This is a genomic window from Mucilaginibacter sp. OK283, from assembly GCF_900110415.1.
Classification (GTDB): domain Bacteria; phylum Bacteroidota; class Bacteroidia; order Sphingobacteriales; family Sphingobacteriaceae; genus Mucilaginibacter.
This window is the reverse complement of record NZ_FODR01000004.1, coordinates 288358-346028: the sequence shown is the minus strand read 5'-3', so window position 1 is coordinate 346028 and position 57671 is coordinate 288358. Positions and strand designations below refer to the sequence as shown.

Below are 57671 nucleotides of genomic sequence, written 5' to 3'. Positions count from 1 at the left end.
CCGCTTTTTTTATTCGTGATATTAATTTAACAACAAAGTAATGAGGCAGATAAACAAAAAACTAAAATTATCTTTTATAATTTACCCTAAAACACTATCTTTGCGACCTGTTAAAAATCCTAATGCGGAAGTGGCGTAATTGGTAGCCGCACCAGACTTAGGATCTGGCGCCGCGAGGCGTGGGGGTTCGAGTCCCTTCTTCCGCACTTAAGCCCCGTATCTTCAGATACGGGGCTTTTTTGTGGGGATACAAAGGATCATCCCCCAACTTTTCAGGGACATAATAAAATATAAATCGTCGGGGCTTATAAAAGGATTGAAACAAAAACCCTCTAAATCGCTGATTTAGAGGGTTTTTACACTGCGAAGAATCGCTTTTTGTGCGCCCACCTGGGCTCGAACCAGGGACCAAAAGATTATGAGTCTTCTACTCTAACCGACTGAGCTATAGGCGCGGTTATTTGTGTTTATTTAACGGGTGCAATTTTACATATTTGCAGGCAAATAACAAAACCCTTTATGCAAAATATCAAAAATATCATCTTCGATTACGGTAACGTTATCTTTAATATCGATTTCAGAAAGGCCCAGCAAGGCTGGAACCAGTTGGGTATCAGTAATGCTGCCGAATTTTTTGGCCATAAACAACAGGACGAAATTTTTGATAAATTTGACAGGGGAGAGGTGTCGGCAGAAGAGTTTAGGGACTATATCAGGCAAAAATCGGGCAATTCCAGCCTTACTGACGAGCAAATAAACGGCGTGTGGAATAGTATGTTACTTGGAATTGAGCCAGGCAACCATGAATTGCTGCTGGATTTGAAAACAAAATACCGCACATTTTTATTGAGTAACATTAATGCAATTCACTATGATCACATCATGGCATATCTTAAAAAAGATTTTGGTTTTGATGGTAACGGCCATCTTTTTGAAAAGGCATATTACTCGCATCTCATGGGCAAGCGGAAGCCAGAAGCCAGGATCTTCCAACTTGTACTGAATGAAAACAATCTTAATCCTGCCGAAACGTTATTTATTGATGATAGTCCGCAGCATTTGGCTGGCGCCGAAAAACTGGGTATTCAAACACTTTTAATGACCAGGCCGGATACTATTCAGCAGTTTTTTAAAAGATCGGGCTTGTAAACAGAACTGCCCAAACATCAATAAGCGGTTGTAGAATAAGTTCAACAACCAGTTCAATGCGAATAGCCAAGACGGCATTAAATGCATAGGCTATGCATTTAGTTAGAATACTGCCGCTGGTATTTATTCCTGTAATCAATAGGAGACAGACCCGTAATACGCTTAAATGTAGTACGGAAAGCTTTATTGTCTGTGTACCCAACGTTATACATCACCTCATTTACGTTATCGCGCGATGTTTCCAGGCTTACTTTGGCCGCTTCTATTTTTACCCGCTGAATGTATTCGGCTACTGTATTGGATGTTGCTTTTTTGAAGCGACGCTCCAGATTTCGCCTTCCTAAGGCAAACATAGATGCCAACTGTTCAACGCTTATCTTTTCTGAATAATTTTTCTCAATAAATTCCTGGGCTTTCTTTATCGGATCGTCTGAATGATCCTTTTGTCCCTGGAAAATAATGAATGGCGATTGGTTGGTACGTTCCATTTCGATAGCAAATACTTTCGAACTTAAAATAGCCATATCCCGGCCGGCAAATTTCTCTATGAGATATAGTATCAGGTTAAGGTACGAGAATGCCCCGCCGCTGGAGTAAATGCCCTGTTCATCGGTAATAATTTTTTCAGTCACCAGGTTTACGTCCGGAAACATGGAACGGAACTGGTTGGCGGCCATCCAATGGGTGGCACAGCTTTTACCTTTTAACAAGCCTGTAGAAGCCAACAAAAAAGCCCCCATACATAAACTGGCAATTTCGGCGCCGTTTTTATATTGATCAATGATCCATGGAATAAATTCTTTATTGTTTTCAATTGCACTCGTTATTTCGCCATCAAGTGCAGGGATAATAATCAGGTCTGTTTTTTTAACGTCCGAGATTAAGAGATGCGAATTTACGGTAAAGCAACCACCGCTGATAGGCGTTTCAGCTTGCAGGCCAACCAACTCTACTTTAAAAATCGGCTCTTTTCCCATCGATAAAAAAAACTGGTTCACCTGGGTAAATAACTGGCGCGAGCCTTCCAGGCTACCCAAAATTGCGCCCTTTGGTATTAAGATAGATATATGCTTCATATTTCAAAAATATAATAAAGCAATAACGCAAGCAAGATTTAGCGCAGGTTATTTGCTACCGGGATATTTATTGAATATGCTTGTTAGTTAATTGTTTAAATACAATTGATAAATGCTTCGCGCAGTATTTATACTTATGCTATTATTGCCTGCCTGTATATTGTACACCGTTGTTTTGCCGTGCCTGGTTTAATGCCAAGACGATGGCCGGGTTGCTTTACCTATCATTGATACGGTCACATATAAACTGGTGCCTTTTAATTCTCCATCAAGTTTATTTAAAATACCGACCGTTTTGCTCCGGATCTAAAAATAGTTTGGCATGACCATAATTTGGATTGCAAGTCGTTATTTGACACAGAAAGTTCTCGCTTGGCAGCGTATTGGCAGTTTTTTTTAAGATTTTTTGTCAGTAAGATTGACAATTGTCATGTGTACTGACAAATTGACAAAAAAAAATATTAAAATACTAAAGAGGTAAAAATGGGACTCAATAAGCACTGTTTTTCCTTTAATATTCAAAATTTGATCGTTTTTTTCATCCTTAATATGCTTTTAGGGCTTATTTTAAAAATTTCATCGTTCAATATAGCCCTTTTTATACAATGTCATGTTTTTAAACCATGATCTTTTAGTTTTTTTCTGATCCGGAATTTTACAATCAAAAAACAAGCCTTATTTTTTTCCGAATGTTCAAAGCATCTTTTTATTTTTCGAAATAACACCTCAATTTTTGTAAATTATAAAATACGGCAAATTTAATTTTGGCTTCTCAACTCTTAAAAAACGAGGGTAGATTTATGGCATATTTTTAGCCGGTGAATGCTCGGGAGACCGAAAATGTTTATCACTTAAGTTCATATAAATAAAGGATTTACGCGATTAACAATATACTTCCTGAAGCTATATAATAATATATAAATCACTTAAAAAAATAAAACTATGTTAATCGTATTAGAAGTTGCAGCATTTTTAGCAGTTATCGTGTTACCATTAATTCCAGCTAAAAAAGTTGCGAAATAATAAGGTACCAAGCCCTATCAACAATTCAATCATCATTTAAAAAATTAAGACCATGTTAATCGTATTAGAAGTTGCCCTGTTTTTAGCAGTTATCATTGTACCTTTGATCCCAGCCAAAAAAGTTGCGAAATAATTAGAGGTTTACATTAAATTGTAAATAAAAGATGGATAGCATTGAAGCTACCCATCTTTTTTATTTTAAAAGGATTGCTTTTTTCTGCCGATGTAAATAGATATTAAGCTGCCAATACAGATGCTGTTTATCGCCAGGGTGATTAGGGAGATCAAGCAGGATTTTAGTCCTAAAAGTTAAAACTCTAATACGTCTTCGCCAATTTCGAACGGGTATTGAGTTGATCTTTTTGCTATCGGATATTGCTTATTTTCATGTTAGCATATTAACCTTTATAAACTACCCGCTCACCATTTACCGTTGCAAAACCCTTATTCATGGCAATATTAATACCGCTTAGCATCGCGCTTTCTACATTAGCGCCTATCCTGGCAAAACCAAACAGCTTCGCCCCTTCCCTTACCAGGTCGGCCCGGGCCAGGCTCACCTGGTTATGAAGAATTTCGCGTATAGCGTTTGCTACCTCTTCAGGCGGCAGGTCATCAGCATCCCGTTTATCGGCATCGGTTTTAGCTATGCGGTAGATGTTATATTTCTCAGGGCTTTGGTCTGCTTTCCAGAAATAAACATTGCCCCCTGCGGTTTTGCTTTGGGTGATGTTCATCTGGTCAAATACCCCATCCAGGTGATTAACAAACCGCGCCGTTACCCGGCTAATTCCCCACGCTGCCAGAACCCGCCTGATGAGCAGATCCTTGCTTATAGGCGATTCAGTTTGCAGTACATTAAATACCTGCATTTTCAGCTTGCCACGGTTATGCTGCATAATAAAATCATCGGCCGTTAACGTATGTACAGTATCCAGGCGGCTAACTTCGTATGCTTCGACAACTTTTGAAACAGCCGGAGTTGCAAACCGGGTTGGTGTTTCCGAAACAGATTGGTTAAACGAGGATTTGTTGTTTAAGTCATCGGGCCGGGGTGGTACCGGTTTAGCTGTTTCGGTTACAGCCGGTTTCGCTGCTTTCTTTTTACTTTCTTCTGCCTTAGTAACGGCATCCATTATGCCGCTGATAACCTTGTCTGGCTTCTCCCACCATTCTGTCGACCAGATCTTGTGCACATTCCATCCCAGCGACTTTAACACATCAACCTGCACTATCTCCCTGTCGCGCGAGGTGGTTGCCGCATGATAGTTTTTACCATCGGTTAACACGCCCAAAATATATGCCGATGGATTTTCCTTATCCACAATCCCAAGGTCGATCCTGAAATCAGAACACCCTATCTGGCTGTGTACTTCATAACCATGTTTACGAACCGATTCGGCTATGCTCAGCTCAAACCCGCCATCTTCTTTTTGTTTTACCGATGCGCGTGGCGGCAAAGCGCTTTTCCCTTTTTCGGCATAGGCTAAAAAAGCTTTTAATCCTGCCACTCCCTCAGAGGATGTCCGATTAAGATCTATCTGATCTGACCTTAAAGTCGAAAATACTTTCATCTCGTACCTTGCCCTTGATACGGCTACATTCAGCCTCCTCCAGCCGCCATCGCGGTTTACCGGGCCAAAGTTCAGGCTTACCCTACCCTTTTCATCAGGCCCGTAGCCAATAGAAAACAGGATCACATCGCGTTCGTCACCCTGAACGTTCTCCAGGTTTTTAATAAACAGGGGCTCACCTGTTTCCAGGGCAATTTTTTCCAGGTCGGGCCTAAGTACAAAGACCTCTGTCAGCATATCATCTATCAGCAACTGCTGCACCGAACTAAAAGTTACAATACCAATGCTCTTTTTGGCCAGCAACGGATCAGACAATCGCTTAATCACCTCATCAACAATCGCTTTGGCTTCGTATTTATTTTGCCTGCTTTTCCCTTTATCGTAATGCCCTTCTACAGGCACAAAACTTACTTTGCTGGTAATGTCATCTGTTGATGGGAAGGTAAGCAGCTTGTTATCGTAATACTTGGCGTTGCTAAACGCAATTAAACTTTCGTGCTTGCTCCTGTAGTGCCACAACAAATGTTGTGATGGCATGGATAGCGCAAGGCAATCGTCCAGGATGCTTTCGAGGTCTTCTTTCTCCACATTGTCCTCATCAAAGTTATTGGTGGCAAAAAAGCTGGTCGGCGGCATTTGTTTAGGGTCGCCAACTACTATTACGTTGGTGCCACGGGCAATGGCGCCTACCGCCTCGCAGGTGGGCAACTGTGATGCTTCATCAAATATCACCAGGTCAAACTTAGGGTTGCCGGCATCAAAATACTGGGCTACCGATATCGGGCTCATCAGCATACAAGGAGCCAGCCGGTGCAATAAATTAGGAATGCCATCAAATATTTTGCGGATAGACATTGCGCGTCCGTTATTCCTGATCACCCGCTGCAACATGCCAATTTCTGAGCTTTGCGAAGCCTCCTGCGTAAATGAAGGGATGTTTGCTGCCAGCCTTGCGTATAACTCCTGCCGGGTGAGCATTTCAAACTTGCTGCTCACCTCGCGAAACTTTCTTATTTTTTCGCCGAACAGGCCGCTGTTAAAACTAGCCAGTTCGGGGTGCAGGCTTAATATATATTCGGCGGCTGAGCGGTAAAATCCTTTGTGAAACTGCCTCACAAGGTCGGTATTTGCTATATTACCTTTTTCGTAAGCGGTGAGCAAGGGGGCTAATCCCGCGGCCAGGGCTTTATCCCGTGTCAATGTCCAGTTGTACCAATCTTTCAATTCGTCAAGGTGTTTCACCCACTTAACGGCCTCATCAATCAGGTCGGCAGTGTAATCGCTGGTAACAACAGGCAGCGTGGCAAAGTTTATGCCCAACAGTTGTTGAATTTGCCCTTCGGTAGTAGTCACTTGTTGTTCTGTAGCCAGCAAGCCGCTTAACGTGCCGGAGTTTTGGATAATAAACGCCCTGCTGCCTTCGGTAAACTCGCGCGATAACGTCGCACGCCACTCCCTCAACTGGGTAGCACCTACAAGCGTTCCTACGGCGCGGTTAATATTGATAACGGCATCGCTTATACGGAGTAACGCGTCCCAGTCGGGATCGCCATTTTTCCATAAAAAGCCGAGCAGGCCGGGTAAAAAAGCAGCTTTGTCAATCACGTCCTGCTCGGCTCGGAAGGCTATCACCTGCTGCAAGTCCTCGGCTATAGCCGATTTATCAATTTGCCCCGTAACTGAAAGCGCGCGCATGTTTTTAACAATTGCCCGCTGGCCCAGCCACCGTGGTAAAAACCATTTACCATTAGCAATATTCCATTCAGATAAAATTCTTTGGGCTGGTATAGCTAAAACCTCCTTTTGGTACCGGCCAAGCAAGGCCGAACGTAGTTTATCGCGCTGTTGCCCGTGGGCCGCAATCCCTGCCACCTGGGCAAAAGTTTGCTCCAGGAAATCGGCCTGCAGCAATGATGCCGGGATATCGGACAATTCAAGCAGTAAGCTTACCAGGGTATGTAATGACTGTTGTTGCTCCTTGCTTTTAACCAACCCGTTTATTTTCAGCAACCTGCTTACACCAATAAGCTGGCTTTGGTATTGACTCAGGAGGTCAAGCAGGTGCTCTATCAATTGACCGGCGTCTTGCTTTACCTGGTTATTATATTGCTGCAAACGCATGTATTGCAGGGCATGGTTGGCAGGCTGGCCTATTAGTGCACCGGCTACCTGTAATTCTTCGGCCACATCGTGCCATGTAATTAACTTTGCAGGACTTAGCTGTGCTATTGCGCCTGCTGCAAAATATACCTTGTCCTCCCCTTTTTCAAAACGGCTGTAACTGCTAAACAAATCAAACAACGAATAACCGAACGGATATTTTTTGTGCAGCACTTCAACATAAGTATTCAACTCATTTCGCAGGGCAAACAGGCGGTCGGCCTCGTCGCGGTGGCTTTCGGGGGCGGCTTTGCGGGCTACCTCGGTAGCTGCTTTAAGCTGCTCCAACACCGCTGTTTTTTTTGATCTGTTGGAATGTAGTTCGAGGCAAAAATCGCCTATGCCTATTGATTCCAGCCTGTCTTCCACCACCTCGAGCGCGGCTTTTTTGGCCGCCACAAAAAGCACCCGCTTCCCGGCGTATAAGGCATTGGCTATAATATTGGTAATGGTTTGCGATTTGCCGGTACCCGGAGGCCCGTGCAGCACAAAGCTTTTATCCTGCCCCGAACTTACAATAGCCTGCAATTGCGATGAATCGGTACTGATGGGGAGTGCGATATTTGCCGGGTGCAGCTGGCTATCCTGTATCAGCGAGACATCGGCATTTTCCAGTGCCTGCCACTCCAGCTTGCCCGATACCAGGCTGGCTACAACTTTATTGCGATAAAGATGTTCGGCATTATTATGAATATCATTCCAGAGGATAAACTTACTGAACGAAAATGTGCCCAGTACTGCCTGTTCCTCTACATCCCATCTTGATTTGGCCATAATGGCCTGGCGTACAATGTTAAATATCAGCTTTACATCTACCCCACTTTCGTCTTTAGGTAATGTATCCAGGCCGCCTATAGTGATGCCAAAATCCTGCCGTATCATTTCCAGTAAGGTAATGTTCACCATGGTTTCTTCGTCGCGGCTGCGAATTACATAGCCTTTTTGAGCCGATTTACGGATGATCTCGACAGGTATCAGCAAAACAGGAGCATACCTTGGTCGCTCGCTGGCATCAGTTTCGTACCATCTTAACAAGCCCAGGCCGATATAAAGGGTGTTAGCTCCATTCTCCTCGATGGATAACCGCGAGGCACGGAACAAACTGGTAAGCCCATTGGTTAACTCCGGCTCGGGCAAAAAGCTACGGATACGTTTTTGACTCAGCTCATGCTGTATCAGCTCGGCAATCGGGTCCGATTGATGCAGGGCCTGGTACATGCCGGCATCGCGCAGCGAATTGTCCCAATCGGCCGGCCTTGGCAACACCTGGAATTCCTGCCCATCGGCCAGGGCATCTTCCAGTTTACCTACGTTCACGGTCATAAATTGTACTACGCTTTTGGTTATCCGTATATTGAGGAGGCTGTTACGCAACGTAAGGTCGAGTAATTTACGCTCCCAGAGGCGCTGTTTCGAAATCTCAATATGATCTACATTTTTCAGTTTTTGCCCGGCGTAAATTTCCTCGGGCAGGGCATTGGCACGCTCCTGCCGGTTTTCTTCAATAATCTCCCAGCCTGCAGCGGTTTTTACCCGCAAGGGCAGCGGCCGTATGCCGCTAAAGCGGGCACGCTTAATATCTATAAACAATATAAATTCACTGGTATTCAGCATCTTTTGCCCGGCCGATGCCGCAGCCGAATCAAATGAGGTATTGTTGCCCGCATTCATGCAGGTAGCTTCTACAATGGCTATCTCGCTTATGCCATCCGCCGTACGTTTGGTAATAAGCGATGGATCATCGTTAACAGCATCGGCAAATGACTCATCAACCAGCCAGCCGCCGACAAAGGCGTGCCCTTTCACTATTATAATAATCGGGTGGATACCAACAGCCTCCATACAGGCGGCATATAGCAACGATAGATCGAGGCAATTGGCCAGCCTGTTGGCAAATATGGCATCGCACAAACGGATGCGCTGGCCGCTTTCTTCAAAGCTGGCAGGTACGGTGCAATATATTAGTTGCTGCTCGGCAATGGCCTCGTAAATGGCGGCCATTTGCTTACGAACCCTATCGGGGCTGCGGCTTTGGTAATCATCAAATGAAGGGTTATCCGTCCAGCTTTGTAAAATGGCAGATGCCCGGCGAAGGATCTTCGGTATTTCCGGGTGATTGGGCGTTACAAAAGCCGCCAGCATCTCGGGCAGCAAGCCCAGCCCGTTCCATTGGTCATAAGCAAGCAGTTCTATCGGGCGATTTTCCGACAATAGCAGTTCATCACCATTACGGATAATAATATTTATAGTGCCTGATACCTTCTCGGTTAATTCGGCCAGGTATTGGGCTGAAAGGTTGAGCTGTATAGCACCTGTTTCAAAGGCATCCCCTTGTTTTACATACCCGTAAATCCTTTTCCATAAAGGCGCAAAAGCCGGTTCAACAGTAATTTCAACTTCCAGGGCATTCCAATCAGCCCCGGTACTGTTGTTAATTACCAGCGACCGGATTACCGGCACATGGTTTTGCTGAAGGGCGAAATTGATTACAGGGGTATATGTAAGGTTGATATCTGTTGCTGTTAAAATACGCGTGCTCATATTAGTTGAAAAGATAGATATTTATTTTTATCTGTTCCATATTAAACGCTGCGAATGTGTTTTTTTAATATACGCAGCTAAAATATGGGTATGGGGGACTGGTAGGAACACATGAGTCTCGTATAAAAAAGACGTTGTGATTTCGATAGTATAGTGTATTTACAGCATCACTTAAATCTCCTCCGATTCGTTACTCATATGACACATTCAATATTTACACAAACATTGGCTTTCAACGCTGGTTAAGACTCACCCGGCTACGCTGCGCTGGCCACCCTCTCTTCGGCTTCGCCGGAAAGAGGGGCTTGAAAATTTATTACTTATTTTTTATAACGTATTTATATTCAGCGTTCAAGCCCCTATTTCCACCGCAGGTGAAGAGAGGGTGGCGGCCGCAGCCTCGCAGGGTGAGTCTTCGCCGCCATGCGATATACGTTATTCCCCATTCAGAATTTCCACTAGGCATTCAGCTACACCTTAAATTTTACATTTCTTAAAAAGCAACCATTTACCCTTTTTTAGAGTAATGACTAATAAAATCAACTACATCTTAAATTAACACCTATGAAAAATTACAAGTTACCTCATGCAATGATTGCAGTGTTTGTAAGCATTGTGCTGTTGGGCTCCTCATGCAGCAAAAGTTCAAACCGCATTATACCAACGCCGCAGCTTACCGGAGTTGTGCTAACCGATAACGCCACCTTCGGGAAAGTACTTACAGATAACAACGGATTCTCGCTTTATTTTTTCTCTAAAGATGTAAGCGGCGCTTCGGTTTGTGTAGACGGCTGCGCTACAACCTGGCCGGTATTTTACAAAGCAGGGTTGACCATTGGCGCCGGCCTGACATCATCAGATTTTGGTGTGATTGATAGGCCCGACGGCAGTAAACAAAGTACCTATAAAGGCTGGCCATTATATTATTACAGCAAAGACCTTAAAGCCGGTGATACCAATGGTGATAAGGTTGCCAACCTTTGGGCCATAGCCAAGGCCGACTACACCATTATGTTTGGCAACGCCCAGCTTATCGGGCTGGATAAAGCCCAGTACACCGATCAAGGCATTGCAGGCACCGGAGCATCGCAATTTATAACTGATGACAAGGGGCTTACATTATACATGTTTAGTAAAGATGCATCAAGTAAAAACAACTTTACAAAAACCGATTTCAGCAATAACGCCGCGTGGCCTATTTTTGAGGTTACCGGGGTGGCCAGTATCCCGTCAATTTTTGATAAAACCCAGTTTACCACTATTAACGTATTCGGAAAAACGCAGCTTGTTTATAAAGGGCATCCGCTATACTATTTTGGACAGGATGCCGCAACCCGGGGCAATACCAACGGCGTAAGCTTCCCGGTAGCTGGTAGTGCTATCTGGAAGGTGACTAACAGTACAACCGTAGCTTTATAAATCTTCAAAAAACATATTAACCGGGCGGGTGACATTTATCACTCGCCCGGTTTTATATTTCCTGGATTAATTACAATTTCAGTTCGCCCCAACCCTGCCGGTAAGTACGGCGGATGTATTGGTTGGCGGGTTCAAAGTTGGTTACGCGCATGTTTTCGCCGTCCCAATTTAAGCCGGTGTACCTGCCGCTAAATTTGTAGCCTTCCATATTGCCATAAACCGGGTCGTTGCGTTTTATTTTCTCGCGCAGGTTAAAGGTGCGCAGCAACAGGTTGCCCATCAGCACTGTTTCCGTCAATGGCCCTGCATATCCCACAAATGGCGAATCAACCTCCATTTTGCCATAGCCAGCTATACTGGCATCAACCCACTGCCACCAATGGCCATCCATACCGCCGGCAACGCGCGGGTACTTTTCGGGTACGTTTATATCCTTGTTTAAGGTAAGCGGCAGCAGTCGGGGGTGACTGCCTCCCCAACCACAGGAAACTTTTCCTTTGGTGCCTATAAATAATGTACAGCCTTCAAAATCATTTTCGCCGGGAAAATCTCCCAACGCTTCATTCATGTTTAAAGCAGGGTCAAGCTCATTAAGGCGTTCGGGCGTTATGCCGCCATCCATCCAATGCAGATCGAGGTTTTTACCGTTTTGCTGTTTAAATTTAAACTTGATTGAACTGGATACCGGCCCGCTTTCGGGGTAAATACCTTCCTTAAAAATGCCGCTGTAAACGGTGCTGGCGCTGCCCGAGACTTCGGTTGGGTAACCCAGGCCAAGCAGTTTAAAAGGCGGCCCCATAATGTGGCAGCCCATATCGCCCAGCGCGCCGGTGCCAAACTCCCACCAGCCGCGCCAGTTAAAAGGCACCAGGTTATCAATATAATTGGTTTGCTTTGCAGTACCCAGCCACAGATCCCATTTGAGTTCTTTAGGAATTGGCGGGCTTGTTTTCGGCCAGGAAATCCCTTGCGGCCAAACCGGCCTGTCGGTCCAGCAATATACTTTCTCAATGTCGCCTATCAGGCCGGCTTCAAACCATTCGCGCATGGTGCGCATACCATCGCAGGATGCACCCTGGTCGCCCATTTGAGTTACCACCCGGTATTTTTCGGATGCCTGGGTTAGTATGCGGGCTTCGTAAATATCATGGGTTAATGGCTTTTGCAGGTACAAATGTTTTTTGAGCTGCATGGCGTTAAGGCCAACCAAGGCGTGGTTATGATCGGGTATGGCAACGGTTACGGCATCAAAGTTTTTATGCTGTTTATCAAACAGCTCGCGCCAGTCATGATAATAAGGCGCTTTGGGGAACTCTTTGCGGCGTGGCGCGGCCTGCCTGTCGTCAACATCACATAAAAAGGCTATAACAGCATTCTTTTTAGGGGCGGTAGCAAAATGCTTAATGTCGTTCTCAGCCTCGCCGCCGCAGCCTATTGCAGCAATGTACAGCTTATCGCTTGGCGCGGTGTAACCCTTGCCACCCAGCACAAAACGGGGTACAATGTAAAAACCGGCCGTGGCTATAGCGGCTTTTTTTATAAAGTCGGCCCGGCTTATGCCATTATTGCCTGTTGCTTCATCCAATTGCTCCATAGTCATTATTTATGCAATGGTTTAACAGCTACTTCCTTAAAAAACACCACATCGTCGTCGCCATGGTTTTGCAAGCCTATGTAGCCCTCATTGGGACGGGTGCCGCGGAACGGTTCGAAATCGAATTTACGCGCAGGTGTTGGGTCGCCCTCTTTATAGTCGGTTACTTTTTGGCCGTTAACAACAACAATAGTTCGCGGGCCATCCAGTGTAATTTCCATGGTATTCCATTGCGGACCGGGCTTGCCGGGTTTGGCCAATGGTTTGGTAAGTGAGTACAGGGTGCCGGTAATATGATAGTCGTCCTCTTTGGAGGTTTCGGGATGGTTATCTATCTGCACTTCATAACCATAAAATACGGGCATCCACTCCTCACGGGGCTCCAGCGGTATGCGGATGAATACGCCCGCATTACTGTTAAACTTTTGCATTTTATAAACTACCCGGATAGTGCAGTTGCTGAATTTTTCTTTCGTCCAGTACAATAGCCCCATGCCACCGTGGCTGCCGGTTAAGCCATCCTTTACATAGCGGCTGCCTTTGCCAACCTGTTTCCAGCCGTTAAGGTCTTTACCGTTAAAAAGCTGTCGCCAGCCATCTTTATTTTGCGCTTTGGCATCTATTGAAAATAAAATAATAAGTGGTAAACAGGCCAGCAGGCCTTGTTGAAAATGCTTTTTGATCATGGCAGACAGGAATTAAATAGCTTGTAACTGGTTATACTAAGGTAGAGATATTTATTTGAAAGATGCAAGGAAACCTTTAGACTGACACAGGGCAAACGCATCTAACTGGGTTAACATAACTTAACATATTTTAGATATATTTTTATATAAATATTTGACAATCAATGTTTTGTATTTTTACATGGTTAACACTAAACAGATCGGGCAATCCATTAACTATTAGATGCATTTGCCTTGTAAACTGACATGTTTATCACCAATTTATTAACCCGCGCGTGGTATAATAAACCAGTTATCACCGCTTTTTAAGACTGCGGATTTACGACAAACCAACTGCAATTCAAACAACAATATTAATTCCCCGATGGTATATCAAGGGGCACGCCCCCTTTTAAAGGAACGCCAAAATCGGGCGAGCCATCTTTTTTCCAGCCAAATTTCTGCGCCCTGGGCGACCGGTCATTACCACAGCCCTGGCCAGGTTTGGAGTTGGCGTGGTACAATATCCAATCCTCCGTTCCATCAGGAGATTTAAAGAATGAATTGTGGCCGGGTGCATAAACACCATTTTCCGGCGATTGCTTAAATACCGGTCGGACCGACTTTCTCCATGATGCGGCATCCATTAAGTTGCTGTTTTTTGATGCCGTGAGCATACCAAGGGCATAATAATCTGTCCAGCAACCGCTGGCCGAGTATATGAGGAATAGCTTATCGTTGTGTTTTAAAATCTCGGGGCCTTCGTTTACGTTAACATGCGGCGGGTTTGATTGTGCCCCAAGGTCGCCATATTTTTCCCAGTCAAACTCGGGGCTTGATATTTTTACCCGCGGGCCTTCAATGGTGCAGGCGTCTTTCATTTTGGCTATGTAGATGTTTTGCTGCACGTTAACATCGCCTTCCCAGCCGGCCCAAATCATGTATAACTGTCCTTTATTTTCAAATACCGATACATCAATGGCCCATTTGTTGGTGCTGTCGCCTACTTTTCCTTTAAATGTCCAGTTACCTTCAGTTGGGTCGGCAGCCGGATTTTCGATCACATAAATCCTATGGTTGTTGTTATTGCCATCATCGGCAGCAAAATACATATACCATTTTCCTTTTATAAAATGAAGCTCGGGCGCCCAAAGTTCCTTTGAATAGCTGGTACCCGCCGGTGGCACCCAGATTGTTTTTTTAACAGCTGTTTTTAGCTGCGTGATATTTTTAGTTTTCCAGATAGCCAGGTGATTCCCTGTTGAATTGGTATAATAATAAAAACCATCCTTGTAAATAACCCAGGGATCGGCCCCGGAAGGCAGCAAAGGATTGGTAAAAGTTTTTTGCTGGGCAAAGGCCGATTGGGTCACAACCATTAATAAAAGGCAGATTTTTATAATGTTTTTCATGCCCTAATATAGGACACAATTTTTTATATAATTTATAACCGTCCTCTTTCATCTTTGGAGGCGTTATCATCTTTTCGTTGAACCTTGTTTTTTGAGCCAAATGACCGATAATAGGTAAGCTTGATAATGGGAAAGCTCCTTGATTCGCCGTTATACCGTACCCATACCTGCGAATTAAAAGCATCGCGGGTAAGGTGGCCGATATAAGCGTAATAGCTTGCCGACAACAACAAATCGGTAACTGATAGCTGAAAACTGCCTTTATTATTATCCAATTCCTTTTTTATCCCCAGGTTAAGCATCCCGTTTCCGTTGCTTCTTGAGGTAGCGTAATACGCCGGTGAATAGGCATAACCGGAAACCTCCACCGAAATGCTTTTAGGAAGTTTAAACGTTTCGCTGAAATCAACCGATCCGGCCAAGTATGATTTGATAAAAGTTTGCGGCGTATAGTCCACTTTGTATTGCCGCCAGCCGCCAACAAAACCATAACGCCCCTCCCACCAGCTTGTTATTTTTACCGGGACGCTGGTTTGCAGGGTAATGTTATTTTGATAAGGTGCGTTTTGCGGGGCAAGGTAAACCAGCCCTTTAGATGGCCCGGTAGAAATTTGCGTTTGTAATATCACATCTTTATCGCGGCTGAATAAGATCGAAAACAGGTAATCATGGTAATTATAAGCTAGTTTGATATTATCGGTAATGGTAGGTTTTAACGCAGGGTTGCCTGTAAAAACAGATACCGGGTCATTATAGGTTACGTAGGAAGCCAGATCGCTGTACGACGGGCGGCTGACGCGTTTGGTATAGGATAACTGCAATTCGGAATGTTCATTAAGTTTCCGCGTAAAAAAAACACTCGGAAACAACTTCTTCAATTTCCGGTCGATATCATATTGGGCATTACTGGCGTTATCGGTACTGTTGTGCGAGTATTCATAGCGTGCGCCAATAGTAAGGCTGGTAGCGGTATCCAGCTTCGCATTCAAAGTTGCGTACCCCGCGCCAATCACCTCCTTTGTAACCAGGTTATTGGATACCCCTACACTGCTTAGTACCCATTGGCCGTTTTGCATGTTTTCAATTCCGGATACGCTATTGCTGCCGGTAAAGGTGCCCTTTACCCCTGCTTCTAATTTCAGGTTTGGGTTTATTTGTTTTGCGTAATCTGCTTTAAGCACAGATACTTTGATAGCGGTATTGGCCAGATCGCGCTGGCGGGGCGCGTAAAGGCTGTCGCCGGCACCGGCCAGGTTACCATAGTTATCAACAAAGGTGCTTTCAACATTAGTTTGCCCGTTGTTTTTGTAATAAATATAATCCGCATCAAAATTGATTTTTTCGCCTTTACTTAGTTCCCGTTCCAGGTAAATGGAGCCAATGGTATTGTAAGTATGATTAATACCATCGAGGTAGGAATTAAAGAGCAAAACAGAATCGGGCTTAAGGGCATAATGCCCATGGTTGTAATTATTGTTATGGTTGCTCCCGGCCGCAAAATAGATACTGGCGCCAACGGTTGTCTTTTGATTAGGCCGGATGTCGGCACCAATTTCGGCATCCTGGTATTTGGCTATTGGTTTGGCAAGCCCTGTGTACAGAAACTCGGTTTGCCCACCTATGGCCGGTACTGTTTCCGTCCCGCCTGCAAACAATTCACTATGGCCACGATCATGAGCATACGAATAAGAAGCGCGCAGGCCCGCCTTACCCGTATTGTGGTTGATTGAGACATTTGCCGAGCCCTTTTCGCCCCGGCCATATCCTGCCGTGGCCGTAACAGACCAGCTTGTACCTTGCTGTTTATTTTTTTTGGTAACAATGTTAATAAGCCCTGCATTGCCGTCGGCGTCATATTTGGCGGGCGGGGTATTTAGTAGTTCTATTTTTTCAATATCATCAGCGCTTATGCCGTTTAGTAAAGTAAGTACCTGCGGCATCGACATCCGCATCAGCTTGCCATCCAGCATAACCATTACTCCCGCCTTCCCGTTAAGGGTAAAGCTGGTGTTTTGGGGATTGACGATTATACCCGGCGAGCGCTGTAATGCCTGTAAAACCGAACTGCCTTTTGTTAATATACTGCTTTGAACATTTACTACCATCCCACCGGGCTCCTGCTGCACCAAAGGCTTATCGGCCCTGATCGTAACCTCGTTTAATTGCCTGGATGCCCCTTTTAGCCCGATAATGCCCAGATTTTTGGCTGGCCTTATGCCGGCAAGCTCAAATACTGGCGACGACCATGTTTCATGAGTCATATCACTTACTTTGACAATGTAGCGGCCCTGGCTAACAGGTTCAAACCTGAAAGCACCTTTATCGTCGGTAAGCGCCGATTTTATCAGCGCGTTATCGGAACTATCCAATAATATTACCGTTGCAAATGAAACAGGTTGCCCGGTAGCGTCCACAAATTTTCCCGATACCTGGGCAAACAATGCCTGGCAAAAAAAAGTTAGTAAGCTGATGATTAAGTATTTCATAGGTCAATTTCAAAAGGTTGTATGACCAAAGGAATACAAACCAACTACCGCAGAAAAATCCGATTGACCAGTGTACTACCTTGATTGACGAAATACATTACAAGCGCCGAAGTTGATTAAAACGGTCCGTATTTATTATAATTTACCGGTTATACACCAATAGGTGCATTTGGTCAATTAATTAAGGCCGTTGAGATTACGGCCATAAAAAAATAATTCATTTAGCTGTATCTTTAGCTATGCCTCAAATTCAATCCAAACAAAACTGGCTTATCAGGTATAAGTTATACCACCTGCCTTTTTGGTTTTTATACAATTACCTGTGGTGGGTATTTTCCCAGGGCGATCCTATTGGCGTGGCGCGCAGCATCTTTTTCTCTCCCTACACGGTAAAATTTAGTTTTTACCTAGTATTCCAGGCTTTAGCGGCGTATTTTAACCTGTATTTTTTGATGCCACGTTATATGGAAAAGGGCAAATTTGCGCAATACATAACTTACGAGTTATTAACAATCATCGTGGCTGCCATGCTGATTGTTCCGGGGTATTTTTTAAGCGCCATTCTATCTGGCAAAACAATGGATGATTTATATGGTAGCGGGCCTCATAACTTTTTTACCCTTTTCCTGGCCAATCCGTTGCCATCAATAGTGGCCAGCAGCACTCTTGCCATGAGTATTAAGCTTACTAAAACGTGGGCACAAACGCAAAAAAGGCAACAAATGCTGGAAAAAGAGAAGCTTGAAACCGAGCTTAAATTTTTAAAATACCAGTTTAACCCTCATTTTTTGTTTAACAGCATCAATTCCATATTTTTCCTTATCCACAAAAATCCCAATATGGCTTCGGCTTCGCTGGCCAAATTTTCTGAATTGTTGCGGCATCAGCTTTATGAATGCAACGACCAGCAAATCCCCCTTCAAAAAGAAATAGCCTATCTTGAAAATTTTATCGAACTGGAAAGGCTGAGGCATGATACCGAAGTGCAAGCTGATATAGCGTTGACAACACCTTTTGCCGGCAGCCTGGGCATCGCCCCCTTTATTTTGATGACGTTTGTAGAAAACGCTTTCAAGCACGTATCGGCCCATGTAAATGGGGGCAATTGGATCAGCATAAAACTTGAACTGGAAGGGCAGCGGCTTAGCTTGTTTGTAAGCAATAGTACAGCCCCCGGCGAGGCTAACCAGGCGATAAAATACGGCGGTATAGGGCTGGCCAATGTTAAACGAAGGCTCGATTTAATGTACCCTGGCATTTATGAATTGGATATTGACAGCCAACCCGATACTTTTACGGTAAAACTACAACTAACGCTTGCTGTGCTCCAAATATCACCAACCATGCAAATGGCTTAATATGAATATCAATTGTATAATTGTTGATGATGAACCATTGGCCCGCGAAGGGCTTGGGAACTACGTACGCGAGGTGGATTTTTTACGGCTGGCCGGCACTTGCGAAAACCCGCTTGAGCTTATGAAACTGCTTGACCAACAACCTGCCGATTTGATTTTCCTGGATATCCAGATGCCCAAAATGAACGGGATAGAGTTTTTGAAGATTATGCAAAAACCGCCCATGGTGGTTATAACTACCGCCTACCCTACTTACGCGCTGGAAAGTTTTCAGCTGGATGTGCTGGATTACCTGCTTAAACCCATCACCTTTGAACGTTTTTTTAAGGCGGCAAGCAAAGCCCGGGATTATCACCGGCTACTAACGAAACCTGCGTCAGCCGATGTCATTAAAACCGAAAAGCCGGAAGATTACTTTTTTATTAAATGCGGCAGCAAGTATGAAAAAGTACCCTTGAATGAGATCCTTTATGTAGAAGGCATGCAAAACTATGTGAACATTTTTACGCTGAAAGGCAAATATGTAACCATGCTATCCCTTAAAAACCTGGAGGAAAACCTGGCCGGCAAGGCTTTTATCAGAGTGCACAAATCATACATTGTAGCTATCAACAAAATTGATGGTATTGAAGGCAATGAGATATTTATCCAGGCCAGCAAAATCCCTATAAGCCGTAATTACCGCGAGCAGGTGATTGGCCAGGTGGTTACCAACAGGCTTTGGGATAAAAAATAACAAACACCAGTCATAAACGTAAATGGCGCCCATAGCCCAGGTTTAAAACGATTTACAAAACGCAGCAGGATAAAATTTAAACCACAAAGAAAACCCAATACTTTTTTGGCACGAAATTGGTATTAACTGAATCATGCAGATAGTACACATCAATACCGAAAAAACAGTTAAACACATCAAAAATTCAATTGTTGATCTGTTTACCAGGGAAGTAGTAACCCTTAAGGCTATTCATAAACAATTAATTGGCAATAAACAGGTTAACAACCAGCAATTTACAGGCTTTATTGCCTGATCAGCATATCACCTACCTATGAAAATGAGCTTCTTTTTTAAGAAGCTTTTTTTGTTTTAGGGGGATTTTTACGAATTCAGACTTGCGAAGTTTTAAAAACTTCGCAAGTCTTCTGCCTCATGCAATCCGCGGGATTTTGGCTTCTATCCAATATCCTGTATCTTTTTATACGCACCTGTATAGCAAAATAACATACACCCGCCGCTACTACTGCCAGCCTCCACCCAATGCCCGGTATAAATTAACGACAGACTGCAGCTCCTGCAGTCTGTCGTTAACACCGCTTAGCTGTGCTGCCAGCAGGTTTTGTTCGGATGTTAATACATCGGTGTAATTGGTGGCCGAGCTGTACCGCAATAGCTCCTGTGTATACTCAACCGATTTTTGCAAAGCGATGATCTGCTTACTGCGGGCATCCTGTTTTTCAAGGGCGGTTTGGTGTGCATATAATGCATTGGATACCTCCTGCCCTGCTACCAGCAATGTTTTCTGGAAGCTGTTAAGCGCTTCCTGCTGCTGCGCCTGCGCAGTGCGTAAACGCGCTTTGTTCAAACCCTGGTTAAAAATGGGTTGGGTTAGGCCTGCGGCAATATTGTAAAATATGGAATTGACAAAAAAGTCTTTAAGCTGTAAGGTTGATAAACCTCCCGAAGCTGTGATGGTAAACGAGGGATAAAAATACGTTTTAGCCACGTTGGTATTCTCAAACGCGGCACGGAAAGCGTATTCGCTTTGCTGTACGTCCGGGCGGTTAGTGAGCAATTGTGTTGGGATGCCCGCCTGTAATTCGGTGGCCATGTTCTGGGTAGCCAAACTGCCGCGGTTTACCGCGCCCGGCGGCCTTGATAACAGGATATCCAAAGCATTTTCGGTTTCGCGGATACTGCGTTTTAAATCGGGTATGAATACTTCGGCAGCATAGCGGTTGGCTTCGCTTTGTACCACGGCGGCACCGGTTACTACCGCGCCGGCCTTAAGCTCCTTCATGGTTTCCACATCTTTAATGCGGTTTTTGAGGGTTTGTAGTGTAATTTCCAGCTGTTTGTCCAATGCCAACAGGGTAAAATAGTTGTTGGCTATATCGGCAATCAACTGGGTTTGCACGGCCCGCTTAGCCGCATCAGTTTGTAAAAAACCAGCCAACGCCGCACGTTTGGTGCTGCTCAGCTTCCCCCAAACATCGGCCTCCCATGAGGTTGTTAAACCCGCCTGGTAAGTAGTAGTTAAGGTGTTAACAATGGTACCGGCAGGATAATTTAAGCCTGCCGATGATTGTTTTGACCGGGTTACACTGGCATTGCCGCTTAACGATGGATAAAACGCGGCCTTGCTTTGCTGCAATGTGGCCTGCGCCTCCAGTATCCGCTGAACAGCGGTTTTAAGGTCCAGGTTATTATTCAACCCTTCCTGTATCAGCGATTTAAGTATCGTATCGGCAAAAACTTTTTGCCAGGGCATGGCCGCTATGGTGGTAGTATCGTTAGTTTGCCCATCGCGGTAAAGTCCGGTTGTGCCTATATCCGGCCGGTTATACGTTTTCGTTACTTTGCACGATAGCACAACGCCGAATAGCAGCGTAAAGGGCAGTATATATTTAAAACTCCGTCTGTTCATTTTATATCTTTTACTAAATTAACGGGCAGGTACTACTTCCGCCTCATCATCTTCATCTTCGGGTTTTGGTTTACGGCCAACTTTTTCTTGCAGGGATTGAAAAATGATAAACAGAATAGGGATAACAAACACCCCAAATACCGTCCCCACAAACATCCCCCCCACAGCGCCTGTACCTATGGATTTATTGCCATTTGCACCAGCCCCTGTGGAAAACATCAAGGGCATAATACCAAATATGAAAGCAAAAGATGTCATTAAAATCGGGCGCAAACGGGCTTCGGCGCCTGCTATAGCAGCGGGTATTAAATCCATACCTGCCCGGCGTCGCTCCAAAGCAAATTCTACTATCAGGATAGCGTTCTTTGCCAGCAAACCGATGAGCATAATGAGCGAAATTTGCAGGTAAATATTACTGCCGATGTCAAAAATCCAGGCAAAAAGGTACGTACCCGCTAAACCAACAGGCAGCGATAATAATACCGCGAACGGCAGGATATAGCTTTCATATTGCGCACTAAGTAAAAAGTACACAAACACCAGGCAAAGCATAAATATGTAAGCCGATTGCGTGCCGGTGCTCAATTCCTCGCGGGTAAGGCCCGAAAATTCGAAATCGTAACCGGCAGGGAGCGTTTGTTTGGCAACTTCACTAATGGCCTTTATAGCATCTCCTGTACTGTACCCCGGATTTGGCGAGCCGGAAACCGATATGGCCGTAAATAAGTTAAACCTCGAAATAGACTCGGGACCAAACACCCTTTTCAGCGTTATAAACGATGTTATTGGCGCCATGGCACCAGCCGCATTGCGTACAAATATTTTACTCAGGCCAATTTCGTTGGCCCGGTAATCATAATCTGCCTGTACCATAACCCTGTATTGCTTGCCAAAGTCATTAAAGTTTGATGCGTATAACCCGCCGTAATAACCTTGCAGGGTATTTAATACGCCTGTTACGGTTACACCAGCTTCTTTGCATTTTGCCACATTAACATCTACCTGGAACTGTGGGAAGTTTGGATTAAATGATGAATTAAGGTTTTGGATCTCCTTACGTTTTTTTAACGCCGCCTGGAAGGTATTACTTACCTTATACAATTCATCAACAGTATGCCCGCCTTTATCCTGTAGCTGAAATTCAAAACCATCGCTGTTACCAAACCCCTGTAAGGTTGGCGGCGAAAAGTAAAACACGTTGGCTTCCCGCATACCGCTTGTTTTGGCCGAAAGCTGGCCAATAATGCTTTGCAGGCTTTGGCTTTTTTCTTTACGTTGATCCCAGCCCTTCAGCTTCATAATCACCATGGCGTATGCACTGCCCGAGCCGGCAATAAAGTTAAAGCCCACCAATTTAAGCGTATTAACTACCGATGGGATGGTATGGCCGATACTGTCTATCTTATTGGCAACAGCATCGGTACGTTCCATTGACGAGGCCGGCGGCAAGCTGATGGCGGCAAACACTGTCCCCTGGTCTTCATTGGGCACAAAGCTGGATGGGGTTGTTTTTACCAGGTAAATCAGGATGGACGAAAACACCACCACCGCTGCAAGGGCAATCCATTTACGACCTGCCAAAAAGCTTACCGATTTTTTATATTTGTTGGTTACCGCATCAAACGAGGTATTAAACACCACATAAAAATGGTTGATGAAACCATGTTTTTTTGTCCCTTTTTCATGTGGCTTTAAAAATAACGCGCACAATGCCGGGCTTAAGGTTAGGGCGTTTACTGCCGATAGCAAAATGGCTACAGCCAGCGTAATACCAAACTGCTTATAAAATACGCCTGTTGAGCCCGAAATAAACGTAACCGGTAAAAATACCGCCGACATAACCAGCGTGATGGAAACGATAGCGCCCGAAATTTCGTTCATGGCATCTACAGATGCTTTCCGGGCCGATTTATAACCCTGATCAAGCTTGGCGTGCACAGCTTCTACCACCACAATGGCGTCATCTACTACAATACCTATGGCCAGCACCAGGGCAAAAAGCGTAAGCAGGTTAATGGTGAAGCCAAACAGGTTAAGGAAAAAGAAGGTGCCCACAATAGCCACAGGCACCGCTATAGCCGGGATTAATGTTGACCTAAAATCCTGCAAAAACACAAATACTACTATAAATACCAGGATAAATGCTTCTATCAACGTACTGATCACTTTTTCTATCGAGGCATCCAGGAAACTGTTGGCATCAACCAGGTAAGTTATTTTCATACCCTTAGGGAATTTTTCGGCAGCGGCCTCCAGGATCTTTTTCGATTCGTTGATCACATCGCGGGCGTTTGACCCTGCTGTTTGGCTGATAGCCACCCCTACCGAAGGCAACCTGTTGGTTTGTATCTCGAAAGAATAATCTAAAGAACCCAACTCAACACGCGCCACATCATTCAGGCGCAGCAGCTGCCCGTTGCCTACCGATTTGATGATGATATCGCCAAATTCGGCGGCGGTTTTTAGCCGGCCTTTATAGCGGATAACGTACTGAAAGGATTGTTTGCTGTTTTCGCCAAATTTACCCGGGGCGGCTTCTATGTTCTGTTCGTTGAGCGCTTCGGTAATATCATCAGGTATAAGATTATAGCGCGACATCACATCGGGTTTTAGCCAAATGCGCATCGAATAATCTTTTGAGCCAAACACGTTGGCATTACCAACCCCGGTAACACGCTGAATTTGCGGTACCAGGTTTATTTTGGCATAATTTTGCAGAAAAGTTTCGTCGTAAGTTTTATTCTCGCTATATAACGAGAAAATAATCAGGTTACTGCTCTGACTTTTTGCTACCGTAACACCCGATTGCGTAACCACCAACGGCAGCAAACTTGTAGCACGCGATACCCTGTTTTGCACGTTTACCGCGGCAAGGTCGGGATTGGTGCCCACCTTAAAGTATACGGTGATAGATGCCGAACCATCGTTACTGGCAGATGAAGTCATGTAGGTCATGTTCTCCACCCCATTTATCTGCTCCTCCATCGGGATAATCACACTTTTGAGCACTACATCGGCGTTGGCGCCGCTATAAAAGGCCTCTACCTGTACGGTAGGCGGTGCAATATCCGGATATTGCGAAATTGGTAAGTTTATTAACCCTAAAATACCCAGTATTACCAGCAAAACCGAAATTACGGTGGATAGTACCGGGCGTTCTATAAATCTTTTAAGCATAGTATAGCTGTTGTAAATGAATTGAGGGATAAGAAACGCTATTATTTAACGCCGCCGTAAACCGACCCGGCGCTAACTTCATTTGGCTTAATTTCGGTACCATCCTGCAGGTTACCCGAACTTTCCAGCACAATTTTATCGCCGGCCTTTAAGCCATCGGTAACTACATAAAATTGGCCGGCCGTATTATCCATCACTTTAATGGCTACATTTTTTATTTTATGCTGATCATCAACTACGTAAACAAAGCGTTTGTCCTGTAATTCATAAGTGGCGCTTTCGGGCACCAGTAAAGCCGATTTTACAACATTAGGGATGCGTACTACCGCACTGCTGCCACTGCGGATAAGGCCGCGCGGGTTTGCAAAATCGGCACGTACATTGGCTGCGCCGGTTGCGGTGTTAATTAAACCATTCACGGTCTCAACTTTACCGACATGCTCATAAGTACTGCCATCGGGCAATATGAGCGAAACCGGGGGCAACTGGTTCAATTTGGTTTTAAAAGATGTTTTAGCTGTACTGTCGCGACTAAAACCAAGCAGTTGCTTCTCGTTCAGGGCAAAGTATACGTAAACATTTGAGGTATTGTAAACCGTAGTAAGCGGGTCTGTTGTGCTGCTGGTTACCAGGCTGCCCAATTTGTACGGCAACGCGCCTATAACGCCATTCACGGGGCTGGTGATGGTGGTGTACCCTAAATTCACTTTGGCATTTACCAACGCGGCTTTGGCCTGGGCCAGCGCCGCCGCTTTTGATTGTTGTGTATACTCGGCAGATTCCAGTTCATAATGGCTAATGATGTCTTTCTCAACCAGTGGTTTTACCTTATTCAATTGCATTTTAGCCAGTGCCAGATCAGCTTCGGCGGTTTTAATACCTGCCTCGGCAGTACGCACCTCCTGCTCATATTGCGGGGCGTTTATCTTAAACAGCAATTGCCCTTGGGTTACAATGGAGCCTTCATCAACATAAATTTTTTCAACATAACCATCCACCTTAGGCCTTATCTCTATATTTTGCTGCCCCTGTATACTTGCGGGATAATCAACATTTAACGTGGCCTGGCGTGGTTGTACCTGAACTACTTTGTAATCCAATACCTGCTGTCCCTGGCTGGCGGCTTGTGTATTTTTATTACCACAAGATGAAGTTACTAAAACAATGGCCGGCAATAAATACAGGACATTAAAAAAATGTTTTGTTTGGATTTTTTTGGAAGACAGGATAAGCAACATCATTATAAATTAAAATCATCAACACTACCGCGCACGGCAAAGCAGCCGCTAAATTCGGATATAGTTTCAATATAGATGCCTAAGAGGGCTATATTGTTACAGTAGGACTGAAAGATTGTTTGATTAGATGATTACAAATCGTTTTTTAACGTCTAAAGCAACTTACCTATGATTAATTTGAATCACTGTGAACCTCATATTCTATGTAAAACTTTTGTTGGTTGTACACCGGCTTAAAAGGTACTTTAGCCCATGATTCTTTGGCTTCACCGTCTGGGTCGCAATCAGGGTCATAGCCAATATCCATTACCAGCACGCGGTTTTGCGTGTTTTCTTTTAGTTTTTTATAAAGGTTTACCGCCGGCATTTTCCAACCGTTATTTTTGGTAATATTTGGATCGGTGCGATCAACGGGAATCATGGCTACAAGGTCTTTATGGATGATCTTATCGTCAAGATATTCTTTCAGGGTGGCATTATGGCTGCAATGGTGCCCTACTTTATATAAAACAGTATTATTCAACAGAAAATCTAAAGTAAAACCTGGCTTTACCTTGTCTTTATCCCATTTAATATCTTCCCATGAAAGCCAGTTGCCGGTTTGGGCATCACCAACAAATAGTAAAACTTTACCGCTATCAACCAACTCAAAGGCCAGTACCAGGCTGCTGTTATTGGTATAGGTATCCAGGTAAAGGGATAAGCGCTCCGCCTGATCAAGCCACTCGTCGTCTATGGTGCGCCAGGCATTTTTTTTCATCTGGTATTCTTTCGAAAATAACTTTGATGTCAGTTTTCTATCATGCTTTTTGTCGAACGGAAAATTTCCCTCATCCGAATCCACAGGCTCGCCTGTAAAATTTTTCATCGCCGATAGATACCCTTCGGCAAGGTTACTTATTGCGGCAAGCTTGGTGTCGTAAGTTTCGTCCTTATTGGGATTAATATCAAACAGCAAATTGCTGTTTCTTGGCGGCCCCAGCACATAAACCTTAACCGAATTTTGAGGCAGGGCGGGCAAATCCAATACAGAACCCGGCGACAGGTAAGATACGGTTTTACCCAGTTTGCGCAAATTATCAATACCCATTTGCGGCACTACCGGCGGGCGTTTTACTTTCATTCCGGCTTTTGGTTTTTCAGCATCATCTGCTGCCAGATAAAAACCCAAAACGTCACTTATCCGACTAGAAGCAAGCGAATGGCTTTCGTTATTATTTTTTGCAAGTTCGGCCACAATTTTTTGGAGGTTATCTGTCACTTTACGTTGCCCGGCAGCAATTTTGCCGGCTTGTTCGTCTTTTGGATCATCAAGCCACGATAGCCATACATTATTGATACCGGTTTGCTGGAAAACCCCGAAAGCATGTACAAATCCCGACAGGTGATCATTATGCTGGTGCGTACCAACTACAACATCAAGGGGCCTACCCTCCAAATCATCCTTAATAAACCCGGCTATCGTTTGAAGCCTTTGCTCAGATTTATCTGAATTGCGAAACGAGCCGCAATCAATTAACACCGAACTTTCGCTCCCGTCTTTCTTAAATTTTAACAGGAAGCAATCTCCAAGTTCGCCAACCTGGAACATTTTTATATTTACGCTAAGGTTACTCATGATAAGGTTTTAATGAAAATGTAAATTGGCAAAATTTATAGTACTAAACCCGTTATCGTCATCGTACATCGAATCGGAAAACGAAAGGGCCGCGTCGTCTTTACCTTGCTGATACGCAAGCTGCTTGGTAAACCTGTCCTGGCTGGCTATATTTTTTGTAACCAGGTAATTAACCTTAAAATCCTCGGCCATATTAAAAACAATAGTACAACCGCCCCTGAATTTCATTCTGTCAACAAGTGGGGTGCCTGTTTTTAAATCAACCCTGCCTGTTTCAATTAATATGGTTGTTGATTGGGTTATGGTTACTATTACCTGTTCCAATATCATTCCGTCGCGGCCTAAACGGTAAGCTGGCCTTATTTTATGGATTTCAATAGGTAGCATGCCGCTTTCCCGCTCCTGTTTTAGTTTAATGCCATCCAGTTCTTTATATCCAATTACAGTGGTGCTTAAGCCCAGCTTAGGCAACAGGCTTTCCAATTCGGGGCCGGATAAGATAGCCGAGGGCATGTTGCTCTGATTTTTTTGAGGCTTACCAACCAAAAAATCGTGGAAAGCGGCCTGTATAACTTTTGATTGCGTATAAATTTCTTTACGATCGGCCAGGTTGGCTAACGTGCGTACCTTATCCCTTAAAAAGGAGGCCATTTTCCCGAGGCTATTCCGATCCAATGGCCCAAAATTATCTGGCGTACACCATCTCAGGCTCTCTTCCGAAAAAGTATTCACATGATCGGGAAATATGCCCCAGCTCCTGAAAGCATCTATAAGCGCTATGCGGTAATTATTGTCATCGCCAGGTGCAAAATCAATATCGGCAGTAACCAGGGCGCGTAAATATTCGCCAAATGTAATGTCAACCGGCGGGCAGTAATCCAGTGCGCGGATTGCTACCTTCATTAAATGCTGGGCTATTTCACATACTTCCTGCGCAAGCCTGGTAGCCAAATCAAGCTGTAGTACGCCCTGAGGCAATACGCCAGAACCATTTGTGGCTATCCTGATTAAATCCTGGGTTTTAAAATTATAAATCTTGATGAGGGCATCAAAAAAGGTAGATACCAAAACCGATCCTAATTCATGTGCCTCGGTGCGGGTTTGGTAAAGGGTAGGATCTGGTTTGCTGCGCTTCCAGTTACCATCTTTATCATTACCGCCTATGGCACTCCGTAAAGCCCCCCTGCCATGCGCCATGGCGTTGCCAAATTGTGTGGCCAGTTCGCCCAGGTAAGTAAACTTATCTAAACTGCCATCAGATTTTGAAAACTGGTTAATTACCAGTTCATTAATGGTAAATCGCTGTAATAACGCAATAATATCGGCAAAGGCCTCATGAAAAGCCGGCACATCGGGATTTGTGTTTTCGATAAACCGGGGGTGGATACTATCTAAAAGCGCGTGGGTAACCTCATGCGATACAATATCGGGCGAGAGGCATGCAAATACTGCCCCATTTGGAAAATTGGCGCCCTGTATTTGCTGCGCTGCTTTAAAATAGCCAAACAGGATGGCTTTTTTATCAGTGGTATAATAGGCATTGGCAGCTCTGAACGCGTGTGGGTATAACCGTATGCGCTGAACATAACTTTCGATAGGCCGACCGTTTTTACCTTTTACCGGGTTGCCCTGGGCATCTTTAACAATGCGAGAATTCCAGATTAATTTTCGGCCTAATGATTGTTCAAAATACTCAAGAGTTTTCATGGCAATTGTGTAAACAAACTGCTGATGAAACTGCGGGTTGCCTTCGCTTGGGGTTAAGCCGTTTTGCGATAAAACCTCTACCGAATCCAGATTTACCGGCTCATAATAACAATTACTGGGTGGGTCGATATCTATTACTTCAAAGTATTCGCCGGTTGGCCCCGCATTTTCGGGCCTATTCAAATCCTCCCATAGTACCCGGTAGGTAGTCTGGTTAAATTTCATGGTATCCAGCTGAGTTGAAAAGCCCGGATCAAGGGTATATCCCCTTAAGTACCGGTAAACCAATTTGACCGCCATATTGCTTATATTTAGTGTTTAGGAACTATCGTTTGCCATAGTAAAGTTCTGATAATGATTAATATATACAACAGGTATTTTTACGGTATTTTACAAATATTTTCCGCACCGCACCCCTCCTGTGGTGACATTCAAATGCGCCCAATAAATCTTCATTTGTATACGGCTATCCCATAAACAAAACAACCTGCCCCTATTAAAACTTAGCAGGCAGGCTGCACAAAATACCAATATGAGGTTACTGTTACTCTAATGTGTTTACTCCTTTAATGGTGGTTTTGGTTTCCTGGTGCATATCAAATACCGTTACACTGTTTTTTCCTTTAAGCAACCAGTTTGCCGGGCAATAAAGGCGAAACTGGGGCCCAACATTCCAGTAGCGGCCAAGGTTGTGGCCGTTTACCCAGATAACTCCCTTTTTAAAGTTACTGAGATCAAGGTAGGTATCGGCTACTTTACTTAATTCAAAACTGCCTTTAAAGTATACACCATCGTGAAAACCTTCGGGATATTTATTGGGCAATGAGGCTATGAATTTTTCGTCCATGGGTAGCTTAAAAATCTGCCAGTTGGTGAGGGTCATCCCGTTCAGGGTAACGCGGTCGGTAATACCCTTACGGTCAATCATGTATTGGGCGAAGTTTATGTGGCCCATGTTCTCCACCAGTATATCCAGTTGAGGGACCTTTACATCCGATTTTGGCAGCTTAATTGTCCACTTGCCGCCATCGCGATAAACGGTATCAACCAGTTTGCCATTAAGCAACACCAGTGCGTAATCATGCGGCTCGGTAATAGTCAGATCGCCACTTTTGTGGCCAATAAGTTTTGTACGGTACAATATAAAGCCGCTATACTGGCCAAGGGCTTCCATGGGCACCGGTTGCGGCGATTTAACAGCCACCGGCAATTCTTTCCAAACGGTAGTAAAAGGTGCCATATCAAAAGCCGGTATCTCGACAGTTGGTATCGATTTTGGAACTTCCGGTATTTTGTATTTCACATATTTTGAAATCAGGTTGCGCAACGCAAAGTATTTTGTGGTTGGTGCTCCTTGCTCGTTTATAGGCGCATCATAGTCATAGCTGGTAACATCTGGCTGAAACTGAATGGGGCTAAATGCATTTGCGCCCGCATTATAGCCAAAATTGGTACCACCGTGTATTACATATAAGTTGAAAGAACGCTTGTGTTCGAGCAGGTAGGTTACCTCTTTCACAATGCCATCAGTACCGGGCTTTTGCCATTTTTCCGTCCAGTGCGTTAACCAGCCGGGATATGATTCGCTGCTAAATGCCGGAACATTGGGGTTTTGTTTGGCGGCCTGGTCAAAATCGGCATCACTGCTGCCACTATCTAAGCCAATAGCAGCACCGTCAACGCCGCCGGCTTCCAGCATAAAAGCGGTTGGACCATCAGCGGTATAAAATGGAACATTGATACCATTGGTAACCCAAAGTTTTTTAAGTGCTTTAATGTAATCCCGGTCATTGGCATAGCTGCCGTATTCGTTTTCAACCTGTACCATCAATATTGGGCCGCCGCTGGTGCATTGCAGGCCCTTTACCTGTTGCGAAAGGGCGGTCACATATTTTGTTACCGCCGCCATATAGCGCGGATCCATGCACCGTATTTTAATATCTGGAATTTTTAAAAGGTATGGTGGCAGGCCGCCAAAATCCCACTCGGCACAAACGTACGGACCGGGACGCAGCAGGACCCACATTCCTTCTTGTTTACATATGCCAATAAATTCGGCAATATTCCTGTTTTCGCTTGTAAAATCGAATACCCCCGGCTGATGTTCCAGGTAGTTCCAGAAAACGTAGGCGGCTATGGTATTACAGCCCATGGCCTTTGCCATTTGGATGCGCTGGCGCCAGTACATTTTAGGAATCCGTGCCGGGTGCATTTCGCCACTGATGATCTGGAATGGTTTGCCATCAAGCAAAAAATCGGTTTTGCTTAACGAGAAAACATGCCTTTGCTGCGCGCCGGCAATACCTGCAGATATGATAAAAAGAAATACAAGGAGAGTTTTTTTCATGTGTGATGTAAATAAATTTAAAGCAAGCCCGCTGTGCCACAAATTTAAAATAACAAATGATTTTTGATCTGCCTTACACAAACGTTTGTGTGTTGGTTCATTAGTTTACTGGTTCATTAGTTCATTGGTCTTTTCCGGCGGAGCGTAACTAATTATCCCCCACTTTATAACTCCGACGGCTCTGTAAAATGTGGCAACGTAAACCGGAAACAGGTGCCTTTGTCGACTTCGGTATCCACGCTGATGGTGCCGCCATGGGCTGCAATAAAATCCTTTACCAGTAACAGACCCAGTCCGCTGCCTTTTTCCATATTGGTGCCTAAAATGGATGTCCGGCCGCCATTGCCAAAAAGCATCGCTTTGGTGTCTTCAGACATCCCTATGCCATTATCGCGAATGCAAATCTCTACCATGCCAGCCTCAACACAGGCGGAAACTTTTACAGCGCCGCCGCCATGCGGCGTGAATTTAATGGCGTTGGTAACCAGGTTTTGCAAAACAGAACGGAACATCAAAGTATCGGCCATGATATAAATATCATCGTCAACCCCGTTTTCAAGACTAATTTCTTTCTGGCTGGACGTTTCGCGCAGCAAGTCAAGTGATTCATTGATGCCATGGGCCAGGTGCAGCTTTACGGGTTGGAAACTTGTTTTCTCGCGTTGATTTTTGGCCCATTCAACCAACTCATTTAGTTGACTGAGAATTTTGTTAGAAGTGCGGTTGATGATACCCGATAACAATTTGATTTGTTCGGGTTTTAGCTTATCGGCATCTCTTTTTAAGTTTTCTGATGAAGCCAGCAATGATGTTAAGGGGTTGCGCAGGTCATGCGAGATAACCGACAGAAACTTATCTTTTGACAGGTTAAGCGCCTTCAACTCATGGTTCAGGTTTTCCAGCGCAATGGTACGTTCATGTACGCGCTGTTCCAGTTCCTGGTTAAGCTGGATGAGGTCGTTATTAATCAGTTGCAATTTTTCTTCCTGCTGTTTCAGTAAGTGGTTCTTCTGGTATAACTCGGTGAAAACAGCCACTTTTGACCGCAGGATATCCGGGTTGAACGGCTTCCTTACAAAATCCACCGCGCCGGCTTTGTAACCCTTAAACACGGCAGCCTCTTCGTAATCATGCGCCGTTATGAAAATAATAGGAATGCGCCGTAGCTTATCCCGCTGATAAATAAGCTCGGCAGTTTCATATCCATCCATCATCGGCATCTTTACATCCAGCAGGATAAGTGAAAAGTCATCCTCCTTCAGCAGGATACGGAGCGCTTCGCGCCCTGAGGTAGCGGTGGAAAAAGCATACTGATCTTTTTCCAGCACTACCCTCATCGATAACAAATTATTTTCATTGTCATCTACCAACAGGATCTTGATGATACCGGTATCGTCCATTTTACGCGTATAAAGTACTTTGTTATCGATATGGTTATTTAATCAGCCACACCCGCATCAGGGACAACAACTGATCGGTTTTTACCGGTTTGGTGATATAATCTGATGCACCCGAGGCGATACATTTTTGCCTGTCGCCTATCATGGCTTTGGCGGTAACCGCTATTATCGGCAGGTTTTTATTCCGGGCCTCTTTGCGGATGATCTGGATCGTCTCGTACCCGTCCATTTCGGGCATCATAATGTCCATCAACACTATATCTATTGTTTTGTCTTTGTTTAATATTTCCAGTGCTTCGCGTCCGCTCTCGGCAGTAATTGCCTCTATTTTCGATCTTTCAAATACTGCGGTTAAGGCAAACAGGTTACGTACGTCGTCATCAACAACCAGTACTTTTTTACCGTCAAGTATATCGGCCTGGTTGCGCACACTGTCAATCATTTTCAGTTTACTCTCGCTGATGAACTTTTTATCAACGTGCAGCAGTACCAATATCTCTTCTAACAGGTAAACGTGCGACGAGGAGGTTTTAGCGATGATTTTATGGTTAAGGCGTTTAAGCAGGATCAATTCATCCTGTGTAAAATCACGGGCTGAATGAAGCAGGATGGTAGTTTGCTGCTGTTTTAACAGGTTTATTTTATTGATCAAGTCGAGCCCGTTGGCATCCGGCAGCACGAAATCCATGATGATACAATCAAACATTTCCTTTTTAAGTACCGACAATGCTTTTTTAGCTGTAGCTGCGCCAACAACCTCTACCCTGTCGCTTGATAATAATTCAGAAAGCCTGCCAAGCTCACTCTCATTATCTTCAATCACCAGCACGCGTTTTTTGGCGTGCTCATGAAAGCTAACAATCCCTGTAATTAAATCCTGTAACGACGTATTTGAAAGCGGCTTCAGGCTAAACGATTTAGCGCCAAGCTTATGCGCCATTACCCTGTTATCCTCGCCAGATATTACATGTACCGGGATGTGCCTTAAGTTTATATCGCTCTTAAGCAATTTAAGGATCTTCCAGCCGTTTGATTCGGGCATATTTACATCAAGAGTGATGGCAATAGGATTGTATTTGAGGATGTTATCAAAAATCTCGAGGTAACTTATTGCTACCAGTACTTTTATGCCCATATCATGGGCTTTATCTATCAGGATCTTGGTAAAGCGAAGGTCGTCCTCAACAACAAGTAACACCTTGTCTTCGGCTAAAATATTGTGGCGGTCATCATCTATTACCATTTCGGCGGTTTCGGCCAGGTTAGTACGCAGGTGCGATACAGAAAGGTTTTCCTTGATTTTCACCACGGGTGTTTTCTCTTCTTTATATTTCAGTGGCAGGTAAAGGGTAAATGTACTGCCTTTACCCAGCTCACTGCCCACGGTAATCGTTCCGCCTAATAACTCGGCAAACCCTTTACTGATAGATAAGCCAAGCCCGGTACCACCGTATTTACGGCTTGTTGAACCTTCGGCCTGTTGAAAGGCTTCAAAAATGATTCCCTGGGTATTTTTAGAGATGCCGATTCCGGAATCTTCAATAGAAAAGGCGATTACTTCGCCCGGGGCGCCAATTGGATTTTCATGATCTGCCGCCGGGCGGAAAATATGAAGTTTGACCCGTCCTTTTTCGGTGAACTTAAACGCGTTGGAGAGCAGGTTTTTGAGGATCTGGTTAAGGCGCTGCATATCTGTCTCCATCATTTCGGGCAGGGTTTCCTCTACTTCGATCTCAAATTTCAGGTTTTTAGCTTCTGATATCGGTTTAAAGGTTGACTCGGCAAAGGAGGCTATCTCTTTAAAGCTAACCGGCATCACATCCGCCGCAATAACTCCCGATTCAATCTTCGAAAGGTCGAGGATATCATTAATCAGCTGGATAAGGTCATCCCCGCAAGAATGGATGGTTTTGGCAAACATCCGCTGCTTTTCGGTAAGGTTACCTTCGGGGTTTTCAAACAGCTGCTGGGCTAATATCAATAAGCTGTTTAGCGGCGTGCGTAACTCATGCGACATGTTGGCCAGGAATTCCGACTTGTACTTGGAGGTAAGCGTAAGCTGCTCGGCCTTTTCCTCCAGTGAGCGGCCTTTATCATGCAGCTCGTCGTTCGCCCTTCTTAACTCTTCCTGTTGCGCCGAAAGCTCACTGGCTAATGACTGCGATTGGCTCAGCAATTCCTCGGTACGGGTATTGGTTTCAATATTGTTTAACACGATACCAATACTTTCGGTAAGCTGATCCAGGAAGTCGATGTGGGTATCGCTGAAGTTTTCAAAGGAGGCCAGTTCGATAACCGCTTTTACATTATTTTCAAAAAGTACCGGCAATATCACCAGGTCGATAGGTGCGGCATTGCCTATACCCGAACTAATTTGTAAATATTCATTTGGTACATTGGCAAGCCTGATCCTTTCCTTATCTGTAGCGCACTGCCCTACCAGCCCCTCGCTAAGCGAAAATTCCTGGTTGATGAGCTTGCGGCTCTTTTGAGCATATCCTGCAAAAAGTTTCAGTTTGGGCTCGTCCGCGGCTTCGGGCTGCTCCAGTATATAAAACGCCCCGTAACGGGCGTTCACCAGTTCGGCAAGCTCCGATAGTACTTTGTTGGCCACCGCGTTCCGGTCGCGCTGTCCCTGAAGCATTTGCGCAAATTTGGCCAGGTTTGATTTTAGCCAATCCTGCTCGTGGTTACGTAAGGTTGTCCCTTTCAGGTTGGCAATCATCTGGTTAATGGTATCCTTCAACGCTTCCAGCTCGCCTTTGGCTTCCACGCGTATGGTACGGGTAAGGTCACCCTTGGTTACTGCCGAGGCCACTTCAGATATGGAGCGCACCTGTACAGTAAGGTTTTGTGCCAGCTGATTTACGTTTTCGGTCAAATCCTTCCAGGTACCCGAAGCGCCCGGCACGCTGGCCTGGCCACCCAAACGGCCCTGCACACCTACCTCGCGGGCTACGGTGGTTACCTCATCGGCAAATACCGCCAGGGTATCAATCATTTCGTTAATGGTATCTGTAAGCTGGGCCACCTCGCCTAAAGCATTGATGGAGAGGCGTTGTTTAAGATTTCCTTTGGCAATACCGGTAGCCACCTTGGCAATACCACGAATTTGCCCGGTAAGGTTGGATGCCATCTGGTTTACCGAGTCAGTTAAATCTTTCCAGGTACCGGCCACACCTTTTACGTGCGCCTGGCCACCCAGCTTACCTTCGGTACCTACTTCACGGGCAACACGGGTTACTTCGGATGCGAAGGAGTTAAGCTGATCCACCATCGTGTTGATGGTGTTTTTAAGGTCCATTATCTCGCCTTTTACGTCGATGATAACCGTTTTTGAAAGGTCGCCGCTGGCCACCGCCTTGGTTACCTCGGCAATGTTACGTACCTGCGATGTCAAGTTACTCGACATCTGGTTTACCGAGTCGGTCAAATCTTTCCAGGTACCCGCAACGCCCGGCACAAAGGCCTGGCCGCCAAGGTTACCATCGGTACCTACCTCCCGCGCTACGCGCGTTACTTCGGATGCAAAACCACGCAACTGATCAACCATCGTGTTGATGGTTTCTTTCAGCTGCAGGATCTCGCCCCTAACGTCAACCGTAATCTTTTTCGATAAGTCGCCGTTGGCAATCGCAATCGATACGTCGGCAATATTTCTTAACTGCGCAGTAAGGTTACCCGCCATTTTATTTACCGAGTCGGTCAAATCTTTCCAGGTACCATCCACACCCGGCACGTTGGCCTGGCCGCCTAATTGCCCTTCCGAACCTACTTCGCGTGCCACGCGGGTTACTTCGGATGCGAAACCGCGCAACTGGTCAACCATGGTATTGATCGTATCTTTAAGCTCTAACAACTCACCCTTCGCGTTTACCGTAATTTTCCGGGAAAGGTCACCCTTGGCTACCGCTGTGGTTACCTCCGCAATATTACGTACCTGCGAGGTAAGGTTATCGGCCATTTTATTTACCGAGTCGGTTAAATCCTTCCATGTCCCACCGACCCCCGGTACGTTCGCCTGGCCACCTAATTGCCCCTCCGAACCTACCTCCCGGGCCACCCGCGTTACCTCCGAACCGAAGGAATTTAATTGATCCACCATAGTATTAATGGTGATCTTCAGTTCCAGCATTTCGCCCTGTACGTCAACCGTGATTTTTTTGGATAAATCGCCTTTGGCCACCGCGGTGGTTACTTCGGCAATGTTACGTACCTGCCCGGTTAAGTTACCCGCCATCTGGTTTACCGAGTCGGTCAAATCCTTCCAGGTACCACCTACACCCGGCACGTTGGCCTGGCCACCTAACTGCCCTTCGGAACCTACCTCACGGGCCACGCGGGTTACCTCCGAAGAAAAAGAGTTAAGCTGATCCACCATCGTATTGATGGTATTTTTCAATTCCAGCAACTCGCCTTTGGCATCCACCGTAATTTTTCGTGAAAGGTCGCCCTTGGCCACAGCGGTTGTTACACCCGCAATATTACGTACCTGGTCGGTAAGGTTACTTCCCATCTGGTTTACCGAGTCGGTAAGGTCTTTCCAAACACCACCAACGCCTTTTACCCGGGCCTGGCCACCCAATTTACCTTCGGTACCTACCTCGAGCGCAACACGTGTTACTTCGGATGCGAAAGAGTTAAGCTGATCCACCATCGTATTGATGGTTTTTTTCAGCTCGAGCATTTCGCCTTTTACGTCTACCGTAATTTTTTTAGAAAGGTCGCCGTTAGCCACCGCAGTGGTTACGCCGGCTATATTACGTACCTGCGAGGTAAGGTTACCCGCCATACGGTTTACAGAATCTGTTAAGTCTTTCCAGGTACCGGCAACACCCGGTACCTTGGCCTGGCCGCCCAGCTTACCTTCGGTACCTACCTCGAGCGCCACACGGGTTACCTCGGATGAAAAAGAGTTGAGCTGATCTACCATCGTATTGATGGTATTTTTCAGCTCAAGGATTTCGCCTTTGGCCTCTACCGTGATCTTCCGGGAAAGGTCGCCCTTGGCAACTGCGGTTGTTACCGCTGCCACATTACGCACCTGGGCCGTTAAGTTACCGGCCATCTGGTTTACCGAGTCGGTAAGTTCGGCCCACACGCCCGCTACGCCTTTAATTTTGGCCTGCTCGCCCAGCTTACCTTCCGAGCCTACCTGCCGGGCTACACGGGTTACTTCCATGGAGAACAGCTGGAGTTTGGAAAGCATCTGGTTTGATTCCTTAGCTATGCGCAGGAACTCCCCTTTTAGCGGATGACCTTTTATCTCTAAGGGGATATGTTTAGATAAGTCTCCGTTGGCTACGGAATTAATCATACCCGCAATTTCCAGCGTAGGCGACGTAAGATCTTCGATGAGGTTGTTTAATGAATTTACACCGCTGGCCCACTCACCTTTAGCATCCGATAGTTCGATGCGTTTGCCCAGGTTACCCCTTTTGCCAATGGTTTTCTCGGCAGCAGATATCTCGGCCACAAAGCGCTCGTTCATATCGATAATATCGTTGAGTACTTCGCAAATGCGGCCGTTGATGCCGGCCTGGGTTACCGGCATGCGCACATTAAGCCTGCCCCCTTTAACAAGTGACAGTACTTTAAGTAATTCCTTAAGGTCAAGGGTCTCGGTGTCAGCCTGTGTAACGCCGGCTTCATTCAAGATGTTTTCTAAAATGTCGTCCTTCATGAGAAGAGTTAAATTGTGATCAGTTTATTTAAAATAGCTGTTACATAAACAACGGGAAGCAACGCATGGTTAAATCCGTTATAGTAAAGATAAAAAAGCGACAGTAAATTTCTAAACAGTTAAGGCTAAAATATTACAAAGAAAATATTTTTCAGGTATAATAAAGCATCGGCAATCAGACAGCAAATAAAACAAATATTCGAGAAATTGTTTTAAAATTTATTTTTTTTGACGCAATTTTTTCGCCACGAGAAAACCTATAAATATCGGCGCAACGCAACCGGCTATCTTCGGTTGAGCATCACACGATCTAAATGCAATAATATACTTACAATGAGTTAATTACACAAAAAAATCAGTTTACATTGTGGGCGCTGCAGTTAGCGACATAATAATCACCTCTTATTTTTCATCTACAGGTTTAAGGTTTGAAAGCGCGATATGCCGCGCAAGGTCAAGCTTTAACAACCGGATTCCTTTTAGAACAATCCCCGCTATTTTTTGGGCCCCCAATTTACTAAAATGCGTATTATCAGCCTGGCCGTTAGGATAGTTAATACTCTCGCCCGGAGCCAGGTAGTTAAATAATTTTTTTGATTCTTCGGGCCCTAACTTTTGCAATAAAGCCTGGCTCTCTCTATCCAGGTCAATTAGTGGCACTTTTTGTTCTTCGGCCAGTTTACGCACTATTGCCGAATATACCTCATGTGTACCAACAACGGTACCCGTTGTATCAAACTTTCTTCGTGCCACGGGCGTCAGCAATACCGGAATTGCCTTTTTGTCTCTTGTTTCCCGGATGAACCTTTCTAAATTATCCCTATATCCCTGTTCGTTGATGTAGCTTTTTTTGGTGGGTACTTCGTCATTGTGGCCAAATTGTATAAATACATAATCGCCCTCATGTAAGCTGCTTACAATACCATCCCACAAACCTTCGCTGATAAATGTTTTGGTACTCCGGCCGTTTTGTGCGCGGTTATCAACTGTTACGGTGCTATCAAATAACAAACTGAAAGGCATCCCCCAGCCTGTCTCGGGAAAAGCTTTAGGCTGCTTTATGGCCATAGTGGAATCACCCGCCAGGTAAACGGTGACCCGGCCAGGTGTAATAATAAACGACATAAGCAGCACAGCGCCTATTAAAATGCCGGTAAATAACAGGCCTTTAGGTTTAATTTTGGTACTCATATGTATGGTGTTTTTTAAAAGCAGATAAAAGGCCAAACGGCAGCACAAGCTGATTTTTCTCAAATTTTCCAATTGGTTATGAATCATTAATGAAAAGGACGCTGTATCCTTTGAATAATTTAGATTGCAGGAGTCAATATTAAAGAATAAACTATTCAATACCATCCTGTTCCATACTGATGTAGATAGCCTTTTCACTTTTTTCATGAGATTAGGCTTGATAAAACCTGTACTCTATTTAGTACAGGACACAGCAGGACACATGGCGGTGAATTTATTTCTACATTAGTTAAACCAATTATTATCATAAGCCGCAAGTTTAAACCTGCTTATTAAATAACATCTTCCTGTACCTGACTGTTATAACTTTATCTGTAATGGAAAACAATGTTTTAGATATTCAAAGTAAAACCTACAGCGAAACTGATTTAAAAAATTTATTCGACGATTATTACAACCGACTGGTTTATTTTTCGTACCAGATCATTAACAATAAACCACAGGCCGAGGATATTGCCCAGGATGCTTTTGTGAAATTCTGGGATAACTGCAATCATGTTTCCAGCAATCCGGTGGCCATAAAAAATTTCCTTTACAGTACGGTAAAAAATGCCAGCCTAAATGTTATCAGGCATAATAAGGTGGCCGAACAGCATATGAACAGCCTGCATGGCATTCCTGCTGACGAAACCATATTTCATACCATTATCAGGACCGAAGTACTGGCCGAGATATACCAGGCAATTCAATTACTGCCCGGCAGCTGCCAGCAAATATTCCGGATGAGCTACCTGGATGATATGAAAAACAATCAAATAGCCGATGTATTGGGTATATCAGTTAATACGGTGAAAACCCAAAAACAAAGGGCCCTTAAAGTACTGCGGGGCAATTTGAGTCCCGAGCTTTTTGTTGTATTAATTGCATTTTCCTGTTTTTAATTTCGGGCTTTTTCTCTAAAATATTTTTTTTCATCCTCTGTCACCCCCTTGTTACATTCAAGTGTCCTTATTAATATTACCAGTTATGTGCCCCCAGGCACAACCTAAATATTATTTATGGACAACAATTACGAAGCCTACCGGTATGCTGCCCTTATTGCCAGGCGCCTGAAAGGAGAGTTATCTGCAATTGAAGAAATTGAGCTGAATGCCTGGATAAACGCGAAGCCCGAAAATGCTTTGCTCATGGAGAACCTGCAGGACGAGGAATTGACAAAGGCCGACCTGGATTTCCTCGCCTCTATAAAAACAGGCGACGCCTGGCAAAACATTGTTATTCGTACACAAAAAACATCCTTTACCAATAAGGTTTATTATTTCATGCTAAAGTGGAAGTATGCGGCAGCCATCCTTATCCTGTTTTCTGTGATCGTTATATTTTATAAAAGCCCCCAGCCCGTAAAACAACAAGCTGCAGCATCGCAAAATACATCCTACAAAAATGACGTCCCCCCGGGGACGGATAAAGCTAAACTTACTTTGGCCGACGGTTCCGTAATAACCATAAACGGTCGGATGGCCGGGATTGTTAAAAATTACGCTGGCATAAAAATCAGCGTTAACAAAGGCCTTGTTAGTTACCATATAACTGATAGTATCGGCAATCTTGTTAAAAACCAACTTGATGCTATTACTACCCCTACCGGGTGCAAATACAAAATATTGTTGCCAGATGGTAGTATGGTTTGGCTAAACTCTGCATCGTCTTTAAAATTCCCAATGGTATTTAACCAGCTTGAGCGTAAGGTTTATTTAACCGGCGAGGCTTATTTTGAAGTTGCCAAAAATAAATTGAAGCCTTTTAAAGTATTTGCAAACAACACGGTGGTACAGGTACTGGGTACCCATTTTAACATACATGCTTACAACGATGAAAAAGCCGTAAAAACCACTTTACTTGAAGGATCGGTTAAAATATACACAGGCGGGCGCAGCAAAACAATAATGCCGGGGCAACAGGCCTATATTAAACTAAACTCGCCGAAAATTAAAATACAGCCCATTGATGTTAGTAAATCTGTAGCCTGGAAAAATGATCTTTTCATTTTTGACGGGGAAGACATGGAAAGTGTAATGAAACAAATTGCCAGGTGGTACAATGTTGAAGTGGAATACAAAGACGGAATACCTCAAACCCACATTTCGGGAAGTATATCACGCAATAACAACCTGTCGCAAATATTAAATATGCTTGAACTTACAGGAGGGGTTCATTTCGGGATTGATGGCCGCAAAATTACCGTAAGCAGGTAAAGGCTTCCAAAATTTAAGAAAAAAAACAATTAGAAGGCATTGATCAAAAAAACCGGAAGCGTTGGAGCGCCCCCGGCAGATACAGGATCAATAGCTGGCCGTATGCGATTACTAACCAATTGATTATTCAACCTATATGATGTAAAAGTATGAATTTTAATTTTTACTATGAATGTTTTTACCGGCTGCGCAAGCCGGTATTTAAAACACTCCTGATTATGAAACTAACCACTGTTATTTTACTGGTATGCAGTATGCACGTAAGCGCAATCTCGTATTCGCAAACTGTTACCCTGTCAGAAAAAAATGTTTCATTGCAGAAGATATTCCAGCAAATTAACAAGCAGGTTAATTACAGTTTTTTATATACTGACGAGTTGCTTCAAAAAACAAAAAAGATTTCTATTGAAGTTAAAGATGTGCCCTTAGAAACCGTATTGAAAGAATGTTTTGCAGGCCAGCCTTTTACCTACCAGATTTTTGACAAAACCATTATTTTAAAACCAAAGGCCGACCTGATGGATAATGCCCCGCCGGTGCCCCCTGTAACCATTACGGGTAAAATTACCGACGAAACCGGCCAGCCCCTACCAGGTGTAAGCGTTAAACTAAAAGGGACAAATGCCGTAGCTGTTAGCGATGGAAATGGTTCATATAACCTGCACGTTCCTGATGACAATGTTCAAAACGGGGTGTTAATATTTAGTTTTATTGGTTTTAGAACACAGGAGGTTACCTTAGGCACCAGCCTTGTGGTAGATGTTAAATTAATACCCGAATCACGGTCATTAAGCGAAGTTGTGGTAATTGGCTACGGTACGCAAAAACGGGGCGATGTATCAAGCGCTATAGCATCGGTTAACGTAGAGAAAATGGACAAGGTACCCGCGGCTAACCTGAGCACCGCTTTACAGGGACAGGCACCTGGCCTGGTTGTGCGGCCAAGCTCTTATCGCCCGGGAGCGGGCTCCGCTATACGTATCAGGGGCAACCGTTCATTAAATGCCACCAACGACCCTTTGTTTGTTGTTGATGGTGTTCCGGTATCATATAGTATTGATGACATTAATCCCCTGGATATCGAATCGGTAGATATATTGAAGGATGCTTCGGCTACAGCCATTTATGGTTCAAGAGGTGCTAACGGGGTTATACAAATTACCACAAAAAAAGGAAAGGCAGGTAAGGTAACCGTTAACTATAGCGGCAGCACATCGTTTGATAATATATTGAGAAAATTAAACGTATTTGACGGACCTGATTATGCACAGTTTAAAAGGGATGCTTATGTAGGGGGCAAATCATACAATTCCGGATTAAGCACCACAAGCAGCAGCCAGCGCTATTTCCCCGATCCGGCATCAGACTATAAACTTTTTGGTGCAGACCCTAATGTGTTAAATAAAGTTATGGCCGGATACTCCTTTACCAAATACGACCCCACAAATGGAATTTTTGATGTAGCCACACGGCCTACTACAGATGCCGAAAAAGCTTTACTTTCAAGCCTGGGATACCCGGTACTTGATAATGTAGCTATTTACGATGCTTCCAAAGTTCCTACTTTTGACTGGCAAAGCAAGGCCTTAAGAACAGGGTCAACGCAAAACCACAATTTTTCTATAGCAGGTGGTTCCGAAAAATTCAGCAATGCTTTTTCCTTAGGTTATCTAAAACAAAATGGCATAATACCCGGGCAGGACTACAGGCGGTACAGCATATCAAACAGCGCCACTTTCAGGCCGGTAAGCTATTTTTCGGCAGGTAGTAATATCACTTACGCCAATGCCATACAAAACACTGGGTCTGATATCTACAGCGCAGCATCGGGGCAACTACCTTTGGCCGAGCCCTATGACAGTAGCGGTAATTTTGTACTGTTCCCGGGCAACGACAGTAATATTATTAATCCCCTTAATGATGTTACCAATATCATTAATGAAAACCGCGTAAGCCATTTGCTGGCCAACGTGTATGTACAAGCTAATATTTATAAGGGATTGACACTAAAAAGCACTTTTGGCGCCGACGTATCCAGCGCCAGGAATGGCACATTTAATGGTTCAATTTCATCGTCGCGGGCGGGCGGCGCGGCAAACGCCTCATTCAACACAAGTTCAAACCTGACCTGGACACTGCAAAACCAATTGTCATACAGTACCACCATTGGCAAAAAGCATGACCTCAGTGTAACCGCAGTACAGGAGTTATTGAAAGACCGGAGAGACTCCACCAACGCTTCGGCCGCCGGCCTTAATTATGAATCGCAAAGGTGGTACTCCTTACAAAATAATGCCACAGGGGTGGTAACCTATAAAGGAGGCTATTCACAATATCAGTTAGCATCGTTTTTGGGGAGGGTAATTTACGCGTACAATAGCAGGTATATTTTAACCCTGGCAGAAAGATATGACGGCTCTTCTGTGTTATCCGAACAACATAAGGGTAAAGCCTTTCCGTCAGGATCCGTGGCATGGCGTATTGACCAGGAAAACTTCATGAGAGCAGTAAACTTTGTTGATCAGCTAAAGTTACGCGGTGGTATAGGTTCTGTGGGTAACTCCGGTATCAGGCCATATTTAACCAACGGTACTTTAAACCTATCCTACTATAATTTTGGTGTAAGCCCGGCCCAGGGTTACGCACCTAATGGTTTACCACTCCCTGACTTAACCTGGGAAAAAACCGTAACCAAAAATATAGGCCTGGATTATGGCTTATTTAAGGGCAGAATTTCGGGTTCAATTGATGTTTATGAATCTAACTCAAATGAAATTCAGCCTCAGAAATTACCTGATGCATCCGGTTATAGTAATATTACGGTTAACCTGGGCAAAGTACGGAACCGTGGTATTGAAGTGGCATTATCAACTGTCAATATTAACCAGGGCGGGTTTAAATGGACAACCGATTTTGTATTCTCCAAAAATAACGAGGCTATCACATCGCTGGATGGCTCGGGTAATAACAATGTTTCGAGCCAGTGGTTCATAGGTGCACCCATCAGGTCATATTATGATTATAAAAAACAGGGCATATTCCAGAACAGCGATGCATTGCCTGGCGGAATTTTGTATGACTATTTCTGGAAAAAAGCCGGTAACAAGGCCAATACCGCCTTACAGCCGGGCCGCATCCGCGTACAGGATTTGAATGGTGATACTACCATTACCGAAGCTGATAAAACACTTTTGGGTTCGCCAAATCCACAGTGGACCGGCAGCATCAATAGTACCCTTAGCTATAAAGGTTTTGAATTGTCGGCTTTTGTGTATATCAGTCATGGCGGATTGGTGCGCGACCCACGCCCTTCGCTTGTTGGCCGTTATCAGTCGATAAAATTAAACTATTGGACGCCAACCAACCCTTCCAATGATTATCCACAGCCCAACCTTACCAGCGACATACCGCTTTACTGGCAGGCCAACGGGTTCAGGGACGGATCATTTATACGGGTGCGGAGTATTTTGCTTTCATACCAGCTACCGGCCTCGTTACTTAATAAAATAAAGATGCGTAGCTTATCATTTTCTGTTAACGCGGTTAACCCCTTCTTGTTTAGCAAATACAAAACCTACGATCCTGAAACAATGCCTTATTCAAGTTCCTATCCGTCAAGCAGCACCAATAACCCTGGCCCTACATCATACAGCTACAGAAGTTTGGTATTCGGGATAAAAGCGGGCTTGTAAACAATTGGTTATAATTAATAAGATAATAAAATGAAAAAATATATCATTCCGGTTATTTTACTCATGATAGGTTTAGATATCGCATCATGCAAAAAATACCTTAAAGAAGATCTGGTAAGCACCCTTACGCAGGAGTATTATAACACCGATCAGGGGTTAGAGGATTTGGTACGATCTGCCTATACCCCGCTCCGCAACAAATTTGAAGGTGAGCAGGCATATGCATTATACAACTTTGGTACCGATGAATTTATTGAGGGCGATCAGTTTAACTATGAATACTATAACAGTTATGCAGCAAGCCTTAACCCTGCCGAAGGTTTATTAAATGGCTTATGGGTAAATAACTACCAGGGTATTGGCCGTTGTAATCTGGGTATACAGCAGCTGCCGCTTTTTAAAAGTACAACATCAAAAAATTTGGGCACGCCGGCGCAGGTTACCCAGCGCATAGCCGAACTGAGGTTTCTGAGGGGGTATTATTATTTTCAGCTGGTGCAGCAGTTTGCAGGTGTGCCACTGGTATTGCAGCCAATTACCGGTAAACAAACTGATTTCGCGCGTGCATCTGCTGCCGATGTATATAAACAAATTATTAATGATCTTCGTTTCGCTGCGGCTAATCTTACACCAACTATAACAGACCAGGGCAGGGCTACCCAGGGTGCAGCGCAGCATTTTTTGGCCAAAGTATATTTAACCCGCGGCAGCGCGGTTACCGATACCAGGGGTCAAAAGCCAACAGATATTGATAGCGCGGCTTATTATGCTACGCAGGTAATTAACAGTCCGTACTACATGCTTGAGAGCGATTATATGAATATCTGGAATGGTGTTTATCCTGCTGGTTACCCAAAGGTGACCACCCCGGCTATAGGGCAAAACGGCTCGGCCCCTTCCGGCGATATCAGCAGGTTTCAAACAGCACAGGCCAGCAAAGAGATCATTTTTGCAGCCCAGTTCATCAAAGATCTTACATTGGATGGCAGCACCGGTAACCGTACACATGAATACTACATTTGTCAGTATGATGTGGGCATACCCGGAATGGCGCGAAATGCCGATAACTTTAACGGCAGGCCCTTTCGCCGCTTAGGACCTTCTGATTACACCATAGATTTGTTCGACCGAAAAAACGATTCCCGTTTTTATAAAAGCTTCCGTACGGTATTTTACTCTAACACCAACACCGGTACACCTAAATTTACCTCGGCCGACGCTCCTAATCCATCATTGGTGGGCTCGTACAAGTTTGGTATCGGCGACACCGCCGCATTATTTATAGTAAATACCAAAAGCACGCCGTTAACCAAAGAACAATTAGCTAAATACAGGTATACCGTTTATGCCCGATATTATACTAATACACCCGGAGGGCCTATACAACAAGGCTTTAACAACAACAAGTACCTTACTTTAGTAAAAATGCTTGATCCGGTACGTGTAACGAGCGATTATAATGAAGAACGCGGAATACGCAACGGTATAGTTGCCCGGCTGGCCGAAACTTATCTGATTGCTGCCGAAGCGTACGGGCGCAAAGGCGACTATATAACCGCGCTGAACTATGTTAACAAGTTGCGGCAAAGGGCCGCATACCATGCAGGTGAATTCAGAAACCCACAAACTTACATGTTTGATGGCGGTACACCCGGCGATGTATCTGACACGTACCCGCAATTAATGGCCACCACCGATTTATTTATGACCAATGCGGCGAGTGAAAATTATCCGCCTACGGTAGTAGGTACGGCTGACCGATTTATTCATTTTATGCTAAATGAGCGCACCCGTGAACTATGCGGCGAGTTTTACCGATGGGAAGACCTTGTACGTACAGAAACCTTGTACGACAGAACGAAACTGTTTAACAAGGATGCCACAAGCATTATAGCCAGGGATAAGTTAAGGCCAATTCCTCAGATACAGATTGACGCTACTACTATAAATGGCCAGCCCATGTCGCCCAGCCAAAAAAGCGCCTACCAAAATCCGGGTTGGTAAGTAGTAACCACCTGACAACACCTCAACCAGGAATATACTGTTTGAGGTGTTGTGGTTTTCTTGCGATCACATCAAAAAAGCGTTTGAATCATTATTAAACTATAGCTTTACACGTAACATGTTCAAAAAGCCATTATACAAATGCCTTTTTGAATTTTGATTTTTAACTTATTATTACATCAACTGCATTATTTAATGAATCAATCTGATAATATATTAGGCAGCAACCAACATTTGCGGCGTATTTTAAATTGCGTTGTTATCACGCTTTTATTACAAACAATGTCGTTTGCATCATTTAGTCAAAATACCGTTTCAAAAAACAATGATGCAACCACCCCATTACATTTGCTTAAACCAGCTTATATAACCCCATACGGAGAAACAAAACAAGCTGATGTTAAAGCTGTTCTGGACAGGGTATATCATTACCTGGATGGTGTTACCCCCTACCAACTCATTGATAAGCCGAGCGGGCAGGCAATCAACAATTTCGACAAGGTAAACTCCAACAGTGTTTTTGCAGCCGCCGATTTCAGGCTAATAAGCTATGAATGGGGCGTAACTTACACCGGGATGCTGGAGGCAGGCGCAGCAACCGGGGATAATAAATTTACAGACTACACCGTAAACCGGTTGAGTTATATTGGTAACGCTGTTGCTGCCTTTAAAACCTACCTAAAAACCTCGCCACTGGCAGTAACACCCGTAAAGTCGGTAATCGCCCCCGAGGCGCTTGACGATGCCGGGTCAATGGCCGCAGCCATGATCAAAGCCGTAAAAACAGGGGCCGTAAAGCCGGATCTGCGGCCAATAATTGATAACTATATCGGCTATATCCTAACAAAACAATTTCGCCTGGCCGATGGTACACTGGCACGTAACCGCCCTCACCCAAATACATTATGGCTTGATGATCTGTATATGAGCCTTCCGGCCCTGGTACAAATGGGCGCACTTACCGGCGACAGAAAGTATTTTGATGAGGCGGTGAAGCAATACCAATTATTCAGCAAACGAATGTTTAACACCGAACGCGGATTATTTATGCATGGCTGGGTTCAGGATATGGATCCGCACCCACAGTTTCATTGGGCCAGGGCAAATGGTTGGGCTATTTTAACAACTATTGAATTACTTGATGCCCTGCCGCAGGATCATCCGGGACGAATGTTTTTAACAGAGATGCTAAAAAAACATGCGGCCGGCCTTGCACAGCGCCAGGATGCAACGGGTTTCTGGCACCAGCTGCTTGACCGGAACGATTCGTACCTCGAAACTTCGGCAACGGCAATTTATGCCTATTGCTTTGCAAGAGCTATCAATAAGGGATGGCTGGATGCCAAAGCTTACGGACCAGCGGCACTGCTTGCCTGGAACGCCGTGGGTACAAAAGTAAATGACAAAGGCCAGGTAGAAGGTACCTGCGTGGGTACAGGCATGGGGTTCGATCCTGCTTTTTATTACTACCGGCCGATAAATAACTACGCAGCACATGGTTACGGCCCGGTTTTGCTGGCAGGAGCCGAAATTTACCGCATGCTGCAAAACCACCCGTTTGTAATTAACGACAGTGCGGTACAGGTACCCAAATAAGCGTAGCCGGCCTTGCCGTACCTGGTTATTGAACGTTTTAAAAAAACAGCTATGAAAAATTTTAAAGTAATCATCCTGTTAATCATAGTAACTCATTTTAGTATGGCATGGCCCCTATATGCACAAAACATCAAAGCGTTTGAAGCCGATGTTTGTATATATGGCGGCACCTGTGCCGGTGTAATTGCGGCTTATACAGCAAAAAAAATGGGCAAAACAGTGGTATTGGTTGAGCCTGGGAATCATTTGGGCGGCATGACCTCGGGCGGCTTAGGCTATACGGATATCGGCAACAAATATGTGGTTACCGGCCTGGCCAGAGATTTTTACCGGAAAATTGGACAGCATTACGGAAAATTTGAGCAATGGATATTTGAGCCAAAGGTGGCCGAGGATATTTTTAACGAATACGCAAAAACAGCAGGTTTTACCGTGTTGATGGGAAACCGCCTTATCAAAGTAAATAAGAACGGTAACCTATTGACCGAAATGGTAGTTGAAAATTCATTGAAACCCACCGCCCATACCAATATTATCATTAAGGCAAAGGAGTTTATTGACTGCACCTACGAAGGCGATTTGATGGCCCGTTCGGGTGTTTCGTACACGGTTGGGCGGGAAGCAAACGGCCAGTATCATGAAACCATAAACGGCGTTGAAGTTATGGATGGCCACCAGTTTCCCGACGGCGTTGATCCGTATAAAGTACCAGGTGATCCTAAGAGCGGTTTATTATGGGGAATAGCTAACGCCAGCTTACAGGCAATGGGCTCCGGAGATAAAAAAGTGCAGGCTTATAACTTTCGTATTACCTTAACCAACGTGCCTGAAAATCGTATAGCCATTACAAGGCCGGAAAACTACGATCCTCAGAAATATGAATTGCTGCTTCGCCTAAAGGAAAAAGCGCCCTGGAAATCAATTAACGATGTGCTTATTATAAGCAAAATGCCTAATGGGAAGACCGACATTAATAATAAAGGCGGTTTTTCTACCGATATGATAGGCATGAACTGGAATTACCCCGAAGCTGATTATGAAACAAGATTAAAAATCCGGGAGGACCACGAAACCTATACAAAAGGCTTTCTATATTTCCTTGGAAACGATCCGCGGATACCGGCTAACATCCGTAATGAAATGAAACAATGGGGCTACCCAAAAGATGAATATACGGATAATGGAAACTGGACTCCCCAGCTTTATATCAGGGAAGCCCGCAGAATGATAGGACAAATGGTAATGACCCAACAATACTGCCAGGGTAAAGAGATTGCCAATGACGGTGTTGCAATGGCCGCCTATACAATGGACTCGCATAATTGCGACAGGCAAGTGGTAAATGGTATGGTAAAAAATGAAGGCAATGTTGAAGTTGGCGGTTTTGGCCCCTATCCGATTTCATACAGGGCCATTGTTCCAAAACCTGCGGAGGTTGCAAATATTTTAGTGCCGGTTTGCCTGTCGGCTTCGCATATCGCTTACGGTTCCATTCGTATGGAGCCGGTATTTATGGTATTGGGGCAGTCGGCCGCAGTTGCTGCCTGCCAGGCTATTGATAAAAAAATACCTGTACAGTTGGTTGATGTTAAAGCAGTGCAGAAACTATTGAAAAATAATCCGCTTGCAGATGGCAGCACACCAGAGGTTCTGGTTGATAACGACGATACCGCTCACGTTCAAATAACCGGAGATTGGAGTGTTGCACAATCGGGTGGTTATGGTCCAACCTATCTTATCGATACGTCTAAAACCGGCGCACTCAATTCGGTTAAGTTCAGGCCGGAGATTATTAAAAGCAGCAACTATAACGTGTACGTTTATTTTCCAAAAACTAAAAACGCATCAGCTAAAACCCATATCACTATTTTTAACGGGACAAACACGACCGAAAAGATCATTGACCAGACAACTATCCAGGTTGAAGGGCAAACATCGGGAGAGTGGGTTTCTTTAGGATCTTACTACCTATCAAAAAACAAACAGGCTTATGTACAAATCTCCAGCAAAAACGCCAACGGGACCACGGTTGCTGATGCCGTACTTTTTGTACCGTCCAGGTAATTGAAGTGGCGGTCCCGGCTTCACAATAGTAAAACCACTTGAAATGATGAAACAGGCTTAGCTTTATTTAAAGCTAAGCATAACATCCCCTCTATTGCTATGAGCTGCCTTAATCCATAATAAATGGTCCGTTTTATCGTAATACCAGCCAGCGATACTATTTAGTTCATCGGCACGGCTCACCGCTTTTAAATTCTCCTTATTTTCAGTTACTATCGATGGCTCCTTATCGCCACTCCAATGTATTTTAGCCAGGTAACCATGCGGTGCCGGGTTGTAACTGCCGGCAGGTTTTTTAATACGCAACTCCCAGCCGCCCGTAACATTTGCTACGGTAATTTGAGTGATCGCTTTTTCGCCTTGCTGATATTTCAGGCTGATACCATCATCTTCATACAGTGTAAATTCGGATTCCTGGTGCGGAAAAATATCCAGCGTAATCACATCCACCGGTTTTTCATCCATATATTTCATAGCCGGTTGCATAGGGATAATACTGCCTGCTTTTACAAATAGCGGCAACTGGTAGGCGGGTGTTAATATGTGGATATATTGTTTTCCGTCATATTTTTTACCCGTCCAATAGTTAAACCAAACACCGGCTGGTAAATACACCGTACGGGTTTGAGCTCCCTTTACCGTTACGGGGCAAACCATCATGTTATCACCAAATAAGTATTGATCGGCTATATTATACGTATTCGGATCATCCTGGTACTCCAGTACAAGGGCACGCATCAGCGGCATACCTGTTTGGTATTGTTTATAGGCATTGCTATAAATATAAGGGATCAGCCGATAGCGCAAATCATCATATTTTTTAAAGTTGGCCAAAGCTTCTGCCCCATAATTCCATGGCTCTTTATAACCCGGGTGATCCATGCCGAATACAATAGCAACCGGACTAAACATACCAAACTGCACCCAACGCATATATAATTCAGGATCGGCAGCATGCTCAAAACCGCCCATGCAATGCGCCCAATACCCTACGCCCGACAAGCCAATATTTAACCCGGCTTTAATAACCGGTGCAAAATACTGCCATTCGCTTGGCCAGTCGCCGGCAAAGATGTATGGATAACGCTGGATGCCCGAGTATCCCTCACGGGTCTGGTTCAAACCGCGAATGCCATTATATTCCTGGAACTTTAAATATGGGGCTTTGGCATAAGCTATAGGGAAAACATTATGCAATTGCGCAACCTCTTTACCGGTAGGCCCCACCTTTTCACTTTCATTTGCCAATGAACCAAAGGCGCTACCTTCATCGGTTTTCAGGAATTTTGCGCCTATGGAAGCTACTTTCATTACCCCGTTATCCCACCACCAGTTGGTAGCCTGCTGATCAAAAAAGTTCACAAACTCGCCCGGCTTCCCATTTTCGGGGTAGGTAAAACCTTTGGCCTGCGCCTGGTCGAGCAGATTGAGGTTTTTGGCATTATCAAACCGCGGGCGAATGTGCAAGCCTACCATTTTGAAGTTCATGGCGTACAGGCTATCGAACATGGCTTTGGGGTCTTTAAATGTTTCGCGCCATTCAAAGGTTGTAGCGCCCTTGCCGCCGTTTTTACCAAACAACCGCCAGGTAGAATCCAGGAACAAAATATCAACCGGGATCCCCATTTCGCGCATCTTGCGTGCAAGCTCAATCACATATTTATCAGATGTAAGTTCCTCATGTCCCCAGGTGCCGCCGCTATAAGTGCCCATATGCAATCCAAGGGCAAAGCGCGGCAATAAAGGTGATTTGCCGGTTATTGACAGGTAGCTGTTTAATATGACCGGGAAAGCCGGGCCATAAATAAAGTAATAGTCCAGTTCACCATCACTGGCTTTAAAACTGTATTCATCATCCCTTTTGCTGCCCATGTCCCATGCTGTGCCCGATGAATTATGCAGATAGATACCATAGCCGCGGGTGCTCATAAAAAACGGCACCGGGCAATAGTTTGCTTCGTTGATGTTATAAGCGCCCAGCAAATTATCTTTGTTTTTGCCCCGGCCCACATTTAATTTTACCAGTTTGTTACGCTGATCTGTAAAATCCATACGCTCACCAAAACCGAAAAAGTGTTCATTGGGCATCAATTGTTTGGTACACATCACCGTATCGCCCATATGATGCATACCACCACTTTTTGGTACATATTCAGATGATAACATTACGCCTTTAGCATCGGATACATTGATAATAAAAGGCGATTTAATAACCGTAATAATTAACGCAGATGTTTGAATAACGTAAGCCGATTTTGCATCAGTTATCTTATAATTTACTGCAGGCCAGTTATAGTTTTCCTGCATTAAATGCTCATCAGCCAAAAAATTACGGCTCCAGCTTGCCCTTACCCTAAACATGGACGGTGAACAAAACTCAATTTGAACATCGCCATTAACATTTTTAAAATACAGCGTATTGCCTTGCTTTTTATACCCCGACTTATTACTCCCAATACCCGTTTGCGCAAATGCGTTTACGGTGAACATTAAAATAAGCGCAAGAAGCAGCGTAACCTTCTTCATTATTTACTCAATTTATAAACTTCGCTGCCTGCCAGCAGAAAACAGCCCAAACCATAGTCTTCAAAATCAGGCACGCTGTTATAAGTTACCGGCTGCCCGTCTTTAGGTTGCTTGCCGGTTCCCTGCACAAAACCCAGCATACCATCTGTATGTAAACTCTCGGCCGACATGGCATTCCAGGCTTTGGTTACTATAGGTAAATAGGTTTTCTTTTTGAGGATGCCATGGTTGATGCCCCAGGCCATACTATAAGCAAACAGTGCTGTACCTGTTAATTCCTTGCCGCCAAAATTGGTAGAGTCTTTTAAGCTCACATTCCAGTAACCATCCGCACGTTGCAGCGGTACCAGGGCTTCAATCATTTCTTTATAAACATTTAAATATTCATCGCGATGCGGGGCTTTTTTGGGCATTACCTCTAAAACACGTAACATGGCCGCCAATACCCAGCCATTACCGCGCGACCAGTAACAATCGGCGCCATTGGGCTCTTTGTAAGGGGTTACAAAATCCTTATCCCGCCACCAAAGATGATCGGCAGTATTGTACAAGCCCTTGCCGCCATGCACTGTTTTGGTATAGTTATAAATGGCGAACATCTTTTCATAATACTTATCGTCCTGGTAAACCGCGCCAAGCCTGGCATATACCGGCATGGCCATTTGCAGCGCATCAACCCAACTCCAGTCATCCTGTTTTTCGCTATTGACCATCAGGTCGATACTTTGCTTTATTTTCTCTATACGTTCCGGCTTTTTATCTACCAGGTACAGGTCTATATATGTCTGGCCGCAGCATTGGTTATCGGCGTTCCGGGTATCAACGGCACCACGCGGCGCCCATTGGTGTTTTTCGCCCCAGTCAACCGCGTAATCATAATATTTTTTTTGCGGATCAATTTTGTACATCCCCATCAAACCCTCGTAATAAACCGCTCTTGTCCACAGGTTACTGGTTCGGTTAACACCTTTTACAGTAACAGAAGCACCTGCATCCGGCCATTTTTGCATAAAATAGTTGTTAGCCAAAGTCATATCGGCCAATATTTTACTTTTTGATGGCAGCTGGGCATGCACAGCGCCCACCGTAACTATGATTGCACCCGCGCACAGTATCATTTTCAGTTTTGCAAATAGTTTGTTCATATTGTAGGTTTTGATGTATTTCTATTCAGTTAATTCACAGGTTATTATCTCCGGCTTTTTTTAAGGCATTTTTTTAAGTCCTTCCCATCTTACGTTCCATTTTCCATCTTTTGGAAAACCCGGATTAGCGATGGTTGAACCATCCCAGCCGGCACACATCATGGCTACAGCAGCCAGCAATCCGCCGTTGCCTGGCAGGTAGAGGCGTAAACGCCCATCCTGGTAATTGTGACCGTTGGGCAGGTAAGTATTGGTTTTTATGGGCATAAATAAGGCCTCAATGGCTTTTTCGGGCATATTTAAGCGGGCAGCGGTCATGGCTGTCATCGGGAAATCCCAGCCCCAGGTATCTTTCCAGTCCCATACATTCCATACCAGGTCAAAAGTTTTCTTCATTACCAGGGTATCCAGCTTATTGTTATAAGGCAGCATACCATAGGCCGCCAATACCGCCGGATGATCTGTTTTCAATTTCGGATTAGTATAAGCATCGGGCGAACTTTCGGCAGCAAGGTAAACGCCATCCTTTTGGGGTAACTCTGCCAGTTTCTTCAGGATGAGCGCATATTTTTTATCGGGTTGTATGCCCAACCGTTTACGCCATTCCTGGGCAGTTGTGAGCGCCCAGCGCCAGTATTGCAGTTCATAAGTTGGGTTAAACGTTTCTTCGGGTTTATAGCGTTCCTGTGCCAGTATAATGCCCTTGCCTAAATTATAACGGTCAAGCTCTTTATCGTAAGTGGGGAACGAGGCCATAAAATCGGCATCGGCTAATACCAGGTCTTTGTATTTATTTAGGGTTTGCTTATTGGGATGTGCACGAAAATCCAGCTCGGCAAAATAAATAAAATGCGGCTGCTGCCAGATCAGGAACGCGCCTACCGATGACGGGCTTTCATTACCATCAGGATCAGTCATTTTTTGCCAGCGAACGCCATCGTAACCCTGCCGCTTAGCTATAGCACGTGCGTTAGCTTTAACATGATGATACCAGGTCATGCTGTTTTCCAACAGCTGCTCCCGTCCCCACAGCGCAAAGTGAATACTATGCCACCAGTGCATTTCAAGGTGGGGTTTACCATACCAACTATTATAGGTGAGCCCGGTTTCCTGCGGCGGTTGATGGCCCGAGCATTGTATTTTGGTAAGGTATTGGGATAGCACCACCCGCCGTTCCAGTTCATTGGCCCGTGGGTCTGTACTGCCGCTAAAATCAACCGCGCCGCCGCTTTGCCAAAAAGCCTTCCATTGCTGTATGTTGTTTGCCTGCGTTTGGGTAAAGCCCGGTAAAACCGCCGCGGTTTTGCGTGGGGTAAACAAACAGGTAAATGTTAACAGATTTGTTTTGCCCTGCGGGGATAACACAAACTGATGAACGGCGGTATTTTTAACGGATGCAGATCCCTGCCAATCCAGGCGCACAAAATATTGGTTAGTATCTAAACGATGAATAATGGTAGCCTGCTTCCGACCGGATGAAATGATAGCTGAAGAATGTTTTTCCGGGTTTTTCCAGTTATCGCCATAATCAGTAAATTGATTGGTAGGAAACGGAAAACGCAACCTTACTTTCAGCCTGCCCTGGCTCAATAATTTAGATTGCACTTTTACTGCCACCAAATCCTGTCCCTGGTGGGCATAGGTTTGCACACTTACCGCTTCACCGTCAAAAGTAAATGAGCTGTTGATGGCGCCCTTCCAAAGATCGAGTTCCTGGCGAATGTTTTGAATCTCGCTTATGTTTGCCTCAGTCCCATTCTTATGCAATAATATAAAACCAAGATTGCCCAGTTGTAAGCGATGCACATTTTCGCGGAACCAGTTGGCTGCATCCCTACTGCGCCCGGGCTGGTTCCACTGCACCGCGTACGTAACTTTACGGCCGTTGAGTGTATAGGTTTTTAATGTTTCATCAAACTTATAACCCATGGTATCTTTGAAGCTATGCCAGCCCCATTCTGATTGTGTACCCAGCGGAATGCCTTTATCATAATGTTTGGGAAAGGTTTGCAAACCGGTAGCATCAACCGTAAAAGCAAAACGCCCATTACCAACCGACAGGGATGATAAGGTGTCTGTACCCTTATTGATCACATTATGCCTTTGCACCAATGCCTTGCGGTCTATTAAGATTTGCGCCTTTATAATAATCGGCCAGGCACAGGTAAAAATTGCAAAATATACAGGCAGTAGTTTCTTCATCGTCCGGTTGTTATGATTCTATTTTAAATATAAAAGGCGAAGCCGTCATGTATTTACCCCCTTGCGATGTGGTGAACATATATGTTGGTTTACCATTTTGAAACAATAGCTGCGGCCGTTCAAAGCGGCCGTATTTGTTTAAATATTTTGGAGGTGGCGGCTGATTGATATGATAATATTCGGCATTAAAATAGCCTATTTCAGGTTCCTTCCACTTCTTACCGGTTTTTGACTCCATATACAAACCATACTGGTGATTAAACACGCCCATATCCCTGGCCAGCATTTTAAAGCGACCCTTATCCAGCCAAACAAAGGCATCCTCCAATTGGGCGTTATTGCCTCGAGCCGAAAAATCTATTACCGGATTTGCTTCATATTTTACATAAGGCCCTTCCAGCTTATCGGAAATGGCCAGGCCGTATTTGCGGTTCCCCTTTACCAGCGGATCGGTTGAGGTTTCATATTCTTTGGTGTTCCACGATTTATAGAATAACCAGTATTGCCCGTTGGGATGTTTAATAAATGCAGGGTTGGTGGTACAATGATCATCCCATGCCCCCGTCGCCCCCGGCAATAATAAAGGTTCGTCCGGGCGTGTCCAGGGGCCATCGGGCGAATCGGCAGTAGCCAGCCCGATACGCTTGGTATTGGTTTTGCCATTGGAGTTACCCATAAAAAACAGGCAATATTTGCCATCCACTATTTTGATTGATGGATTATG

General features: G+C 44.6%; 30 protein-coding genes and 2 tRNA genes (1 of these 32 running past the window's edge). 12 read left to right on the top strand and 20 right to left on the bottom strand.

The features are described 5' to 3' along the window. The first annotated feature begins 124 nt into the window (after nt 1-124). Nucleotides 125-206 (top strand) — tRNA-Leu (locus BMX56_RS12310). Between the two features lie 175 nt (nt 207-381). On the opposite strand, the gene BMX56_RS12305 is transcribed toward BMX56_RS12310, so the two are convergent. Next, nucleotides 382-455: transfer RNA gene (locus BMX56_RS12305), tRNA-Ile, on the bottom strand. 64 nt (nt 456-519) lie between these two features. Between BMX56_RS12305 and BMX56_RS12300 the strand changes: the two genes are divergently transcribed. Then, on the top strand, nt 520-1149 hold the full coding sequence (locus BMX56_RS12300) for an HAD family hydrolase (protein WP_090647305.1): 630 nt from the start codon (nt 520-522) through the stop codon (nt 1147-1149). A 98-nt stretch (nt 1150-1247) separates the two neighbouring features. On the opposite strand, the gene BMX56_RS12295 is transcribed toward BMX56_RS12300, so the two are convergent. After that, nucleotides 1248-2225, bottom strand: a complete 978-nt coding sequence (locus BMX56_RS12295) for a GlxA family transcriptional regulator (RefSeq protein ID WP_090647301.1) — start codon at nt 2223-2225, stop codon at nt 1248-1250. A 1421-nt stretch (nt 2226-3646) separates the two neighbouring features. Next, on the bottom strand, nt 3647-9523 hold the full coding sequence (locus BMX56_RS12290) for a DUF3320 domain-containing protein (protein ID WP_090647296.1): 5877 nt from the start codon (nt 9521-9523) through the stop codon (nt 3647-3649). A 564-nt stretch (nt 9524-10087) separates the two neighbouring features. Here BMX56_RS12290 and BMX56_RS12285 point away from each other — a divergent pair. Beyond that, nucleotides 10088-10942, top strand: coding sequence for a hypothetical protein (locus BMX56_RS12285; protein WP_090647291.1), 855 nt, complete (start codon nt 10088-10090; stop codon nt 10940-10942). Nucleotides 10943-11012: 70 nt separating this feature from the next. On the opposite strand, the gene BMX56_RS12280 is transcribed toward BMX56_RS12285, so the two are convergent. From BMX56_RS12280 to BMX56_RS12265, 4 genes are all read right to left on the bottom strand, one after another. Beyond that, nucleotides 11013-12542, bottom strand: coding sequence for a Gfo/Idh/MocA family protein (locus BMX56_RS12280; RefSeq protein WP_218152411.1), 1530 nt, complete (start codon nt 12540-12542; stop codon nt 11013-11015). Beyond that, nucleotides 12542-13222 carry a 3-keto-disaccharide hydrolase gene (locus BMX56_RS12275; protein WP_090647288.1) on the bottom strand — a complete coding sequence of 227 codons (681 nt, stop codon included), beginning with the start codon at nt 13220-13222 and terminating at the stop codon, nt 12542-12544. The genes BMX56_RS12280 and BMX56_RS12275 overlap by 1 nt, the downstream gene beginning before the upstream one ends. Nucleotides 13223-13575: 353 nt before the next feature. Beyond that, nucleotides 13576-14613, bottom strand: a complete 1038-nt coding sequence (locus BMX56_RS12270; protein WP_177183791.1) for a glycoside hydrolase family 43 protein — start codon at nt 14611-14613, stop codon at nt 13576-13578. A gap of 32 nt (nt 14614-14645) precedes the next feature. After that, on the bottom strand, nt 14646-17099 hold the full coding sequence (locus tag BMX56_RS12265; RefSeq protein WP_090647279.1) for a TonB-dependent receptor domain-containing protein: 2454 nt from the start codon (nt 17097-17099) through the stop codon (nt 14646-14648). A gap of 239 nt (nt 17100-17338) precedes the next feature. Between BMX56_RS12265 and BMX56_RS12260 the strand changes: the two genes are divergently transcribed. The 3 genes from BMX56_RS12260 to BMX56_RS30155 all read left to right on the top strand — a co-directional run bounded on the left by BMX56_RS12260 (nt 17339) and on the right by BMX56_RS30155 (nt 19488). Beyond that, nucleotides 17339-18457, top strand: a complete 1119-nt coding sequence (locus BMX56_RS12260; RefSeq protein WP_090647275.1) for a sensor histidine kinase — start codon at nt 17339-17341, stop codon at nt 18455-18457. Nucleotide 18458: 1 nt separating this feature from the next. Continuing rightward, entirely contained in the window at nt 18459-19193 is a 735-nt protein-coding gene (locus BMX56_RS12255) for a LytR/AlgR family response regulator transcription factor (RefSeq protein ID WP_090647271.1), read from the top strand. Nucleotides 19194-19326: 133 nt separating this feature from the next. Further along, nucleotides 19327-19488: a hypothetical protein gene (locus BMX56_RS30155; RefSeq protein ID WP_177183790.1), complete on the top strand. Its 162-nt coding sequence runs from the start codon at nt 19327-19329 to the stop codon at nt 19486-19488. A 207-nt stretch (nt 19489-19695) separates the two neighbouring features. On the opposite strand, the gene BMX56_RS12250 is transcribed toward BMX56_RS30155, so the two are convergent. The 9 genes from BMX56_RS12250 to BMX56_RS12210 all read right to left on the bottom strand — a co-directional run bounded on the left by BMX56_RS12250 (nt 19696) and on the right by BMX56_RS12210 (nt 39463). Then, nucleotides 19696-21102: an efflux transporter outer membrane subunit gene (locus tag BMX56_RS12250; protein ID WP_090647267.1), complete on the bottom strand. Its 1407-nt coding sequence runs from the start codon at nt 21100-21102 to the stop codon at nt 19696-19698. Between the two features lie 18 nt (nt 21103-21120). Continuing rightward, nucleotides 21121-24279, bottom strand: coding sequence for an efflux RND transporter permease subunit (locus BMX56_RS12245; protein WP_090647262.1), 3159 nt, complete (start codon nt 24277-24279; stop codon nt 21121-21123). A gap of 41 nt (nt 24280-24320) precedes the next feature. Further along, complete coding sequence (locus tag BMX56_RS12240) at nt 24321-25520, bottom strand: efflux RND transporter periplasmic adaptor subunit (RefSeq protein WP_255369826.1); 1200 nt, start codon at nt 25518-25520, stop codon at nt 24321-24323. Nucleotides 25521-25689: 169 nt separating this feature from the next. Continuing rightward, nucleotides 25690-27135: an MBL fold metallo-hydrolase gene (locus BMX56_RS12235; protein WP_090647258.1), complete on the bottom strand. Its 1446-nt coding sequence runs from the start codon at nt 27133-27135 to the stop codon at nt 25690-25692. A gap of 9 nt (nt 27136-27144) precedes the next feature. Further along, nucleotides 27145-29142 carry a gluzincin family metallopeptidase gene (locus tag BMX56_RS12230; protein WP_090647255.1) on the bottom strand — a complete coding sequence of 666 codons (1998 nt, stop codon included), beginning with the start codon at nt 29140-29142 and terminating at the stop codon, nt 27145-27147. A gap of 244 nt (nt 29143-29386) precedes the next feature. Next, nucleotides 29387-31189 carry a glycoside hydrolase family 35 protein gene (locus BMX56_RS12225; RefSeq protein ID WP_090647251.1) on the bottom strand — a complete coding sequence of 601 codons (1803 nt, stop codon included), beginning with the start codon at nt 31187-31189 and terminating at the stop codon, nt 29387-29389. A 164-nt stretch (nt 31190-31353) separates the two neighbouring features. After that, on the bottom strand, nt 31354-32589 hold the full coding sequence (locus tag BMX56_RS12220; protein WP_090647247.1) for a hybrid sensor histidine kinase/response regulator: 1236 nt from the start codon (nt 32587-32589) through the stop codon (nt 31354-31356). Between the two features lie 34 nt (nt 32590-32623). Beyond that, complete coding sequence (locus tag BMX56_RS12215) at nt 32624-38272, bottom strand: HAMP domain-containing protein (protein ID WP_177183789.1); 5649 nt, start codon at nt 38270-38272, stop codon at nt 32624-32626. Between the two features lie 402 nt (nt 38273-38674). Continuing rightward, complete coding sequence (locus BMX56_RS12210) at nt 38675-39463, bottom strand: rhamnogalacturonan acetylesterase (RefSeq protein ID WP_090648024.1); 789 nt, start codon at nt 39461-39463, stop codon at nt 38675-38677. A gap of 377 nt (nt 39464-39840) precedes the next feature. Between BMX56_RS12210 and BMX56_RS12205 the strand changes: the two genes are divergently transcribed. The 6 genes from BMX56_RS12205 to BMX56_RS12180 all read left to right on the top strand — a co-directional run bounded on the left by BMX56_RS12205 (nt 39841) and on the right by BMX56_RS12180 (nt 51074). Continuing rightward, nucleotides 39841-40404 (top strand): RNA polymerase sigma-70 factor, encoded by a 564-nt coding sequence (locus BMX56_RS12205; RefSeq protein ID WP_090647243.1) that lies wholly within the window; start codon nt 39841-39843, stop codon nt 40402-40404. 117 nt (nt 40405-40521) lie between these two features. After that, on the top strand, nt 40522-41718 hold the full coding sequence (locus BMX56_RS12200) for a FecR family protein (RefSeq protein WP_090647239.1): 1197 nt from the start codon (nt 40522-40524) through the stop codon (nt 41716-41718). 149 nt (nt 41719-41867) lie between these two features. Continuing rightward, nucleotides 41868-45410 (top strand): TonB-dependent receptor, encoded by a 3543-nt coding sequence (locus BMX56_RS12195; RefSeq protein WP_090647233.1) that lies wholly within the window; start codon nt 41868-41870, stop codon nt 45408-45410. A 30-nt stretch (nt 45411-45440) separates the two neighbouring features. Further along, nucleotides 45441-47414 carry a RagB/SusD family nutrient uptake outer membrane protein gene (locus BMX56_RS12190; RefSeq protein ID WP_090647230.1) on the top strand — a complete coding sequence of 658 codons (1974 nt, stop codon included), beginning with the start codon at nt 45441-45443 and terminating at the stop codon, nt 47412-47414. Nucleotides 47415-47696: 282 nt separating this feature from the next. Further along, nucleotides 47697-49010, top strand: a complete 1314-nt coding sequence (locus tag BMX56_RS12185) for a glycoside hydrolase family 88/105 protein (protein ID WP_090648021.1) — start codon at nt 47697-47699, stop codon at nt 49008-49010. A gap of 51 nt (nt 49011-49061) precedes the next feature. Continuing rightward, nucleotides 49062-51074 (top strand): FAD-dependent oxidoreductase, encoded by a 2013-nt coding sequence (locus BMX56_RS12180; protein ID WP_090647226.1) that lies wholly within the window; start codon nt 49062-49064, stop codon nt 51072-51074. 63 nt (nt 51075-51137) lie between these two features. On the opposite strand, the gene BMX56_RS12175 is transcribed toward BMX56_RS12180, so the two are convergent. The 4 genes in view from BMX56_RS12175 to BMX56_RS12160 are tightly spaced (at most 60 nt apart) and all read right to left on the bottom strand, a layout consistent with a single transcriptional unit that may run on beyond the window. Then, nucleotides 51138-53600, bottom strand: coding sequence for a glycoside hydrolase family 31 protein (locus BMX56_RS12175; RefSeq protein ID WP_218152409.1), 2463 nt, complete (start codon nt 53598-53600; stop codon nt 51138-51140). Continuing rightward, a complete protein-coding gene (locus BMX56_RS12170; protein ID WP_090647223.1) occupies nt 53600-54745 on the bottom strand; it encodes a glycoside hydrolase family 88/105 protein in 1146 nt (381 codons plus the stop codon). The genes BMX56_RS12175 and BMX56_RS12170 overlap by 1 nt, the downstream gene beginning before the upstream one ends. A 60-nt stretch (nt 54746-54805) precedes the next feature. Then, nucleotides 54806-56947 carry a hypothetical protein gene (locus tag BMX56_RS12165; protein WP_090647219.1) on the bottom strand — a complete coding sequence of 714 codons (2142 nt, stop codon included), beginning with the start codon at nt 56945-56947 and terminating at the stop codon, nt 54806-54808. 10 nt (nt 56948-56957) lie between these two features. Next, on the bottom strand, nt 56958-57671 hold the 3' portion of the coding sequence (locus BMX56_RS12160; RefSeq protein WP_090647216.1) for a glycoside hydrolase family protein. 357 nt of this gene lie beyond the right edge of the window; only the last 714 of its 1071 coding nucleotides appear in the window; its start codon lies beyond the right edge, outside the window — the gene reads right to left on this strand; its stop codon occupies nt 56958-56960.

Excerpts from the sequence above, each read along its gene's own strand:
- BMX56_RS12285 (WP_090647291.1), top strand. The coding sequence starts at position 10,088 with ATGAAAAATTACAAGTTACCTCATGCAATGATTGCAGTGTTTGTAAGC.
- BMX56_RS12225 (WP_090647251.1), bottom strand. The coding sequence starts at position 31,189 with ATGAAAAAAACTCTCCTTGTATTTCTTTTTATCATATCTGCAGGTATT.
- BMX56_RS12195 (WP_090647233.1), top strand. The coding sequence starts at position 41,868 with ATGAATTTTAATTTTTACTATGAATGTTTTTACCGGCTGCGCAAGCCG.
- BMX56_RS12240 (WP_255369826.1), bottom strand. The coding sequence starts at position 25,520 with ATGATGTTGCTTATCCTGTCTTCCAAAAAAATCCAAACAAAACATTTT.
- BMX56_RS12275 (WP_090647288.1), bottom strand. The coding sequence starts at position 13,222 with ATGATCAAAAAGCATTTTCAACAAGGCCTGCTGGCCTGTTTACCACTT.
- BMX56_RS12235 (WP_090647258.1), bottom strand. The coding sequence starts at position 27,135 with ATGAGTAACCTTAGCGTAAATATAAAAATGTTCCAGGTTGGCGAACTT.
- BMX56_RS12170 (WP_090647223.1), bottom strand. The coding sequence starts at position 54,745 with ATGAACAAACTATTTGCAAAACTGAAAATGATACTGTGCGCGGGTGCA.
- BMX56_RS30155 (WP_177183790.1), top strand. The coding sequence starts at position 19,327 with ATGCAGATAGTACACATCAATACCGAAAAAACAGTTAAACACATCAAA.
- BMX56_RS12220 (WP_090647247.1), bottom strand. The coding sequence starts at position 32,589 with ATGGACGATACCGGTATCATCAAGATCCTGTTGGTAGATGACAATGAA.
- BMX56_RS12295 (WP_090647301.1), bottom strand. The coding sequence starts at position 2,225 with ATGAAGCATATATCTATCTTAATACCAAAGGGCGCAATTTTGGGTAGC.
- BMX56_RS12210 (WP_090648024.1), bottom strand. The coding sequence starts at position 39,463 with ATGAGTACCAAAATTAAACCTAAAGGCCTGTTATTTACCGGCATTTTA.
- BMX56_RS12265 (WP_090647279.1), bottom strand. The coding sequence starts at position 17,099 with ATGAAATACTTAATCATCAGCTTACTAACTTTTTTTTGCCAGGCATTG.
- BMX56_RS12205 (WP_090647243.1), top strand. The coding sequence starts at position 39,841 with ATGGAAAACAATGTTTTAGATATTCAAAGTAAAACCTACAGCGAAACT.
- BMX56_RS12255 (WP_090647271.1), top strand. The coding sequence starts at position 18,459 with ATGAATATCAATTGTATAATTGTTGATGATGAACCATTGGCCCGCGAA.
- BMX56_RS12245 (WP_090647262.1), bottom strand. The coding sequence starts at position 24,279 with ATGCTTAAAAGATTTATAGAACGCCCGGTACTATCCACCGTAATTTCG.
- BMX56_RS12290 (WP_090647296.1), bottom strand. The coding sequence starts at position 9,523 with ATGAGCACGCGTATTTTAACAGCAACAGATATCAACCTTACATATACC.
- BMX56_RS12300 (WP_090647305.1), top strand. The coding sequence starts at position 520 with ATGCAAAATATCAAAAATATCATCTTCGATTACGGTAACGTTATCTTT.
- BMX56_RS12180 (WP_090647226.1), top strand. The coding sequence starts at position 49,062 with ATGAAAAATTTTAAAGTAATCATCCTGTTAATCATAGTAACTCATTTT.
- BMX56_RS12175 (WP_218152409.1), bottom strand. The coding sequence starts at position 53,600 with ATGAAGAAGGTTACGCTGCTTCTTGCGCTTATTTTAATGTTCACCGTA.
- BMX56_RS12260 (WP_090647275.1), top strand. The coding sequence starts at position 17,339 with ATGCCTCAAATTCAATCCAAACAAAACTGGCTTATCAGGTATAAGTTA.
- BMX56_RS12200 (WP_090647239.1), top strand. The coding sequence starts at position 40,522 with ATGGACAACAATTACGAAGCCTACCGGTATGCTGCCCTTATTGCCAGG.
- BMX56_RS12250 (WP_090647267.1), bottom strand. The coding sequence starts at position 21,102 with ATGAACAGACGGAGTTTTAAATATATACTGCCCTTTACGCTGCTATTC.
- BMX56_RS12215 (WP_177183789.1), bottom strand. The coding sequence starts at position 38,272 with ATGAAGGACGACATTTTAGAAAACATCTTGAATGAAGCCGGCGTTACA.
- BMX56_RS12230 (WP_090647255.1), bottom strand. The coding sequence starts at position 29,142 with ATGGCGGTCAAATTGGTTTACCGGTACTTAAGGGGATATACCCTTGAT.
- BMX56_RS12185 (WP_090648021.1), top strand. The coding sequence starts at position 47,697 with ATGTCGTTTGCATCATTTAGTCAAAATACCGTTTCAAAAAACAATGAT.
- BMX56_RS12190 (WP_090647230.1), top strand. The coding sequence starts at position 45,441 with ATGAAAAAATATATCATTCCGGTTATTTTACTCATGATAGGTTTAGAT.
- BMX56_RS12280 (WP_218152411.1), bottom strand. The coding sequence starts at position 12,542 with ATGACTATGGAGCAATTGGATGAAGCAACAGGCAATAATGGCATAAGC.
- BMX56_RS12165 (WP_090647219.1), bottom strand. The coding sequence starts at position 56,947 with ATGAAGAAACTACTGCCTGTATATTTTGCAATTTTTACCTGTGCCTGG.
- BMX56_RS12270 (WP_177183791.1), bottom strand. The coding sequence starts at position 14,613 with ATGAAAAACATTATAAAAATCTGCCTTTTATTAATGGTTGTGACCCAA.